Genomic DNA, 57,671 nt, shown 5'->3' on the forward strand with positions numbered 1-57,671 from the left:
TCCTTGTGGACATCCAGTCCGACGAACAACGTGCTAACGTTTTGCATGCTGGCCTCCGTGTTGGAAATAAAACCTTCGAGTGCTGGGTACGCCCACACTTTACGGCTCTGGCTCTATGCTAACCCGCGCGTTTTAGCACCTCACGCGGGGGCCAGCCCTTATTGCCACGAAAGTCATACTGACTTTGAAATTACCGGGATTCTTCCCCGCGGGCATAACGAAGAGCGGCTCCGCCTTTTCGTGCCAATCGAGGTGCATCGGTGCCCACATGCAAAGCAAAGGGCGCACGTTCAACAAATCGCCCCGCATTTGGCAGAGCACCTTGTTAAGGCCCTTGTCGCGGGTAATAAATTGCCCATCCTTCCAGCATTTCCCGAAGTTCATAGCCATCGGATTTTTAAGTTCTTTGTGACTCAGGTTTGCGCAGAGCTCCTTGCCCGGGGATACAGAAGGTACGTCGATAGGTGCCAGGCTTCGCCGTGGTCCGCACCTATGTAGGCCTCACAAGTCCTGTTAGCTTTCGCAGGGACCGCGGCGAACCGATGAGTGAACAGTTCGCCCGAGCCAGCACGCTTCTAACTGTTTTTATGGATCTGGTCTTCGATCCGGCCCAATTCCTTGGACGCTCCAAATGCACCGGAGAGAATCGCAACATCGCTTGCCGTCAGATTTTCGATGCTCAGCCCCTTCAGCGCAACGTTGCCGACAAGCCGGTTCGCCATGGCACATGCCCGGCCCTTGATCGTTTCCGTCCCGAACTCATGGAACCGGCCCATCAGGCCGAGGGCCAGGTCCGAACGTGCCTTGCCCTCGTTTATTAACTTTTCGATGGTCTGTTCGCTGTCGAAAATCGCGGCCGAGGTGGCCTCGCTGCTCGGCACGTCCAAAGAACGGGGAATTAGGTCAACAAAAAATCCTCTGCTAAATATTTCGGAGCGTGAAATGGCTTGTCTCCAGAGTCTTGCCCTTAGCTCATCAGCAATGTTGGCGTCGACGAGCAGGTCTTTCAGCAACGCACGTCCGCTGTCATCCTGAGCAGAAAGCCACACATTCAAGGCTAGGTCTGCGTCCCCACCGGTCTGAACGGCACCGCGACGAAGCAGAGCCACGGTAACTGCTCGACGCGCATCATCCTCGATGTGTCTTGAGACGATCTGCCATGCCTCGTTGAGTGTCGCTATCTGTTCCGGCTCGCTGATTTTCAACGTGCTTACGAGCGCATCAATCTGCTCGACTGACAGGCCGGGATATCGCCGAAAGAACGGTAGCGCTAGACGAGGCTCGACCTTCCAGAGAGCGCATGCGGTCTCGATGAGACTCGCACGCTTGTCCTGCCCGACCACACCGCGGTCGAACATGTCGGAAGCGGAGCCGAGCACATCGTCTCTCACTGTTGCGGCTTGGCTGATTGAAGTCGCACAGGCCTCACCAAAGAGTACAGACGGGTCGTACGGCACAAGCGTCGGGCCAGGCGCAGGCCACTGACCGACCATGTGTCGATGCAACAGCGCGTAGTGACCGGGATAGTTTCTGGCCTGCTGGAAGAGCTGCTGCAGCGAGGCTCCAAGCGTTGAGGGCGTTGCATGGGCGAGCACTTTTGCTATGGGTGGAAAGATCGCTTCAAGATAGTTGCCGTTTGCGCTCCGGTTCGCGAGATTGTTCAAAGCGCTGTCCAAATGCCCCCTAAATGGCGCCTTGTCCCAGCTGGAGACGGGAAGCCCGCGGACGAACGCTGAGTAGCGGTTTGCCATGGCATCGTTAATCGGTTCTGCGTTCAGAATAGTGGTCGCTGCGTTCGTGGCCGCGACCTTGAGGCTGTCATCTTCTGCAGGCAGAAGATCCGTCAGCATCTCGATACAGGGCAGTGGAAGGTCCGAAATAACCCGCGGAGCCCAGTTACTCAACACTGTCGTGGCTACGGGAGCGTTCACCCGACGCAGTTGAGAAACGACGTCGCACGCTTGCCGGGCAAGAGCATCCTTGCGACTCCATGCTGTTGCAAGCACGACCAGACCCTGCAGCGCGCTGTCGTCGAGCGACTCTATCCGCGCCGTAACCAACTTCATCAGCTCAGGGAATGCCTCATGAACATCGACCTCGGAACTGTCGCCCGTGAGGTCGTGCAGCAGACGGGTGGCAAATGCGCTGACAAACGACGAGATTTCAACATCCGTCGCGAGCCCTTCGTTTGACACGGCGACTTGCCAGGCGGTTCTGACTGCGCTCGGCTGACTGAGCCCCATAAACCGGTAGACGATTGGCCACGTCGCTCGCCGTGTCTCTTCTCCAACCGGCATCTGCGCAGAGAACACGTCGTTAGCACGTTGCATCGCGGCGTCCATGTCGAATGTTGCCGGCTCGTCCTTTTCAAGTTCACTTGCAAGCGCGTCCACGTAGCGCGTCCCCAAAGAACTAGCGATGCTACCTATATCAGTTGAGAGCCACGCCTCCAGCTCCTCAAAACCGAGCTGTCTGGATGCGCTGTGGACGCGAACATTTCGAGCCAGCAACCAATTTAGGAACAGTCCATCTTCCCTTGCTTCCAGGCCATGTTCCGCACGCACACGGATAGCGAGCGCGACAATGGTTCTCACCATCCCAATCGCCTCGTCCAGACTTGGTGTCTGACCGGAGTCAAGCTTGAAGCCCAGATCCTCGTCACTTACCATCGCGTCGCCGATGAGGCGGGAAGTCACGGCACGTTTGTCGGAACCTGACGCTTTGATGAGCAAACCCTTTATCCGAACAGGTCCCAGTTGCGAACGTAGGCTCGGACTGTCGTCAAGCGTCCTGCAAAGCTCGTTTAGCACCTGTGTGAGAGGAGGATCCGGGATTCGCTCGATTACGTCCGCCATCACGCGTGCACCATTCGTGCGGCGCGCTTCCGTTTCGCCTCTCATATCTTCAAAAAGGTTATACAGATTTTTTGCCTGCTCCACACTCAACGGCGAAACATCATAATGCCTACCCAGTCCCTCGAGAACGCCATCGGTGTCGCCGGATACGAATGCGTTTCGCAACGGGGCAATCTTCGGCCCCAGCCGCCGGGTAATAGGATCTTCTGAGAGCAGTAGCAAGCTTTCCAGTGGCTGAGCCCATCGAACGCCTACGAGCCCAGCGAGAAACTGACGAAGTGGCCTGTATTCTGATCGCAACTGCGGTTTCTGTTGAGCGGCAGTCCCCTCCCCAACCGGAGAAGGTTCGGGCATCAGGTACTTGTCGGCGAGGATTCGCCGGATTGATTCCGGACGCTCAGACAAACTCTGCCCTCTCACGACGACTTCTGTGAGGTGAAAGAGAAGCTCAGGGTCGTCCTGCAGTTCGCGATAAAAATCCGGGAAGCTCACCTTCAGGGCTGAAAGTGCGCCGAGTGATATGGGATGGTCGGTGACAGCCCCTTCATGCAAACCGCCTGCGCGATCGCTACCAACCCCGTCGGCTTCACGCTTTTTTGCGAGCCACCATGACTGCTCAAACGCGTTGACAATTTGCAGCGCATTTCGTGGATCCTGGACGCCCGCATGAATCATTCTGTCAACAACGGGCGCCAGCGGCACACCGCGCGCTGCGAGATCGGCTGCAACGCCGCGCATGCTTTCCAGTTTCCGGGTAGCAAAGTCTCGCATGTCGTTACGGGGTGACGGTGGAATCTCCAAGCGGAATTGGAAAATCCGGTCGAGATACCGCCGAGCATCAAACCGGTTGAACACTGACGCGGGCAAATCGGCGGAACGTCGGCCTTTGGCCAGCGCGTCCGCAATCTTCCCCTCGTCGCACGAAATGACGAATACCAGACCAAGTCCATGCGGCAGGCGACCTTTCGGAATCTCCATGAACGTGCGCACGCCATCCAGACCGAGCACCATCTCTTCCGCCGACAACCTGTCCAGATCATCGACGAACACAACCAGCCGTTCACATTTCTTCCCATCCCGACCATCTGGGGACTTGTCTTCTCCCTCCTTGTAGCGGGCCAGCTGCCCAAGCAACATGTCCTCGTACTGCTCCGAACCGGTGCTGGGAAGCATCACCCGCGTCATGGCAGACGCGGCCTTCACTTCTGGTGGTTTCACGTGCTTCAGCACGTATCCAAAGAGAACCGAAACACACAACATCAACGTCACTCTGGTCGCGTCATGACCGGCGCCAAGGAACCAGTTGCTGGCAGCGAGAATGACGATGAATGCGGCCATAACCGCCAGCACAGCGGGAATCGGCAGCATCCAGGAGCGAAGCGTTTCCCAGAAGTATTTGAGCGTTGGCTTGGGCTGTTCCGTGACGTGGCTGATTTGACGGAAGAGTCGGTCCTGCAGGTTTTCCTCGTGCCCACCGAGCTCAAGGAATACGTGGCGTAGTAGTGCCCGCTTGATGTCCTGGTCGCGGCCCCCAAAGCGCCATGCATTAAAGGTTATGCACTGAATCTTCTCCAATCGCCTCGCGCCCTGATGCTTGGTGGCATCGTTTCGAAGCTCTGCCATGTACATCTCTTTGATGCTGCTCTTACCCGTACCCCAGCCACCGAGAAGGCCAATGCTGAACGGCGTCGAGTGATTCCCCGACTCGATCAGACTACGTAACGCGAGCGCAAAATGACGATGACCAAACGCATCGAGTTGAGCGTCTGCGATCTCCCGGTCTAAAACGGACGGCATTTCGTTGGCAGTGGGAATTTCTCTTTTCATGGTTTTTTAATAGCGTTGTTCTGACATGAAGATCGATTGAAAACTTGCTCGATTCGATTGTGCTCGCTCGATCCTGATCGAAATGGGCAACGCGGTTTATCCGGCAGACCGAAGGTCCCACCCTCGAACCTGAGCGCTCCTGACCGTACATGCGGTGTGGATCCAGTTATGGCACACGGCATGATACTCCGCAGTAAGACTCCGAACGAACGCGCCCGGACGCTACGGGTTCGATGAACTGGCAACATGTGACAGCCATAAACTGCGATCTGTCGTCGCTGCGGGAACAACATCTAGTCTCCGGGGATTCGCTCAACGTGCGACTGTCACGGGCAGCCGCGTGCACGAGATCAGCGGCAGAAGAGACCAAGCGAAGCTATCGACGGCGATGCGCAGAACACCTCATATCCCGGCGGGTAGCGGTCGACACTACTTTCGCTTGCACCAAAGCTCAGTTGAGTCCCACCCAGCGCGAACTTCTAACGAGCGCCATCGCCGGGTTCGCCGGCACCCGTATGCGATGCACTCTTTGATCTCCGCGAGGGGGCGAATGTTGCGCCGGTCCTTGACGCCTCGATTTCAGGGTCGAGCGACGGCAGAAGGTGGTGAACGTCGACGAGTTCGCAGTTCGCCTCGTAAGCGCGTTTTGTGCCGGGATGAATCGACCGATCGCCCGCGACGGACGCCGTTGCTGTTTCGTCCGAGCTTTAAACACCCAGTGCCTACACAAGCATCGCGCGAGCACCTCCGCACAGTACACGGAGGCGTGACCTTATTGTTTTCGCCAGTCTTTTACGTATAGCAGTCCGGTATTGTTTAAACGGACGACGCTTAGTCTCTGCAGGGTGGCTGCGGTCTCCTCGCCATACTTATAAACCTCGTCGAGAGCGATAAATGTCTGGCTTGAGAATCGCTCGTACTCTTTAATAAAGCGGGCCACGGCGCGATTTTCCACATTTTTAAACAATGGCGAGTCGTGTATCAGGATGGGCAGGTCTGTCAACTCAAAGATCGCCAAGTCAAAAATCACCAAATTTGCAAATGCTTTGCCCGTGCCTGTGTCATCGACTATTTGGTATGAATAGCTACTTTCGCCTAGTTCAAGAGATGGCGACTTGGCATTCTCCCCGTAGACGCGCTCGACAATTTCGTGGATTTTCGCGTTGATGGAGCCTTGAATTTCATACACAATTTGCGTTTTAAGTTTTGATAGTTCCTCACTAAGAAGGCCGTAGTCCCCGTCTATTGCGATTTTCTTTTCAAAATATTCATTTTGACGTCTAAGCTTGGTCCACTGTTCAGACAACATCGTCACACGGTCTATCAGTGCCGTCGGATTATCGTAGTTTTTCAGTCGCGCGCTGATTTGCTCGTCTATCTCCGCAAGAGCCGCGTTCAATCCCGCCTGCTGTGCTTTTAAATCGGCGGCGGATTCGACAAGTTCTTTCTTTAAAATCGCAGCTAGTGAACTATGAAAGGTCTCAATTGACGCTATCCGCTCGGCATTAACCGAGGGGAAAAAAAATCCCGGAGCGCTTCAAACTGCTCACTTCGAATGTATCGACAATCATTCAAGTTTCGCTCGGTCCTCTGCAACTTCTCCTTGATCCGTAGCAGTTGGGAGAGAAGAGCATCCTTTGCGCGTTTCAGGTCGAGTAAGTCCTTATCCACGACCTCGCGGATATTCAGTGCATATTTTGCGAGATCGAACTTAATGGCATCTACTTCTTGGAGAATTCTTTCCAACCCGACCTGATTTTTTGAGTATTGTCGCGCGCCAATTTTTTCGACAATCGAGAATTTAACAGCTTGAGTGAGCGCCTTCCGTTCGCTTTCCTTCCGATATAACTCAGCCTGCGCGCTCTCAATCTCTGCGAAGCGATCAAATATCTTTATTAGAATCGAAATACACTCGCGTGCCCCCTGATTAGGGATGGCATGCAGCGGATGCCGGACGTTCGAAACGTTGTCTTTTGGCCAGATGCGAGAATAGGTTCCTACGAATGCTCGGAAACTCAGGCCCTGCTTCGCTGGAAAATAACATGATTTTAGCCATTCAGTGTATGTCCGAAGGTCGATTTCTTCGACGGCTCGATAATCTGAATCACAGCGAAGTACGAAATTTGGCGTTATTGTTTCTCTGCTGAAGAAGTATGCCTCTCCGTCAAAATCAAAACGAAATTGATACGAGTGCTCGCCTAACTCTCTGATAGCATCCCGGTTCAAATACAAGAATGAATCGCCTCCAAAAACGAAGTCGACGATCATAAGGGCCGTGGACTTGCCGATAGAATTCGCGGCATTATCGTCGCCTAATACAACGTTCAATCCCTCGCGAAACTTAATGACACCTTGTCGTAAAACCGTGGAGCGAACTTCATTCAACATAATTAACCACGCCTCGTTCGAAGTTTATGTCAATTTTGTCTAGCAAATAGAGCACATCGACGGCAAAGAGAAATTCGTCGATCCCCTCAAATTTCTCAGCAACCGACATATAAAGTTCATGGACGCTAATCTCACCGGGGCCGCGCCGAAGAAGGGGCAGTTTTCCGATTATCGAGTCCTTGAGAGGTATAAATTTACTTGGTGTGATCATTCGAATAGCTCGCAATTTTGCACGTAAAAAGCCGCGATTACCTCTGCTGCTTCCTTTGACGCAAGTTCGTGCTTTAGTCGAATCCAATCAACGGTATTTTCGAAAATTTCTTGTTGACTACTGGTCACAGTGGTTTGCTTGACATAAAACGTCTTCACTTGCAAGGCGATCAATACTGCTTTCGTCGGGTCGTTTCTTTCCAGATCAGCAAAACGGTCTCGAACAAACAAATAAAAGGAAGACACATCGTTTTTTATTTTTCGCTTAGTAATCGGTCGAATTGAGCTATTGAGTTTTGCATCAATATCTTTTGCCTCAAATTCAGTCGATTCGTCAAATTGAACATTGCTGTCGATCAGTGAATTGATAACGTCTATTATCTCTGACTCTAGTTGATACTGGCCAAATATCTCAATCTGCTCTGATTGTTTGATCAAGTTTTCCTTCTTTCTTACCAGATCGCAATAGCCCTCTATTGTTTTTGGATTGTCGAAAATGTTATGGCATGTGAAACATAGCGGAATCAGGTTGTCCTCATGGTTCGCGTCTTCTGACAACTTCTTCTGACTTTGTAAAAGCTCAAGCTCATCGTCGGTCGGATTGAGCGGATAAATATGTGCAATCTCATACTCCCGGAATGTGGTCTTCCCCTTCTTTTTGAAGAGCGGCTTACCACAATTCGGGCACGCTTCGCTAACTTGGGTACACAGGGCCACTTCGAGGGCTCTGCTTATAGTTGGGCGAGGATTCGCTTCCTTCTTAGCCACATTATCTCCGGGTCTCATCACTGGTAGCAATGCGATGTGGATAGTGCATAGTTTGTAGCACTCTGTAAAGGCGTTCGTATTATCAGCGACCTTTGTTGTTGTCCGTGACCATTTATTTTATCGACGTTGCAGGGCCGCACCACTGCCCGAGATGGGTACTCGCCGAGATCCCGATTAACGCTTAGAAGACGCAACGGGCCGTCGCTTCAATGTGCGTGTAATGCATAGGCAGGCGGGCATTTGACCCGCGATGCTGGAAACAGCGGCGGTTTGTTCTGATTTGGGGTCGTCTCAGAATTCGGAAAAAATCGTACGCTAGCAGTGTCCGACGTGACTGGTCGCTCGTCCGTTCAATGCCTTCTCGTCATCGTTCTAGAGCCCGATAAAGCGTGGCGCGATGGACACCAAGCAGGCGGGCAACCTCAGCTACAGGCTTTCCGTCTTGCTCGATAAGCTGGCGCGCGTGGACGATGCGTCCAGCGTCAAGTGATGGAGTCGGCCCAAAGCGCACGCCGCGCGCTTTGGCGGCAACCCGTCCAGCGCTGGTACGCTCCACGATCAGGGAGCGCTCGAAATCCGCCATACCGGCGAATACGGTGAGGACCATGCGCCCGGCCGGAGTGGTCGTGTCGGCCCACGGTTCAGCCAGCGATCGCAGACCCGCACCGGCGTCCTTGATACGTTCCGCGATGTCCAGAAGGTCACGCGTAGACCGGGCCAACCGATCAAGACGGGTGACCGTCACCACGTCGCCGGCGCGGAGATGCTCAAGCAGACGGCTAAGCTCGGGCCTGTCGCGTTTTGCGCCACTGACCTTTTCTTCGAAGATCCGTGTGCAGCCGGCTTCGCGTAATGTGCTTCGTTGCTGGGCGAGATCCTGGCCTTGGGTGGACACTCGGGCATAGCCGATCAGAGGCCCGATTTCGATCTTCTTGACCATGTTGCACCTGTCGCAATATATGTCGCAGAAATTCTAACACTCGCGACAAAGATAAGCGACACGCAAAAGCCTTATGCAACGGGCACCCGAAAAATGTCGCGGGTTTTACAAGTTACGCGACATGCCATCGACGTCCCTCATAGTTCCAACTGCAGGACGGGTCGAGTCCATGTGATTCTTCCCGCAGCTTGTTGAACTCCAACCCGCTGTGCGCCCATTCGCTCGTAGAAGCCCAAGGATGGAGGGTGGGACACGATCTTCACATGCCTCGCCCCCAACGCTCTGGCGCGATCCCGCATGTGACGGAAAAGCGCGTTTCCAACGCCCTTGCCTTGCGCCGCGTCCGCGACAAACATCAAGTCCAATTCCACGGCCTCGCCAACGATCAAACTGTAGAAGCCAAGTAGTTGTCCACGACCTTGCGCAACGAAAATTTCATCTCGGGCGATCTGCTCCGGTGAAACGACATAGGCACTCAACATCGCCGCAAACATGCCCGAGTAAGCCGATGATGATCGCATCAAGGCGGTTAGCGCTTCGGCGTCTGCTGCTATAGCTCTTCGAATATTCTGACGGTCCATCTAATAGCATCCCCCTAAAAAACGCGGTTTCCGGCTTGCGTCCCAGATCGCGAGACTTAAAAGTTACGCGACATGCAAGCCGGAGACAGCCATGAGGCAGTTCAAACGGCGCGTCCCGCTCATCAATGGGTGGTGTTAGCGGCGGTGTATATCTGGCACTAGACGGCGGCGCAAGGTTGAGTAGGAGCGCCAACGAGTGGGAGTCGTTACCGGCGCCTACTATCGAGTGATGGTCATCAGAATGGATCGTTGACGTCGTTCAGGTGAGCGTTCACGGGAGGGCCGCGTTGTTCGTGCAACTGTTCGTGCAATTGGACCTGATAGTGCATGCAGATTCGCTCGCGTAGATCGTCGATGAGTTCGACGACGGCGAGCGCTTGATCGGCGGACCAGTCGTCGGGGATCAGGAAGTCGAGTCCACAAGTGATTCCAGAAGGTAGATGAAGGCGCGTCATGAGGTCTTCTTCTCGGCCTTTGCCGCACTACGTTTCTTCGTGCGTTGCTCAGCGCGTTCACGCGCCTCCTTCACGCGATAGGACTCTCCCTCGATCACGACGACTTCCGCACGATGCACCAGTCGATCAACAAGGGAGACGACGCAAGCCGCGTTCGGAAACACCTCATGCCATTCGCCAAACGGTCGATTGGTCGTGACCACCGTTGATGCAACCCCGTATCTCCTGCTGACGAGTTCGAACAGCAGATCCGCGTGGCGGTTCGAGTATGAGAGGTAACCGACCTCGTCGATCACGAGGACGTCGGGCGCGGCATAGCGGTTCAGTCGGCGGCGCAAGGCCGAATCGCTATCGAGCGCGGCCAGTTCACCGAGCATCTGGCCGGCCGTCGTGAACAAGGCCGTGTGGCCATGCACGATTGCCTGATAGGCGAGATTGAGTGCCAGTGTCGATTTGCCGACGCCGTTTGGGCCTATCAGCACGACGTTCGCGGTGTCCTTGACGAACTCAAGCGCCATCAACTCTTCGACAACGGCGCGATCGCACCGCTTGGGCCATGCCCAGTCGAAGTCGCACAGCGGTTTGAAGCTGCCCAGATGGGCATCGCGGATACGTCGCTCCAGAGAACGGCGTCCGCGCTCGTCCTCTTCCCACTGCAGCAATGGCGCGACCCACGGCTCGGCCACCACATCGGGCCAGTGTGCTATGAGTCCATACAGGCGCAAGGCGTGTGCGCGGTTTTGCAGATCATCAGGCGAGCTCATCAGTGCCTCCCGTGATCTGGTCGTAAATGTCGAGCCGATGGGGTGTCACCAGCGTGTCCTTCTTGCGCACGTGTTCCGGCATCGGGATGGCCACTGGCGGAGGCAGCTTGCGCGCCTCGCGCCGGCGCTCCAGCGCTAGACGTACCGGATTCGGGTGAGGCGCCGCACCACTGGCGAGAGTCTCCTCAATGGCCGCCTGCAGTTCGGAGGCACCATAGCGGTCAAGCAGGCGCAGTAGATTGGCTGTGATGTTGCCCAGGTTGCCGCCTCGTTCAGCGGCGCGCAGCATCAGCGTCTGGCTGGCCGGTGCCGCCTGGGCCAGATGGTCGAGGCCTCGATGGTGACGGGCCTCGCGTTTGCGTGCAACGAGGGCGTCGATATGTGTGGCAATTTCGATCTGTGCGCCACGATCGTAACTTCGCACATGGGTGGCGAGCAGATCGGCACCGTCGAGAATGCGTACCTGGTGCGGATTGGCCCGTACTGTGAGCGTGCGCCGCACGTGCGTATGCGGGATTGTGTAATCGTTCAGGTCGAAACGTACGTAAGGGGTCTTGTTGACCTTCACGGCCAGTTGCAGCTCGCACGGATACGGATTCGCCGGCAAGGCGAGCAGGCTGGGCTGTTCGCGGGCGAAGGCCTCACGCACGGTGATCGTGGGCTCTTCCCGGCACGGTCGATCAGCCGCAGGTCCAGCGCACCAGAGGGCGGCCTGAGCATTGAGGTCGTCAAGGTCGACGAATTTGCGCGCGGCAAAGAAATTCTCGCGTACAAACCGTATAGCCCTTTCGACGCGACCCTTCTCATTTCCTCGGTATACGGCCACGGGACGGGGCTCGTAGCGATGATGCGCGGCGAACGCGAGCAGCGTCGGGTTGAAGCGGATCGCGTCGCCCCGACGTTCGAGCACTGCGCTTTTAAGGTTGTCGTACAGCACGACCCTTGAGACACCGGACCATGCCGCGAAGGCCCCGGCGTGACCGGCCAGGAAGCTGTCCATGCGCGCATCGAGGAAGAAGTGCAGTAGATCTGTCGCGACCACGACAGCACCATCACGAAGGCCATCAGGGGTCGGCGCGCACGGCCGATCTGCAGGTGGCCGAAGCTCCCCCAGTCGCATTGAGCTTGCTCCCCAGGCAAGGTGCGAAGCCGAAGGTACGCCTCGGCCACCGGGCGCGGACGATGAAGCGAAACCAGGTGTCTGAAGTGGTGCTGACCGCCGCGGTAGCCGCGCTCATAGACCATCGGGCGAGGTTCAACGCTGCGTTACACATGCGAGGGACGAAGAATAATGCGGGATAATATGGCCCCATTTTCAACGCCACATCGCCATGAATCAATCCGTTTGCGCTGCCCCCACAAAAGTGGCTACCAACGAACGCAAGATGATGGCCGTTCGGGCTTTGGCGGGTGCAGAACCCGTGCCGCGCTGGATGACCTCTTTTCGACTGAGCAGACTGACGACCAGAACAAGGTGCTTTTCTCGTTGTCGGTCACCAAACGATGGCTGGAGCAGGCCACGCTTGGGCTGACGATGATCGCTCATGCCTCGATGCGCGGTGTCGTGGAATTCATGCGCGATGTGCTGGGCGTGTCCATCAGTCTGGGCACCGTGCACAATATCCACCAGCGGGCGGCGCAGCGCGCCGTCGTCATCAACGACAGCGTTGACCTGTCGGCGATCCGGGTGGGACTGCACGATGAGCTTTTTCAGGGCTCGCAGCCCGTGCTCGCCGGCATCGACGCCGCCTCGACCTATTGCTATCTGCTGGCCGCCGAAGACCATCGGGACGGTGACACCTGGGCCGTCCATCTGCTCGACCTTCAGGCGCGTGGACTGAATCCCGATTACACGATTGCCGACGCCGGCACGGGTCTGCGCGCCGGCCAGAAACTCGCCTGGCCCGGTATTCCGTGTCATGGCGACGTGTTCCACATCCATCAGCAGTTCGAAACCCTCGTCAATATCTGGGCACGCATCGCCAGCGGCGTACGCTCGCTACGCGAAGCCCTCGAAGCCCGGCTCGCCAACCCGCGCCGGCGCTGCCAAGATCACCTGCTCGTGGCTGAGCTGGTCGCGCTTCGCCAGCTTGAAGCGCGCTCGTCTCAGCGGGCGGACGACCTGCGCACCCTCGCCCAGTGGCTCGAACGTGACATTCTGTCGCTGGCGGGTCCTGAGCGGGCCGCCCGTCAGGAGCTGTTCGACTTCATCGTCGATGAACTTCATCAACGTGAGCCTGAAGATCCATCACGCATCGGCACGATGCGCGTCGCCCTGCAGAACCAGCGCGACGTCCTGCTCGCCTTCGCCAGGGTGCTCGATGACAAGCTGGCCGCCATCGCGCGCGCAGCGGCAGTGCCGGACTTTCTGGTCCGCGCAACGTGTCTGCTGCATCGCAAGCCCGACACTTCTGGCACCTTCTGGCAAGGCTGGAACCGGCTGCATGCCGCCATGGGGCGCAAGTTCTACGGGGTCTGGAGCGCGGTCTCGCAAGCCATGCAGAGCACGCCACGCAGCAGCTCGCTGGTCGAAAACCTCAATTCCCGGCTGCGCAACTGCCTGACGCTGCGGCGCCATCTGAACGGTAGCCGCGCCTGGCTGGGCCTGCAGCAGTTCTTCTTCAATCACCGCCGCTTCATGCGCAGCCGGTGCAGCGAGCGGATCGGCAAAAGTCCGCGTGAAGCGATGACGGGAGAAGAGCATCCTCACTGGCTGACGCTGCTCGGACTCGGGCCGCTTCAGCCCCGGCAAAGTTGATCGCCTGAGGTTGCAGGCCTAGAACTAATTCGCATTACATATTAATCCTGCCTGAAAACGCAGGACAGTTCAGCTCGTCGGTGTAACGCCAAAAACACGCGTTTTGAACCACGCCGGAAGACCTCTAGATAGCAGACACACGCAGACACACGCGGCTTTGCTGAGTGAACACCGCGTGAATCGTCATCGCCGCCCGGCAGGCGATGTTGCGGCACACATCGCGGCACACATCACTTGACGCCTGTGCAATATCGCAGAAGTTCCTCAAGCGATTTGCCATCCGGGAACAGCTTCTTGAATGTATCTGTCTGCAGTTGACGGCCGATCAGGTAGCCCAGCTTGCGATAGCTCTCGAATTGCGCTTCGTCGAACCATTGATCGAGCGTGGTCTGCTGCGGAAAGGTCGTGTTGGTCAGCGCGTAATTCATGAGATCGGATGCGCTGGAAATGACATCCTTTGTCAGCGTGGGCTTGATCAAAAGCAGCGTGCCCTTGAACGCAGGCGCCTTCGTGCCCGTGGTGATCGCGGGATAGTTGATGACACCATCCACCACATACGCGCCGCTTTGCGGCGGCGGCCGCTTGTCGGGCAGGTCCTTAAGCCGCAGCGGGTCCACATCGATGACAATGTCGACGCCGAAATCGGCCGAGCACTTGCGAATCGTATCGGCGAGATCATCGAAGCGCAGCGGCGCGTCCTCGCCGCAATCGCATACGACAATCACCTGGGTCCGCCTGCGCACGAGCTCGTAGAGTCCGAGATTATCGAAATGCCCGCCATCGGACAGGTAGAGGTAGTTGGAATCGCCATTCGCGTGACCGAACAACTCGTTGATGTAGAGGGTTCCGCTGAACACCGGGTTCGGCGAGACTGGTTTTTCCAACGCATAGCGGACCGGGTTCGGACACCATCTGCCCAGACGCACGTTGAACATCGTCAGCAGGAACGCCACGCCCGGGTCGGTATGAAAACCCCAGTTGGGACTCGCCGCCGCGCCCGAGATCGCCACGGCGCCGCCGAGCATCGGCCCGACATCGAAAAGCGTCCCAACTTGCCTTGTCGTGCTGCGTTCGTGGCCGCCTCGGGACTTCCCGCGCATGTAGTCCGCGGTCGGTAAGAAGGTGCCCGCTTGCTCCTGCCCGGAGACATAAGCCTGTGGCAACCCGAACCCGCAATAGCGCGGCGAGAAGAAGAAGGAGCCGCCCTTGCGTTGCTGCCAGGCAAGGTTCTCGCCTTCGGTCAGGTTCACGGTCGTGTTCAGAATGTGATACGGCCGCTGGACGAATGTGCCGGTCGCTTCAGGCGAAGTCCTGCGCGCGGCCAGCTGATCGAGCGGAATATCGTCGGCGGGGTCGAAGCCGGTGAACGGGTCCGGCTTGCGCGTTTTCAACGCACTGCGGGACGCACCGAGATAACAGCGAATCAGACGGTTGCGATAGAAGTTATGCAGCGAAAACAGATTGACGTCCACGCGCAACGCCAGCAACGTCCACGCACCCGCCACGCCGGCCATAGCGATCAGGACAGCAGGCACGTAGGGTCCGGCAACAGGATGTCTCGTCTGCTCCGTCATTTCGTTCATCATCGCGTCGAGCACGCAAAGGTACGCCTGCGATTGGCCCTTCGCCGGCTCGACGCATGCGTGCACCGCCTCGCGCGCGTGCAGCGCGGACTGCCAGATCTCGTGGATCGCGTACGAAAGCAGGATCATTAGCCCCACCATGAAGACATAGGGCACCACGACCAGCACGCGTTCGGTCCAGGACGGCCCCTCGCCGCTCGTCTTGGCCGACGCGCCCTTCAGGACGCCCCACAGCGACGCCAGCAGCCATGCCGCACCGCCGGCTCGCGCCCAGTTCTCGCCGAAGACCACGAGCGCCGGCCCATACACCGACACCACGAATATTCCACCTACGAAAACGATGATGGCGATCAGCCAGCCGCCGTAGCGAGCCCACCATTCCTGCACTTCGTACTCGAACATGCGGCCCACGAGCCCGAGATGCACGACGATGATGAGCGAGAGCACGCTCAGAATAAGAAACGGCGCAACCGAAATCGCGACCCACAGGGTCGCGTCCACCGCTGAAGCGTCGCCGCCGAACGTCGCATAGGCGGCGCTGACAAGACCCCGCACGAGCCACAGCGCGAATCCTCCCGCCCCTCCGGCAAGCAGTCCGAACAACACGATCCAGATGCGATTACGCTGGCGCGCAGCGCCGTTGCCATTCGCCGCAACGGAGGGCTCCGGCTTCGGCTCCGGCTCCGGCTTCGGCTCCGGCTTCGGTTCGTGCGCCGGCAAATCGAAGGCGACGCTCTTGCGCTCGGCGGGAATCAGTATCGAGCCGACGCCGAAGATGAACAGGAAGACGAGTATCCAGTGCACGGCGGTATCAGCCCCGGCGGGCGTCTTAAGCGTCGCGAGGATCGCCATCGCCACTGCCAGGATGAAGGAGGCGACGACGCCGGGCGCAAGGATCAGCCATAGCACAAAGCCCGTACTGCCGGTGAGCTCGCTGTCCCCGGAGTTCATGTTGCGACGGATGGCCCAGATGCTTAGCCACAGCAGCACGCCCACCAACGCGAGCATGCCGGTTACCGTCTGGCCGGCCGCCTGCGCGGCCTCGCGCGCGGCCAGATGCTGCGTCAAGCTCGCCAGAAAGAAAACGGCCCTCGGCACCAGCAGCAGGAAGCTCATCAGCAGGATGAGCATGCCCTGGATCAGCGTGAGATTGCGCAGATAGGCAGCGATGGCGGCGAGCGTATCGGTGCTGAGCAGGCCGAGCCTGGGCGTCAGGTAGTTGCTGTACTCGCGCAGGAAGACGATCGACGGATCCTCTACGTCCTTCTGGCAGCCGTTCTGGGTCGGACTGAGTATTTCCTCCAGTTCAGCCGGTGTTCCGGACGGGCAACGGCGATAAATCTGCGCCGAAAGCCACCCGCCGATATAGCCGCCGCCGGACACGGTCGAAAGATAATCGAAGTGGCGCAGCAGCTTGTTCTCGGACAGCGACTGAATCACGCCCAGACAAAACGTCGCGCTGCGGATGCCGCCGCCCGACAGCGCAAGCCCCGTGAGCCGAGTCCCGCCCGCTGAGTTCGCAGCGGGAAGCGCGCCCATATCGAGCGCATTTCTCGTGAGATCGATGTGCTTGATTTCGTCCTGCATCACCGTTTCGAACGCAATACCCGCTCCGTCGTTCTTCGGCGCTTGCGCGTCAGGAATTGTCATCGCCCGCCTCGTTCGTTTAGAACTGCAATTGTTTTTTCTTCGCGCCCGGCTCAGAGCGGCGGATACGCGGCCGCGAGGGATGATCGGCGCCTTAAGCCCTTAAGCCCTTAAGCCCTCAACCCCTCACCCCCTCACCCCTCACCCCTTTTCGCACTCTTGAGGCGGCGGGGGTTGACGGGGTTGATCAGGTTGATCGGTCTGATTGCCTGGAAGATCGGTATCGCCGAACATCTGGCGCACGACATCGAGGAGCGCGGGATTCATCACGTCACCGTGTCCATTGATGATGCTCGGCTCCGCCCTGATGTTCCACACGAGCGTCTGCGCATTGTTCTCACCCTCCTGCTGGTTGACTTCAAGCGTGGCTCCGCCGCAAAACGTGCGCTTCCATGTCGCTGGAAAAGTCGCGGAGGCGTTCAGTCCGGCGATAAAGTCTTGCGACTGTTTCACCTCACGCGTCTTGTTGTCCTTCACGGCCTGCTCGAGGTCCTGGTTCGTGAGTGTCAACAAGGCGCTGCCCGGCTTCCATCCTTCGCAAACCGCGTTTGCCGCCGGCAATGCGTTTTGCGCGCCGGCGCCGGTTGCCTCTGATGCAGGACCATGCAGCACATGGGTGACATAGCGATCCATGTTTCCCGGTGTACGCTTGATTGCGGTTGCCTGATCGGATGATGAAGCCGGGCGCTCGAAGAGCGTATTCAAGAAGCGCCCGGCGGGAAATGCCATGCCGGTGGCGAGGTCGGTCTCGGACGTGATCGACACCAGCACCGGCGGGACATAGCACTTGTGCTGCTGACGGTTCGCCACGCGATAAAGCGCCTCAAACCTCGATGCCTCGAATGCGGGGTTCACGAGCACGATCAAGTCGGCGACACGCTCTGCCTGGGCTTCTGCCGCGCGGTCCTTCGACTCGTTGCCGCCCGAGTGCAACGGCGGCAGTCCCGCGAGATCGCTTTGCGCCGTGAGCGACTCGATCAACGGGCCGGATGTGGCGGCGTAAAGAATCAGTCCACCGAAGCTGTGCCCGATCATCAGTGTGCGCATGGCGGGGCGCCGGTGCTCTCCGAGCGCCTGCAAGTTGAAGTAGCGCTGCATGCTTCGCAGTCTTGCAAACAGCTCGCGCACGGAGCCGGTGGAGACGCGCGACGCCGCGTCCTTGCGGCTCCAGAAAGAGAGATCGAGCCCCGGATCGGGCACGAGCCACGGCTTTCCGCGCCATCCGACATAAATGCCGATGACCTGACGCTTCGCGGACTGATACAGCTCGTCCGAGGCCGCGCGTTCGAGCAAGCGGCGGAACTTCATCACGTTGTCGTCATCCGATTGCGCGCTGTGCTTCCAGCCGTGTACGAACACGATCACCTTCAGGTCCGTCTTCGCGCGGAGATGCTGCTTCAAGTCGTCCATCAGCGCGTCGATCTGTTGCGCCGAATGGTCGACGCCCGCGCCCGGCGCTGCGTCCGACGGCGATGCCGCTGTCGCATCCGAAGCCGTTGCCGGTTCAGGATGCAGCCAGCCTTGATCGTCGAATTCCACGTAATGCAGCTCGTATTTGCCATCGACGAGCTCCGGCGTACGATTGTCACACCCGGCGTCTGTGTTGCCATTGCGGTCGGCGGGACATTGGGTTTTGTCCAGCCAAGGATTCACCACATTGGTCCTGTACGCTTCATGCGACGCGCAACCAAAAAGCATCGCAGTCCCGAGAAGGGCGAGCATTGCCGTCTTTGTACGCATACGCTGTTCCTCGAAGAAGATGTGGCGATTCGAACAAATACGCAAGGCAAATCGCTTCGGTATGGGCGTCGGATGCTCAATTGAGTCGCAGGCTTCCATTCCATAGAACGAACGGATATCGATGAATTTATATGGATCCGCATCAGCAAGCAAAACAAATGGCGGACAAAGCGTCGACTTTGGCTGAACAAAACGATGTCAATCGACAATAAATTGCGCCCGCAGGCAATGGGCGCGATTGTCGCAACGAAGCTTCTTTAGCTGGAATACTTTGGATATCGAATGACATTGATGGCGCTTCAGGATTTCACCGCCTCGCGGCAACCCGTCTTTCAATTGGTAGAAACGCGATGCCGAACTCGTCCCGTCAATCTAATATGCTGATTGAAATCTGTTGACGGGCACGGGGCTGGGCGAATGGATGCGGGCGACGAACGTTTCCGGCGCGGACCTGCAAGCGGCGGCGCAACATTGCGCGCGCGACAATTTCCTCCAACTTCCTGACCCGATGAATCCCGAGCCTCAGGCATGGTGGATCGATGCGCAGCAGCGTGCTCACGTCAACCTCCTCGCGGTTTGACGATCTTCGAGCAGTGCAATAACCAGCTGGGCTGACGCATGCCATTATGCATACAGCACAATCAACGAATAAGGTGCGACAACGCACAGAGATCAGGCGAATACGATGAGATCGTCGGGAAAATGCAAACGTTTGCGAATATAGCCTTAGCAACTGGGGATAAGGAATACTCCCCGCCTGAAATCCTCACTACTCGTTTCTTCCGATATTGAAGAACACTGGCTCGCTAATCCCTCGACATGGGATGTTTGATGGAGCGATCCACAGCCTTTTTCCTTAACCGCATTCAGTAAAGGGCGAACGATGACTCCGTTGATTATTGCTGAAAATTCATTCTTGAACTGGACGAAATATGCCGACGAAATCGGCTTCGTTCCCGATCCGATGATTCTTCGCGCGGGCGAGATCTTCTTGAATGGCAGAAGCGGATCGTTAAAGCTAGGACGAACCGATAGTGAAGTATGGAGTTCTCTTGCCGCCAACATGGGCGGGATAGTCGATTTCTTTGACATGATCGTCACGCGCGACACAATCCCGCTGATCGGGTATTACGCGACGTTCATGAAACAGACCGTGGAACTTCCGCTTGACTCGATCTTAGGCGAGCAGACACGAGTCATTGATATTAGTCTCGACGTATACGAATCAATAAAAAAAGGTGCTCTCGTTAGTCTGTCGGAAGTCGATTTCAGCCAGCTAACTGATCTAAGCAATGCGCTCGTGGAGCAGGAGATTCTTCGCTATGACTGGAAACCCGATATCTTCGAATCGGCAGATGGTCCGCTAGCCGCTAAATTACACGAAAAATTAAGCGTTTTGGAACAGGCGCCCCTTGAAGTCGCGCAATTTTTGCTCAGCGGTTTTATCTTCAGCGGCTTCGCGCAAGCGAGCAGTACGACACATTATATTCAACCCAAACGTGCTCGCCTATTCCTTGGCCTGACCGCAACCCCCGATCTGGCGAAGCGTTGCACGGCGGATGAGGAAACTACCATATTCGATGCTACAGAAGCACGATTACAAGGGCGCGAAGTCGCAATGAAACGATCATACCCAATACCGCCGGTATTGCCGTTTCTGCTGAGCGGTGACCAAGCACCCGGAAATGTTCAGGAGCTTCTCGAGCACGCCAAAAATTTTCGTGAATCCGCGCCGGGACGGGCTTATCGGGAACTCGCGGCGACGCTGCGTGCCGACGGCGTGAATGCACGTCGCGCCGAGGACTTGATCAGCGAGGAGGGAAGGCGCGCTATGGACATGCTTGCGCCTTATAGCCGGCTAAAACCGTCTGAATCGGGCAGTCTCGAGATAAAGTTTCCGGGTGCATTAATGGGCGTGCCGGGTGTGGACATATCGGCAACCGTCCGCCCGCCAGTATGGTTGAGGGTTTGGTGGAATGACAACATCCCATTTCAAAGTGTCCTTCGCAAGACACTTCGGCGGATGTGGATGGACGCCGCGAGCTACGATGCGTTAGACAAAAAACTACGCAGTTTGTGGGCGGCCTCATGAGGGATAGGTCGACCTCGATTCGTCGAGGTGAAAACTTCGCCTCGAGAATACTGGAGCGAACCATCCTCTTTTGCTCAGTGATGCTTAATGGCAACATCCCCGCTGCGCGGCGCAAGTTTCGCGCCGAAATGTGTTTGAAGGAATTAAAGTGCGTGGAGTGGGTATCGCCTGCGGGAGAACCGAGGTGGACAACGCAAATGCATTCATGCCGGAAGCGCTTTCGCGTTATTTGCCGCGACATGTCCTGAACGCCGGCCCATGCGAGGCCCCCGGTGCGCGGCATTTCGAAGGTGTCGCAATGATGGTGGACATCGCGGGCTTCACGGAACTCACAGAAACGTTCGCCCGCCAGGGCGTGGCGGGAGCCGAGCGCTTGTCCGTGATCCTCGACCGTTACTTCGGAAGAATGACGGCAATCGCGATCGAGCACGGAGGTGATGTGCTCGATTTTGTCGGAGACGCGATTCGCGTGATCTGGGAATACGATGCTTCATCGCCCGAGACGGCAATGCTTGCCGTGCAGTGCGGCCTGAAACTCCAGAGTTCCCTGCCCGGGATCATTACGGAAACGGGCGTAGCAATGCGTCAACGCATCTCCCTCGCCGAAGGCACACTCACGCATCTGAGCGTGGGCGGTATTGGCGGGAAATGGTACTGCCTCACCGCGGGCGGCCCGGCGGCCGAAGCAGCGTCGGCCAATCACGAAGGCGGGGCCGATGAGGTCGTGGTATGTCCGTCTCTATGGGAAAAGGTCCGCGGGCAACTCGAGGCGCGACGGGTGCTCGGCAGCGGCGTCGCAATCTCCATAGGATTAAACCCCGCATTGACGCCCGTCGTGCCAACGCAGGCCCTCGGACCGCCGTCCAGCGCGCTCGAAAGCTTTCTCGGGCGACACTTCCTCGAACGCGTGCGCATGGGCGGTGGCCGCTGGTTCGCGGAGTTCAGAAACATCAGCACGCTATTCATCGGCCTGTCGCGCATCGATTGCTCCCGCGACGATGCGCTGCCGCAATTGCAAGCCGCCGTGGAATGCGCGCAGAGCATGCATGCCCGCTTTGGCGGCGCACTCACCGAGCTTTCCTCGGACGACAAGGGCCTCACGCTGCTGTCGGTCTTCGGGCTGCCGTTCATGGCGCACGAAGACGACGCCGTACGCGCGGTGGCGGCCGGCCGGGCGCTCTTTGACGCCCTTCACGAACGCCAGCTTGCGGTCAGTATCGGCATCACGACGGGACTCGCGCTTTATTCCGATCGCGGCGGCAACGAGCGTCGTCATGCGGGATTGACAGGCGGCGTGATCAACCGGGCGGCGAGACTGATGATGGCCGCGCGCGGCGACATACTGTGCGATAAACGCACCCGCGACGCCGCTGCCCACGAGTTTCTGTTCGATGCCTGCGGTCCGGTCCCCGCCAAAGGCATCAACGAAGTCGTCGCGGTGTGGCGGCCGCGGACCGATCCGCAGGGCGAGGGACATTTCTTCACAGGCGTGTCGGTCGGCCGCGAGCCGGAGTTCGACCAATTGTCGGACGCGCTCGATCAGGTGGTCGCCGGAACCGGCGACGCGTTCTTGATATGCGGAGAGGCAGGACTCGGCAAAACGCGCCTGATCGCGGATGTCGCCGCCCATGCGCGCGAGCGCGGCGTCGTGGTAGTCTGGGGCGCGGGGTTCGCGCTGGAATCGATGTCGGTCTATCACGTCTGGCGGCCCATCCTCGCGCAGTTGCTGTGCGGCACCAGCAAGTTCAATGCGTCCATCGCACGCCGTGTCGCCACGAGTCTTGTACCGCACGACGAATGCCTCGTATCGTGGCTCGCGCTTCTCAACGATATCCTGCCTTTCGCATTCGAAGATACCGAACTCACGCGCGAGATGGCAGGCCATGCGCGCGCCGAGGGTGTACGAAAGCTCGTCACGACGATCATTTCGCGCTCATCGCTCGATACTCCGCTCCTCTTGATCGCCGATGATCTGCACTGGTTCGACGGCGCATCGGCCGCGCTGCTGCTGGAGCTGGCGATCATGCGGCCGCCGGGACTTTTGTTATTAAGCGCTACGCGGCCGCTCGACGGTTCGAGCGCGCCGGAGGCGCATCAGGTCCTGCGCGAGTCGCGCTGCCGCGTTCATCTGCCGGGTCTGACGTCCGACGCGCTGGGCGTGCTGATCGCACATCGCCTGGGAGCGAAAGAAGCGACGGAAGAGCTCGTGGATTTCGTCGCGGAACGCACCGAAGGCAATCCGCTCTATGCCGAAGAGGTGGTCTCGGCGCTGCACGCCTCCGGCTATCTCGACGTGACCGATGGCATTGGCGCATTCGTCGCGGATACCGCCAGCGAAGCCAAAGTCACCTTGCCCGAGGGATTGCGCGGCATCATTGTGAGCCGCGTGGATACGCTCGGCGGCGCCGAACAGCTACTGCTGAAGATCGCCGCGGTGGTGGGCCCCGAGTTCTCTCTCAAGATGCTCCGGGATCTTTTTCCCGTCGATCAGGGCACGGCGGATCTCGTCGCATTGGCCCATGAACTCGAGCGCGAGGACGTGGTTTATCCCGCCGCCGATGATCGTGACCCCGACCCTAGCCCCGGCCATGATCCTGACCATGATCGTTACCGCTTCAAGCACGTGCTGCTGCAGGACGCGGTGTACGAACTGCTGCCCTGCTCATTGCGTCAGGAGCTTCACCGCGATATCGCCAACTGGATCGAAGCCCACGAATCGCAGGATCTCGAACCGCATTTCGCCGCGCTCGCATCCCATTGGGAGCGTGCGCTGAACATTCCCGCCGCCGTCGCCTACCTGGAGAGATCCGCCGAGCACTCGCTGAAGCGTTACGCGACCTGCGACGCCATCCGGCAGGCGGACCGCGCGCTCAAGCTCGCGAGGGAGTCGGGACTTGCGCCCGATCCGCAGCGCGAAATGCGCTTTGAGACGATCCTCGGCGAAGCCTATAGCGAGTCGTTCCAATATGGCGCGGCCAAGCATCATTTCAATCGCGCGCTGGTGTGCGCAGGCCGCCCGGTGCCCCGTAGCGCCGCCGTGATGACGCTCGACGTGGCCTGGCAACTGGCGCAGCAACTGAGCACGCGCGCCGGGCTCGCGCGCGGCCGGAGCGCTGATCCGCTGCTGCCGCGCATCTCGCAGATTCACGAAAAACTCAGCGAGATCGCGTATTTCAACAGCGGCACGCTGTCGCTTCTGCATGCGACGCTGACCTCACTCAATCTTGCCGAACGCTCCGGCAGCGTTCGCGAGGCCGTGAAGGGTCTGGCTGCAATGGCCATCGGCTTCGCGGGGTCAAGGCAACGCTGGCTTTCGCAGGTCTACAACCGGCGCTCACTGGCGCTGGCAACGGAACAGGGCGGCATCGACGATATCGCCTATGCCAATGTCGTCGGCGGCGTCTACTGGGCCGCCGACGGCCACTGGGAACACGCGATCGAGTGCCTGACTTATTCGGCATCGCTGTATGCGCGGCTCGGCGCGACAGAACGCTGTCAACAGTCAATCGGCGGGCTGTGCGCGATTGCACTGGCGCGCGGACAACTCGACGAAGCGAGGGCTTTGCTGGAGCAGCTCGGTCCTGCCCGGCATCACATGCCGGCGCAAATCGCCGCTTACGTGCATGGCTTTGATACCTGCCTCGCGCTGATGCAGGGAGAGCGCTTGCAAGAGCGCGTGAGCTGCCTGCACAAGGTCATCGGCGCGCGCGAACTTCCCCAGTTCGACCGGATCTTTTGCCAGGGTCTGGCCGCCGCGTCCCATTGGCGGCTGGGCGAGCGTTCGCGGGCGGTGCAATGGGCCCTCTCAGGTCTCCACGACCTGTCGGCAGGCGTGCCGGTGGCGTGGTACATCACCGAAGGGATCGCGGGAATCGCGCAGACGCTGATCGATGCGTCCGCCTGCGGATTGACAAGCTGGCGCGACGCCCGGCGTGCGTGCCGCATTCTCGCCCGATACGCGCGCGCAACCCGGCCGGCCGGCCCGCGCGCCGCTTTGCTTGCGGGCCGCATCGCGGCGGCGCGCCATGACAGGCCGCGCGCGCTCACGTGCTGGCGCCGGGGGCTCGTGCTCGCGCGCGCACTCGGCGCCGGTTACGACGAGGCGCTGCTGCTCTATGAACTGGGTAACCAGAGTCCGCAGGGCAGTTCCGAACGAACGGAGTTCCTGGAGCAGGCACGCATGCAGCACGAACGCATCGGCGCGCCGTTCGTGCACACGTGAGCGACGCGCGTCAGCGATGCGCGTCAGCAGCGGTCCGTCTCGCCCCGGATGTAGGATGGATGCCCGCAAATGGCGCGGGAAGCCTGCATGCCGCCCATCACGGCGCCTTCAACGCAGCCCGCGTTCAAACCCGTCTTAAGCCAGTCGCCCGCAAAATAGAGGTTGTTGAAGCCGGATTGGTCACTCGTTATCCGGTACCTGGTGCTATCCACGACGGACTGCACGTACAAGTCGGATGGATTCACATTGGCGCGCCAATACTGCGCGTCGAAACGATCCTCTCCGGTTTGCTTGCCAAGCGTGATCAGCCAGTCCCACTTGAAGATGCCGCCGACGACCGCCGACGGCCACAGGTTGGACGCCTGCTTTTTCAACTGGTCCAATGCGTTGGACTTCACCTGCTGAGTCCACTTCACGGGGAAGCCCGTTTCCGTGGCAGGGGGAAAGTCCGGCACGCGGATCGGACTGCAGAAATAAGCGACGCTTTGCGGCGAACGCCCCGCCGGCCAGGTTTCCCGCGACAGCAGTTGATTCATCGGCGTCAAGGTGTCGAAGGGCTCGCTGAACGAACTCAGGATCGGATCTTCTCCTTCCGAGCCGAAATGCTTCCAGCCCAGGTTTTTCAGTTCCTCGCTGAGCCACATCTGATACGCCTGCGTCGCCGTAGTCTTGATGTTCTGACATGCGGCGTTGAGAGCCGGACTGTAATCGATGATTTTCGGGCAGACATACTTCAAGGACCCGACCGGCAAGCCGAAGACGATCTTGTCGAAATCCACGCCACGCTTAAGCCGTTTGACCGGCAGCGGTTTCTGAAATTGAGCGCTATGAATTTGCGCCCAGTCGTTCCAGTGCGACTCGAGGTCCACGTCGTTATTCTTTAGCAATTCGGCTTGCTGCGCGTCGATCTGATCGTAGTTCGGACGGCTCGGCCAGCAGTCCAGACCGGCCACTGCGACCAACGGATCGTATTCGCTCAGGCCCGCCTTGAGCGCGACCTGTTGCGTGATGACGATTTCACTCACGCTGTTGCCGGCCGCCTCGGGAATCAGATCCTCCACCTTGTGGAAGAACTCGAATTTCACGCCGCGCTGCTTCAGTACCTGATAAAGAGGCGTGAACACGGTGTCACCCATGCCGGCTTGCATTTTCCAGATAAAGCCGCCGTGATAGTCGATGTTGAGCCGCAATATACCTCGCAGCATGGTTCCCGCCTCGATGTTCGGCGCGGCCGTGTCGCCGTCGACGTATGCGAATGCGAATGCGAGATCGTAGAGCGCGCGCACGAGCGCGGAATTGACGGAGTAGTTTGCGTTCGCGCCATGCTTGAGCAGCCAGGCGCGAAACTCGATGTCGTTCACGACATCGAAATTCCTGTGCATGATGCCGTCGGCATGCATGCCGATAAGCGCCGTGATGGCGAGATCGATGCAAATGAAGAGATGTCGCGTCGGGTCGTCCTGGTCGAGAAACTGGTGGACGGAATCGAAAACGGAAGCGCGCAGCACCTGCAACCCGCCAATCTCGGAATCCCTGCTCTTGTGTGCAAGGAGGTGGAACGAATCTTTCAGGCGCCGTGCGGAATCCCGGATGTCATGCGCAATGTTTTCGACATGCTTAATGTCTTCCTTGAGGTTCTTGCGTATGACCTCGATCAGGTGCTGGTCGAGACGTGCAATCCATTGATGGATCCACGCCGTCAGCGTCGCCGTCATGCCAAGAACGGTGAGTTCGCCGTTGTGTGCTCCCGGCGTGCCCGGCTTGATCGGCATCTGCATGGGCCAGAACTTGTAGCTGCCTTTGATGAACTCCGTGAGCACGATGAAATTGTGCGGCTTGAACGCGTCTTGCCAGGTCGCGAGCGGCGCGCCGGGCGCGCGGTCCAGCGCGTCATAGGCCTTTCGCATCAGATCGAAAGCGTTGTTATAGAAGCCGAACCACATGTGCAGGCCATGTTCCTCGATCCGCTGTCCCATGTCTGCATTTCGTCCGCTCGCGCATTTGCCGCCGAGGCGCCAACCCATTTGATAAACCGTGATGTCGTAGCGGGTGCGCCAGTCAGGCTCATCAGTGAGATAAAACGCGGCGGTCATCGCGGCCGGCCCGCCACCGAGGATCACGATTTTTTCGCGCCCGTCCGGCCGGTCCGCGGGCACACGTTCATCGGCCTGGACGGCGGCGAAAAACTGCGGCGCACGGGCAGCGGTCAGGGGCGCTGCTTCATCGGCTGGAGCGGCCGCGATCGTCTCGCGCCCGGACTCCGCACTTTCGGCCAGCTCTTCCCCCGCGTTGACCGTGAAGTCCATGCTGATATGGAACGGTAAAAGCACGCGCTGTGGTCCAAGCTGGAACCCGAGCGTTTGATCCAACCGGTAGCTGTCGAATTGGTGGAGCGTGCACTCGTAGGTATAGCCGAGCAATCTGCCGTGGTGCACCTTGTCGATGATCGCGGGTGCACTCACCACGGCCTGATACACAGCCTTCATGCCGCTCGTGTCCGGAAACTGTTTGAGAAAGAGCTGGTCGACGTGCGGTTCGAGCAACATCGACACCATATCCTTGATACCCGCGATGTCGAGTGAAAGTAAATCCGGCTCCGATCGCAGGAGCTTCAGACCCTCGAGGACGATCTTCCTAAACCCCGACACCGGCACATGATCATGCGTCTTGTCGGTCGCCACGATTTCCAGCAGAGGATGGATCCCCAACTGCGATTCGGGACTGAACGGCTCCCAACCTTCACATGCAATCTTGAACGTGTCCGGATCGTCATCCGCGCCGGGCATCTCGAGTTTGCAGATGCTTTTCGGATAACCAAATACTTCACGGCCGATGGAGACGGCTGTGGTCACATCGACCCAGGTGTACGACGGATGAAGAAAGATGCGCTGCAATCGGGCCTCGCCGTCACGCTCATCCATTTGCCCGACCATAATCCAGGGAATGATGTCGCACTCCTTGCCCCAGCCTCGCTCGTTATCCTCTTCATAGCCCGATTGTGCGTGGTTCACCTGCGTGAACGTCAGCATGACGTACGGTGACAACACGTGGAATATTGCCTTGTTTCCGGCCACTGCATTGAGTGTCTTATCGACGGTCGCCTGAAGTTTTTCTTTATCTCCCTTGATAAGGAAGCCATACATTTCAGATTCGCTGAGATGCATGGGCGTGCGCTGCAGCGGTGAGCCGTTGGTGTAGATGTAGTCCGGGCGTTCCATTCTTTCCTCCTTTAGGGCCCGGGCACGCACGTTTGCCGATGCGTCGCGCGGATGTCGACAACAGATCGCTTGATCGGTACACATTGCGAGATTCGATCCGGGCCGCGCCACTGCTTACGCGCCGGCGCGTCAACAGTGGCGCGCTTCATCAGCCCTTATCACTACACGAACGGCCGGTTACGAATGACGATGGATGTCGCGGCATTCACGGCCCATTACGGGTCATACCTTATCTTCTGACGATTCGGATTGCCAAGTGACGACTGGAAGCGAGCCACGTTGTGATACAGGTCAAAGACGTGAACCCGGGTGCAAATTTGAAAGAATGGTTAAGTTCGAAGTATGGCGCTGAAAATCAGTTATACAAGAAGTTTTCGCGCTCGTTCGCTCAGTCCGGCTCACGCGGCGCACTGGCTACAGATCGCGCTTCGCGAGGTGGATCATGCCGGCGTATGCAGAGGCAGGGGAATGCCAAGCCTCGGCTAACGATGAATTGATCGACAGGCATGCTCGCCGAATCGACGGACTCGAATTCGCTTGCATTTACGTGCGATGCGAGGCTGGTGCCGGACATTCGATCAACTTCAAGTCTACGTTCGCGGTGCGTGTGTTCCCGTCAAAACCGGTATCCCACGCGCAGGTACGTCACGACAGGATCGAGCGAAACCTTGGTCTCAGCGCGCCGCGTGAGCGTGCCCACTGGCGTCTGTGCCTGGGTGGTGAAGGTGCTCGTAGTGTTGATCGGAACGTACAGCACAGAAAAGCCCGCGAACCAGTGTTCCGTGAATGCGTAGGTAAAGCCGACGTTGAAAACCGGCGCCCACTGCGCAGTCGACTCGACCGTGGTCGGTCCGCCGAGGGCTTCGGTTTCGAATGCCGTGTTAGTGCTTCTCGCGTCGCTGAACCACGTGCGCGTCACGCCGATGCCGACGTAGGGCCTGAATTTCGCTTGTGCGTCGCGCAAGAAGTACTGGAACAACAGAACCGGGCCCCATTCCCTGACCGTGCCGAGCTTGCCGAACGGCGCGAGCGCTCCTGTTCCGCTGACGTCGTACTTTGGCGGCACGCCGAACTGGAATTCGGCGGCGATGTGATCAGTGAAGAAATAGCCGCCCGTCATGCCGAAGGTGTCGGCGTTCGACACAGCCACACCCGTATTGGGAACGATGACGTTGACAGGCGATCCGCCCACGGATGTGAACCTGAAATTGTTGCTGCTGTCCTGCGGCGCGACGTGATACCAGCCCGCGCTGAAAAAGATGGTGCCTGCGCTCTGGGCATGAGCCATGGTGGACAGCGCCGCGGCAACGGCGCACGAACCCGTCATTCGGATCAGATTCATTTTGCGCTCCTTCTTTGAGAGTCGCCCTGCCCTGTTTGCTGCGATGGATCTGGTTACCGCCGGTATGTCGATGCTTTACGAGCGACTGGAAGTCAGCCACGATTCGAGCGCAGCCTTGGCAATCGAAAATGATTGAGCTGCTCGTTGCGTTCTTGCGTCCTCGCAGGAAGCGCGAGCGCTTGCGCGACCATGGCCGGTGACGGCGTAGGCCAGGATTGGATCCAGTTGTTCATGCTTTGTGCATCGGGTTCGATGCGACTCTCTCCGTGCGAGGTTGACCGCCATATGTATTCGTGGCAGGCCGCCGAATTTGCTCGCACGTTCGCATATCAATTCGGTTTCTTAATCGCTAAGGTTCGAAGTGGAAGGCGCTCGCCACCTTGTACAACATATCGATGGAATTTTTACCGGCGCGGCCAACGTTCACGAGCATCTTTAGGCTGCTCTTAACCTAGATGTTGAAAAAGTGAAAGTCAAGAATTGGCCCGCACCATGATGAGTGCGTGCATCCATAGCGATGAATTTCGGTCGGCTCAACTCCGAACCTGGAAAGAAACGAGCTTTGTTATCTACGCGCATAAGCTCACACGGAAAACTTAATCCGGCGGCTCGCCGCGCGCACCGACGCGACGAACGGCGGCGCGTATCGCGTCGCTGTGCAACACCCGGCCGACGCCGTGAATTGCCACGACGATCTTGTCCGTGGTCGGGCGGGTGGTGGCGCTGGCCGTAGACAAGGCAGATTGAAGCGGCATGCGTTGTTCGCTTATTTTTCTGTGCAGCCCGATGCGGTACGAAGGCGGCCGGAACTATCCGCCATTGCGCCGGCGTTATCCGCCATCGGGCCCTGCACTCAACCTGCATTGACGCGTGAAGCGTCTGCGGCGCCTTTTTCCGGCGATCGACGATTCTCGGCTTGAGGCGTTGTGACCTCCAAAACAACCTGAAACGATCGGTATTGACTTCACATCGCTGAATTTAATCTAGCCTTCGAAACAAATGTATCAAACATTCTACAAATTTTTGTTCATCGAACGCTACCCCGTCTAGATCAATGTCGATTTGATATTCTTGCGTTCCTTGAATCAACGTCTCGGGAGGCGTTACCTCGAGAACAAGCAATTTCTTTGAATATTTAAATTTAATGGATTCGAACTCAGCTCCGTTGGCCTGATCGGATACCTCACAATAAATTCCTCCATCGTCATCTTCTCGCGTAATGTCAATATATTGACCAATTGGACCCCATTTTATATAAAGCGAAGAAAGAGCTTCGTCATCGTTGAGACTTATATCAATCGACTGAGCGATCGCCTTGATTGTCATTCGAATTCTCCAAGATTTTCGTTACTTGCTACCCTTCCAACCCTTTCCACCCTTCTTCATGGTTTGTAGCTCACAACGGGTAAATTTAATTGTCTCACCATTGTTGTGAACAGTAAGCTCATCAAGATCAAGTGCACGAGCCATGGTCTTGATATCCCCTTTGCAACGAGAACAGGCCACTTTTCCGTCTATAGTCAATTCGGCTGATCCACCTCGTAAGCCGGCGTCATGCGCCTGTAGCATCGCTTCAATTTCGGCGTGCATGTCTCCACGCGAAACATTGGGACCTCGTAATCCCGGTAAAGTCGGCCCGTCGCTGCGTGATTCACGGTCAAGTGGGTTCGTACCGCTAAACACTTGTCCGGCCATCCGGAATGTGGCATCTACTACCGCTAAACCCCACGGATCTGCCCAACCTAAAACGTTAGGTCCAAACCCGTATGGATGGATGCCACCTTTAAACCTGATGGGATCTTGAGAGATAAAGCTATCGGTGTCCGGATCAAAATACCTATATCGGTTATAGCTTAACCCCGACTCCCCATCAAAATACTGTCCCTGCAACCGGATCGGTTGTTCGATCCTCTGCGTCCCAACGGAATCAATTCCGCCAATAACGCCGTACCGTCCTTCCCAAACAACACTCCCATCATCCGATCGCATCCGAACCGGTGCACCATTGGGATCGTTCTGATAGTAGAACGTCGAGCTGTCGCCAAAGCCCCTGAACACTTGCATCGCGAGCGGCTCAAAAGTCCTCAACCGATACGCAAAAAATCGAGCGCACACTTGCGCCTTCCCTCCACCTGTCACATCCCCGCCAAGCGCATCCCCATCCCACACGAACCACGTCCGCTCTGGCTGACCCTGCTTCCCCTTGCAAACCCGCCGGCTCAACGCGTCATAAAGATACTCCCACCGCTCGCCCTTCTCGTTGACCAACCGCCGCAGCCGCCCGAAAGCATCCCACTGCAACGCCTGCTCCGCGCCGTCCGGCGTCTTCCTCGCGACCGTCTGCCCGGCGCGATCCATCTCCAGCGCGGTCCCATCGTGATGCCGCAACACCCGTCCATCACCATCCTCCCGCACCACCGCAAACCGATCCCCCGCCCGGTCAAACACAAATCGCCGCACGTTCCCCGCCGGGTCCATATGCGCGACGACCTGCCCGAGCGGGTCATACCGATACGCATCCGCGCCCATCCGGCTATCGCGTCGCTGAGTGAGATTTCCTGCTGCGTCATACCGATACTCGGTGCTATCGTCAGCGCATCCTCTACGCTCGGTCGCATGGCGCGCGAGACGCCCCGCCGTGTCGTAGCCGAATCGATACGTCAACCGCTCATTGACGCGCTGCGCGCTCAACCGCCCGACCGAATCGAACGCAAAGCGTAGCGGCTCGCTCTCGCCTATCTGCTGACTCGTGAGCGAGCCGCGCACGTCATAACCGAAGCGCTGCGTCTGCGAGAAAGCATCCTCATCTGCGCCCGCGTGACGCCAAGATTGCGTCTGAGACGCAAGCCGCCCCGCCGCGTCGTAGGTGTAATCGAGCGTACCCTCGCCGCCCTGCTGGCGTTGCGCTTCGCGCACGAGCCGCCCATCCGCGTCGTAGTCACGCTGCACGAGGCTAAACGGGTTGCGTGCTTCGACCAGTTGACCGCGCTGGTTGTACGCATAGCTCTCCTGCTCGCCATCCCCCGCGCGACGCGCCACAATGCGCCCCAGCGGATCACACTTCATCGCCAGCGCCTGCCCCAACGGATCGACCGCGCGCGTCAGATGCCCGGCGATGTCGTACTCATAGCGCCGCGCCTGTCCCCAGTAATCGACCTCCTCTGTCAATCGTCCGCCCGCATCGCGCACAAGCCGCCACAGCTCGCCGCGTTGATTCACGACGCCCGTCAGCTGCTCTTCCGTGTCGTATCGATACCCCACGCGAGTTCCATCAGGATCGATGCGCGTGCTGACGTTCCCCTGCCCGAAGTACTCGAAGCGTGTCTCGCGGCCCAGCTCGTCGACATAACGCGTGAGATCATCTTCCGCGTCGTAGTCGCAGCGGATGCTGCGCTCGCCCGGCAACACGCACGACATCAACCTGTTCTTCGCATCGTGATGAAACAGACTCACGTCGCCGTTCGCATCGACCTGTCGGATCAGATTCCCGCGCGCATCGTGAGCAAAACGCGTCGAATGACCAAGCGGATCGATGAGCCGCGCGACGAATCCATACGCGTCGAAATCAAGCCGCGTCTCCTGTCCCGCCGCATCGATCACACAGACAAGCTGCCCGCGCGAGTCATAGCGAAAGCGCGTGCGCAGGCCAAGCGGTGTCGTCTGCGCGAGCAGGTTGCCGCGTGCATCCCACTCCTGCCGCCACTTGCCATCTTCCGGATCGACAATGCAAACCGGCTTTAAATCCTCGTCGTAGCGCGTGGCGATCACGCTCTTGTCCGGTCGCGTCAGTTCAAGCAGATTGCCGAACGCGTCGTAATCCCATGCCGTCTTGTTGCCCGCTGGATCGATCTCCGCCGACGTCCGGCATTGTTCGTCATACTGATAACTGTAGACATCACCAAGCGGACCGATGCGCGCCACTGGCAATCCCCGGTCGTCATACTGCAAGACCGTGGTGTGGCCGAGTGAATTTGTGAGCCGCGTCTCCAGCCGCTCGAGGTCGTACACGAAGCGATAATCGAACAGACCGTGATCGCCCCACGCGTGATCCACGCGCCAGAGGCCATCCTCGTGAAGCTGATGACTGTAATGAAACGAGAGCCCGTTACGGTCCGTATGGCGAACCATGTTGCCGCGCGCCGCATACTCGAAGCAATACGGCTTATCGAGTGCATCGAAGACCGCGACCAGATTGCGTGCCGCATCCAGCTCATAACGCACGAGCGGATGACTCAGGCCTTCGGCATCGGCCAGCGTGAAACGGCCGGCATCGACCAGGAGCTTGCGTCCGGTCGGCGCGTCGCCTGACCATTCCGTGACGCTGCGGATGGCTCCGTCAGGCGCGCGCTCGAACTGCCATGCATTGCCGTTCAGATCGCTGAAGCGCGACAGGCGCAGAACCAGGCGCGCATGCGGCGCGAGAAACTCGACCTCTTCCTTCCAGGTGCGCGGCAACGGATAACGGTACTCGTGGCTCTCCCGCGTGCGCAGCACGAGGTCATCCCCGTCGCGATACAACGCGTGCCCGTTCTGCCAGTCGTAGACGCGCGAATCCCATCCCGCTTGCACAGGCAACTCCGCGAACGCGGTCAGGTGGTCGCAAAAGGCCGCGTAAGCGACGACATCACCTTCACACAGCGCGAGTTCGAGCCGCGTGTCGGCGGGCGTCTGCCAGCCATGCCCCGCGATACCGCAAAACGAGTCGTGGCTCGCGTAATAGCGGTTCCACTCGAGCGGCAACCGTCCGGCCACCGTGAAATCGTTCTGCTGCACGACCACTTCACCCGTGACAGAATTCACCGGCTCGGCATCGAAAATCACGCACTTGATGAAGCCCGATGGCCAGTTCTTGAAGAGATCCTTGGCGAGTTGGGAGCCGCGAAACGCATCGAACAATCCCTTGAGGACCGCGGCCATGTTGAACATCGGCGGGCCGCCGACGAGCACCGGTCGCCCCGCCGGAATCGGCAACATCACCGAGGTCGGCAGCGAGAAATAACTCCGCTGCATGTGCGAGCCCTTCTTGTCGGTCGGCTTCAGGCCGACCGCCGAGCACGAGAGCGCGGGCAGCGCCGCGAACGACATCGGATCGTTATTGGCCAGCACCGTCTTGCTGCCCATGAACGCTTCCGAATCGTGCGACGGAATCTTGATGTCGGGGCCGCCAAAGCTTGCGCCTATCGGAAAATGCAGGCCCGGCATGTGATACGTATGCGTGCCGATGGTCGTGCGCATCAAGCCGTTCACGAGAATCGGCCGACCGCCCCCGCCTGATCCCGCGCCCGCGCCGAGTGCGTTCTTGATGGCGTCGAGTTTCTCTTTCGCGGCATCCGCGGCGGCCTTCGCCTTCAGCGCAGCGGCAACGAAGCGGTTCTTCTTCGCCCGCTCCACAGCGCTGCCCACCGCGGCCATCGCTCCGTTCGCCGCGTCCATCGCCTGCCGCGCAAGCGGGCTGTTCTCGAGCACGGCTTGCATCGCGGCTTCTATCGCTGCTTCCTTGAGCGCGGCCTCGATCGCGCCTATCGCGGCCTTGGCCGCGTTGGAGTATTCGTCGAGGTCGAGAATGAAACCCACATGCGGATGGGGAATCGGCACCGGCACGGGCGACGGCGGCACGATCACCATATGGATGTCGATGCCCGCCACCGGGTCGAAATGTTTCGCGGCGGGGACGCTCATTGCGCTTGCACCTGAACGTTGGTCCGGGCGGCGCTACGTGGTTCGCCAAGGCCCGGGCCCAAGCTCTCGCGCCAGCGCGGACCGAACAGCGTAACGAGCCGCACGTGAAGCGCATCGCGCCGCTCATGCAGCGGGCCGATGCGCTCGAGCATCCATTGCGCCACGACCGGCACATTGCTCTGCGCGCGCATCGGGGCATCCATGCGCCCGGCCGCCGCCAGCGCCCTGAAACCCGACTCGAGCGCCGCATCGCGCCAGTGCGCCCGGTCCAGGCACCACGCATGCATGCGCCACGCTTCAACCGTGAGAATGGCGTCCTCTGCCGCCTCGCAATGCGCCGCCGCGCGCTCATAGCACGGCACTGCCTTGAGCGGTTCATTGCGCGTAAGGTGAACGCTCGCCTCGCCGAAAAGCGCATTGGCCGCGAGTTTGTTGCCAGCCGGATGACCCGCTTCGATCGCCTTCGCGCCGCTCGCGAACGCACCGCGATACGCGTCCAGCGCCTGCCCGTGATCGCGCCACTTGAGAAACGCCGCGCCAGCGAGAAGGTCAACGACGACGCATTGATCGAACCACTTCGCCTCTTGCGCAACCGCGAGCGCCGCAGCGCGCAGACGCTTGAGGCGCGCGGGATCGTCGTGTTCGAGCGTCTCGGCCAACTCGACGAACAACCGCCTGAACTGCCCGCCCGGACCGCGCTCGCCGGACTGCGCCACGAGTTCCCGCGGCACCGCTTGCATGTGGTACTTGCCATGCACGACCTGCACCGCCTCCGCCCACTGCCGCACGAAATCCGCGCACGGTGTTTCGTCGAGAATATGCGTGGCATAACGCAGCCGCAAAGCGAACGAGTCGTGGTCCCGGTCTTGCGTGAGCAGCGTGGAGAGCCAGGCGGAAAACGCCTTGTCGTCCCGCGCTTCGCCCGGTACGAACACCAGCACCATCACGAAGAAAAGATCCGCGTGATGGTCCATGAGACTCTCGACCACACGCAGCAGATAGCGCACGCCGGTTTCGCGCTGACGCACGGGCGGCCGCCAGTCCGCGACAATGCCGTTCTTCTCGCTACCGGCGCGCCGCTCCTCGTAGAACGAAATGATGTCGGCGGCGAGCGCATCGGCGTAGCGCGCGGGTTGCTCGAACGGTGTGCGCAGGCACAGCACCGCGCTCGACATCTGCTCGCCCGCGCCGAAGTAGGTCTTGACGAGCTCCCGATCAGGCTCGCTCGTTTGCCACAGCAAAAGCCGCGCATCGCGGTTGTGCATGAAGCTGAGCCAGTCGGCGTGCGCGTCGAGGAGGCGGCGTTCGACCGCATTCGTGGGCGTGAAGGGCGGCATGACCAGGCTCCTCGCGGCTCACGGATTGAGCATGAGCACGGTGCCTTCCACCGTGTTCTTCACGGTGGCCGAGCAACTTACCGTCATGCCTTTGATGGTGTGCGACTTCGCCCCTTTCGACGTGATGTTCTCGCCGTTGATCGTGATGTTCCCTTCGTTGTCCATCTCGATCGTCGACTTCCCGCACACGAGCTTCAACGACGTGCCCGCCGTCACCGTGATCTTCTGCGCGACGCCGATGTTCTGGTCTCCCGACACGTGCAGCGCCTGCGCGCCGCCAACCGTCACGCTATGCGCGCCGTTGATCATTTCGCTCTGGTCGCCCTTGACCACCGCGTTGTGCGCCCCGTCCACGTTCAGGTCGTAGTCGGCGCCCACCTTGAGCTTCTTGCCCTCCGTGACCGTCTCTTCTTTCGACTTCGATACCGTCTCGCGCTTGAAGCCGGTCACCGTGACACTGCGGTCACCGGTAACGGCGACGATGTCGTTGCCCTTGATCGACTCATGATGGTTTCCGCCGACGCTCGCGGTCTCGTCGTTCGTGATCGACTTGATGCGGTTCGCCTGGAACGTGAGCGTCTCGTCGCCGGTCACGGTTTCGGTGCGCGTGCCCTTGATGGTCGTCAGCTCGTTTCGATCCACGCTCGCCGTGCGGTCGTGCTCCACGTGCACGGTTTCGTCGTGGCCGATCGTCTTGCTCCGGTCGTAGCCCACCGAATGCGTTTCACTTGCCTCCACTTCGAGGCTGTGATCGCGCTCTGCGTGAATCAGGAGTTGCTCGTGGCCCTTCTTGTCCTCGAAGCGCAACTCGTTGCAATGGGCGCCGGTGCCGCCCGTGGTCGACCGGCTCTTCACGCCCCACTGCGTCATGTTCGCGGGCAGGTCGTACGGCGGCATCTGATCGGCGTTGTACAGCCGCCCGACGATAATCGGCCGGTCAGGATCGCCTTCCAGGAAATCGACGATCACCTCCTGGCCGATGCGCGGAATGGCAACCATGCCCCAGTTCTTGCCGGCCCACGGATGGCTCACCCGAATCCAGCACGAGCTGTTTTCATCGGACTTGCCAACGCGGTCCCAGAAGAACTGCACCTTCACGCGGCCATGATTGTCGGTGTAGATCTCGTCGATCTTGCGCCCGACCACGACGGCGGTCTGCGGGCCCCGCACCGTCGGCCGCTTCGTGATGCGGGCGGGTGCGAACGGCCGTTTCGCGTCGATGGCGCTGAAGCGGCAGGCGAAGCGCGTCGCGTGCCCTTCGCCGAGACTCTCGTAATCGGCGTAATCGATCTCGAACTCGGCGCGCGTGACGAGGTACTGGATGTTCTGTTCTTTACGCGGATGATCTTCAAGCGTGAAGAGCGCGCCGACCTGCAAGCCGCGCGCATTGGTGAGCGCTTCCACGCGATGCCAGTCCGGCCCGCTGTCGTCGTAGTCGCTGGCTTCGTCGCCGCGCGTGCGCACGCGGCTATCGCCGTAGTCGGGCGCGACATAGCCGCCCGGATAGTCGAACTGCTCGAGATCGCTGAAGTCGTCGAAGCCCGGCATGTCCTTGACGGACTGCTTGAGCAGCGGCCGCGTGGGATTCTCGAAGTCGTAATCGGTGAGTACGAAATTGCGCGTCTCAATCGCGTAATGCGTTTCCCATTGCGTCACGAACTCCATCAAAGGCACGCCTGCCTCCGAGCTGCGGAACGGCAGTTGTTCGTAGCCCGGCGTGCATTCGTGCACCGCGGCGCCATCGCCGAAAACGAGCGTTTCGTTGCCGTCGCGCTCCTGGAACCAGTAGCAGATGCCTTCGTCCTCCAGCAGGCGGCTGATGAAGGCAAAATCGGACTCGCGGTACTGCACGCAGTATTCGCGCGCCGGGTGATGGCGTGCATCGGCCTGCCAGCGGATCTCGCCCTGCTCGAGGCTTTGGTACATCGGATCCGCGAGCACCGCCTTGACGATATCGGGCACCGCCATGTTCTGGAAGATGCGGCAGTTGGTGCGCCGGGTCAGCAGCCACAGCCACGGGCGGATGCACGCGCGGTAAGCGTGCATCCGCCCGCGCATGCCGCATTGCCGGAAGGTGACGACATAACCCGGCATCGCCCGCTCGCCGCCGTCGGGCAGCGCGATGCGCACCGTCACACGCTGGCCGAGCACCTTGCATAGCTCGATGTCGCCGCGCGCGGACAGCAGGATCACGTCGTAGCGCGTCAGACGCCCCAGTTCGACCGTGCCGCGCAAGGTATGAAACAGCAGGTCCTGGCCGAGCGGCGTATCGATGCTCATCGCAGCAGAAGTCATGCATGCACCCCCGAGGGCTATCGTGAAGCAGACGTGAAAGCAGACGTGAAACCAGTCGTGAACGAGGCGTGCGCCCGCTTCAGCGGAGTTCGTGCGTCTTGGTGTTCCAGCCCGCCTTGACCGAACCCTTCATGCTGCCGTCATCGCCTTGCTGCTTGTATTCGTGCTCGATGTCTTCATAAGCGAGGTGCACGGTGCTCACGGTCGCGTCGGTCTGGCAGTCGTGCGAGATGTGCGTGACGAATGCGTTCTTGAGCGTGACGGTCAGGTACTCCTTCTGGCCGTCACCCGATTTCGATACGACGAGCTTCACGGTCGGCAAATGCTTGCCCGCGGCGCAATGGCGCTGGAGCACGGGCGACGCCTTGTCGTAGTGGTGCGTGAACTCGAGGTGGTGCGGCTCGGCCTTGCCGCTGCCGAGACCGCCTCCGTGATCCGCGCTGTGCTTGTTGGTTACGCCACATTTCCAGCTCAGCAACTGGATGGTCTTCTCGGCGCCCTTTTTGACGCTTTCGCCTTCGATGCCGTCGATCTTGAGATAGATATCGTTTGCCATTGAGGACTCCGCTTGAAAGTCAGGGGGAACTGCATCGGCAAGACGGGCGTGGACCGGTTCTTTTGAAAAGCAGCCGGCTCCGCGACTTGTAATGGTTGCCGCGGCGCGCGCGTTGCTGAGTTTCAAAGCGCGGGCACATGGATCGTCCTGTGGCAGACGGCGCATTCGCACGGCGCCGTATGCGCTGTACGCGCCGTACCCGCCTTCCCCCTGCACAAGACACGAGACACGCGACATGATCGAGACGACCCGCGGCATGCGCCTCCAGCCATCACTGCTCGATCGCCTGACCGACGAGCATCCGCAGCGCAAGAGCGAGCCGCTGGACGCGCGCCTCATGTCTGGCGAAGGGCTGCGGACGTCGGTGCTGCGCGAGCTGCGCTGGCTCTTCAACGCGGCGGGGCAGCCGCGCGATATCGACGCCAGTCTTCATCCGTACGCGAGCGACTCCGTGCTGAACTACGGCTTGCCGAACTTCGTCGGCGGCTTTGCGGTGAGCGTCGATGTGCCGCGCCTGCACACAGCGATCCGCGAGGCCATCGTGCGCTTCGAGCCGCGCATCCTGCCGTCGTCAATCGAGATCGAGCGGGCGGGCGGCGACCAGGCGGACGAATCCCTCAAACAGATCGCGCTCGTGATTCGCGCGCTGTTGTGGTTTCGCCCCGCGCCGCTCGCGATCGTTCTGCGCACGCAGATCGATCTGGAAGACGGCGCTGTGACCGTGAACGAAGCGGGAGCGTGACGCCATGGATCCGCGCCTGCTGCGCCACTACGAAACGGAATTGCGCTATCTGCGCGAGATGGGCGCCGAGTTCGCCCGCGACTTCCCGAAGATCGCCGGCCGCCTCGGCTTGCAGCACGACGGCAGCACCGAAGTCGCCGACCCTTATGTCGAGCGCTTGCTGGAAGGCAGCGCGTTTCTCGCCGCGCGCGTGCAACTCAGGCTCGAAGAGGAATTCCCGCGCTTCACGCAACGCATGATGCAAACGCTGATGCCCCAGGCGCTCGCGCCCACGCCGTCGATGCTCGTCGCGCAACTGCAGCCCGACTTCAGCAACCCGAATCTGGCGCGCGGCTTCACGCTGCCGCGCGGCGCGATGCTCGCCTCGAAGGAGGCGCTCAACACCCGCACCGCCTGCCTGTTCCGGACCGGCTGCGCGTTGTCGCTCTGGCCGCTCGAGGTCACGGAAGCGGCGTGGCTGCCACGCGCGAGCGATCTGCCGCTGGCCGGCGCACAGGCGCTCGCGCCCTTCGTGAACCGCGTGCGCGGCGTGCTGCGGCTGCGGCTCTGCGTGCCTGAAGGAATGAGCGTCGACATGCTCGCTCTCGATGCACTCACGCTCTTTTTCAGCGGCGACGAAACGGTGGCGTGGCGGCTGCACGAAGCCGTGTCGTCGCATGCGCTCGCGCTCACCGTGAGCGCGCCGGCGCGCCCGCTGCAGCGGCTCTTTCCGCTGGCGGCGAGCGCCGTGTCCCATCCTGGTTTCGACGATGACGAAGCGCTGCTGCCCGTCACCGCGCAAGGCTTGCGCGGCTACCGGCATCTGCGCGAATACTTCGCCTTCGCGCCGCGTTTCCGCTTCCTTCGCATCGCGGGACTTGCGCAGGCGCTGCCGTATATCGAAGGGCGTGAGTTCGAGATCAACGTGCTCATTGACCGGGCCGATGCCGCCCTCGAACATACGGTTTCCCGTGAGCACGTGCTGCTGCATTGCGTACCCGCCGTCAACCTGTTCCCGAAGCAGGCCGACCGCGCGCTCGTGACCGATCAGAGCACCAATTTTCACGTGGTGCCCGACCGCTCGCGCCCGCTCGATTTCGAGGTGCATTCGGTCTGCGGGGTGCGCGGCTACGGCGGCGTGACGGGCGAGCAGGTCTTCCAGCCGTTTTACGCCGCGTTCCACGACGCGCGCACCGACCATGCCGCCTATTTCACGAGCGAACGCGCACCGCGCGGCGCGGCCACGGTGCGTCGCGCGGGTGGCATCGATACGGGTTACGTCGGCAGCGAAATGTTCGTGTCGGTCGTCGACGCGCGGCAGGCGCCGTGGCCGCGCACGCTGCGCCAGCTCGCCTTCGAAACGCTTTGCACTAACCGGGACCTGCCGCTGGCCCTGCCGCTTGGCGGCGCCAAGGGCGATTTCACGCTCGATTGCGCCGCGCCGGTGTGCGCCATTCGCCGCGTGTGCGGGCCGTCCCGCCCGATTCCCGCGATCCTCGACGCGCAGGACGGCTGGCGGCTCGTCGATCATCTTTCGCTTAACTACCTGTCCCTGCTCGATGCGAACGCCGAGGAAGGCGCCGCTGCCCTGCGCGCGCTTCTGATGCTGCACGTGGCGCCCGGCGACGCGCAAGCCGCCGCCCAGGCCGCCGGTGTGCGCTCGGTGCGCGCGGTGCCGGTGGTGCGCCGTCTCGCGATACCCGGACCGATCACCTTCGGGCGCGGCCTCGCCGTCGAGCTGGTCTTCGACGAAACCGCTTTCGCCGGCGCGGGCGCGCACCTGCTCGCGCGCGTGCTCGATACATTCTTCGCGCGTTACGTATCGATCAATTCCTTTGTTCAAACCACCGTGCGCAGCGTGGACGGGCGCACGATTCACTCAGGATCCCCGCGATGCGGCGGCCGACCGACGATCTGAGCGTCCCGCACGAGGACACTCGTGCGCGCGAACTCGCGGACTATCTGCGCGAGGTCGCGCTCGCGCCGCATCGGCATCACTTTTTCCAGGTCTTGCGGCGCGTCGAGGCGTTGACGCCGGGCTTGCCGCGCCTCGGGTGCGCGCCGCGTCCGGCGCAGGAGCCGCTGCGCATTGCGCAGACGCCGTCACTCGCGTTCGCACCTGCGCCGATCGCGTCGCTCGAGTGCGCCTTCGATCCGGATGAAAATCCAGATGCCGATGCCGACACTCGCGCCCGCCCCGCGCGGCTGTCGCAATACTTCTTCGGCCTGCTCGGGCCAAACGGGCCGCTGCCGCTGCATCTCACCGAATACGCGCGCGACCGTCTGTTGCATGAGCACGACGAGACCCTTGCGCGCTTTCTCGATCTGCTCACGCATCGTTACGCATTGCTTTTCTATCGCGCGTTCGCGCAGGCGCAGCCGGCCGCCAGTCTCGACCGCGCCGGGGACGACCGCTTCGGCCGGTTCATTGGCGCGCTGTTTGGAATCGGCCACGCAAGCTGCCAGCATCGCGACGCCGCGCACGATCACCTCAAGCTGCGCCATGCGATGCACTTCGCCAAGGAGACGCGCCCGCCCGAGGGACTGCTCTCGATACTTGCCGACGGCCTGCGGGTGCCGCTGCGCCTGGAACCATTCGTCTGCGAGCGCCTTGCCGTGGCGGCCGACGAGCGGCTCACGCTCGGCGCGAGCCGGCGGCTTGGCGAAAGCACCGTGCTGGGCGCGCATGTGCTGACGCGCCAGTTCAGGTTCCGCTTGATCGCCGGGGCGCTCACGCTCGCCGAATTCGTCTCGCTCCTGCCGGGCGGCGAGCGCCTGCCGGTGCTCACGGCGCTGGTGCGCCAATACCTGAATCGCGAACTCGCGTGGGACGTGCATCTCGTGCTTCAACGCGACGAAGTGCCGGAACTCCGGCTCGGCCGCGGCGCGCGCCTCGGCTGGACCACTTTCTTTGCAGGCCGCCCGGGCGACACGCAAGCCGCAAGCGGCCCGCTCATTGACGCGGAAATGCGCGTGCCGCTGCCCGGCCCCGCGCACCCGCCGCCACAACCTCGTTCCAATCCGCGCCCGGGCAATTCGTCTAGGTAGGTCTCGGCAAGTCTTGGCAAGAACCGATCGAAAGGGAGAAATCATGGACCGCACCACCTTCGCGATGTATATCGGCAAGTTCAATCCGCTCGTGCACGATGCGATGATCGAAGCGACGAGTTTCTGCGCCAGCCGGCGCAATCCCTACGTCGAACTCGAGCACCTGTTCGAGGTGCTATTACGCGATGCCGGCAGCGATCTCATGCGTATCGTCGATCATTACGGCATCGATGCCGCGCGCCTTGCCGCCGACCTGACGCACGCGCTGGAGCGTCTGCCGCGCGGGCGGACATTGGAACCCGTGCCGTCCACGCCGCTCATCGACGCCATCGACGCGGCCTGGTCCCATGCAACGCTGGTCTGCCACGATGCGCAGGTGCGCAGCGGCTATCTGCTGATCGCGCTGCTCGACAAGTTCCAGAAGCGCATGGTCCTTCTCGCGATGTCGAAGCAGTTCGAGCGCATCAAGCTGGACAATCTGCGTGACAACTTCGACGCCATTACGCACGGTGACGCCGAGGACGGCCTGATTGCGCAGGATGGCGTGGTGTTCGCGAACGCCGCGTCGATGGGGCAGGCGCCTCAATCGGGACAATCGCCGCAATCCGGTCAATCGCCACACGCCGCCGGATCGGACATCCGGCTCGATGCACTCACGCGCTACGCCGTGGATCTCACGGCACGGGCCGCGCGCGGTGAGCTGGATCCGGTCACCGGCCGCGACGAGGAGATCCGCCAGATCGTCGACGTCCTGATGCGCCGCCGCCAGAACAATCCACTTCTGACCGGCGAGGCGGGTGTCGGCAAGACGGCGATTGTCGAAGGCTTCGCGCAGCGGCTTGCGAGCGGCGACGTGCCGCCGGCGCTCGCGAACGTCGCGCTGTTCGCGCTCGATCTCGGCCTGCTGCAGGCGGGCGCGGCCCTCAAGGGCGAGTTCGAGAAGCGCCTGCGCCAGGTGATTGACGAAGTGCTGGCGAGCCCGCGCCCCATCATCCTTTTCATCGATGAAATCCACATGCTCGTGGGCGCGGGCGGTGCAGCGGGCACCGGAGATGCCGCGAACCTGCTCAAGCCCGCGCTTGCGCGCGGCAATCTGCGCACCATCGGCGCCACGACCTGGGCCGAGTACAAGCAATACATAGAAAAGGACCCGGCGCTCACGCGGCGCTTCCAGGCAATCCAGGTCGCCGAGCCGGACGAAGCGCGCGCCCTCGACATGCTGCGCGGCGTCGCGCCGGTGCTGGAGGCGCATCACCGGGTGCATCTGCTCGATGAAGCCATGGAAGCCGCCGTGCGCCTTTCGCATCGCTATATTCCGGCACGCCAGTTGCCCGACAAGGCGGTGAGCCTGATCGACACCGCCTGCGCGCGCGTGACCGTGAGCCAGCACGCGACGCCCGCCGCGGTCGAGGACCTGCAGCGGCGCATCGAGGCGTTGCGCGTGGAGGCCGCGATCCTCGAACGCGAACGGAGCATCGGGCTCGAGCGCGGCGGGCGCGCAGCGGCTCTCAATGACGAGCTTGCCTCGCAGCAAGCCGCGCTCGACAAGCTGCAGGCGCGCTGGAAGGAAGAGCGCGCGCTCGTCGAACAGGTGTTCGCCGCGCGAGCGGCGCTACGCGAGCCCACCGAAGCCGGCGTTCCCGGCGTTCCCGGCGCTTCCGATGCTGCCGCCGCCGACCGGCGCGCAACCCTGCTCGCCGGACTGCGCGACTGTCAGGCCCGGCTCAGTGCGTTGCAGGGCGAAACGCCGCTCGTGCTCTCCAGCGTCGATGAAGGCGCGGTGGCGAGCGTCGTCGCCGACTGGACCGGCATCCCGCTCGGCCGCATGATGCGCGACGAGATCGACACCATCCTGAAGCTGCCGGACATTCTCGACCAGCGCGTGATCGGACAGCGCCATGCGCTCAGGACCATCGCGCGGCGGATCCAGACGGCGCGTGCGCGGCTCGACGAGCAGTGCAAGCCGGTGGGCGTATTCCTGCTGTGCGGCAGCTCGGGCGTCGGCAAGACCGAAACCGCGCTCGCGCTTGCCGAAACGCTGTTTGGCGGCGAGCAGAACGTGATCACGGTCAACATGAGCGAGTTCCAGGAAGCGCATACCGTGTCGACGCTCAAGGGCGCGCCTCCCGGCTACGTGGGTTATGGCAAGGGCGGCGTGCTGACCGAGGCGGTGCGGCGCAGGCCTTATAGCGTCGTGCTGCTAGACGAGATCGAAAAGGCGCATCCCGACGTGCACGAGCTCTTCTACCAGGTCTTCGACAAAGGCTCGATGGAAGATGGCGAGGGGCGCCGTATCGATTTCAGGAACACGATCATCCTGCTTACGTCGAATGTGGGCGATGCGCTCATCCAGCGCGCGTGCCGCGAGAGCGCGTCGCTGCCCTCGCCCGAGGAACTCACCGCGGCCTTGCGCGCACCGCTGCTCGACGTGTTTCCCGCGGCCCTGCTCGGCCGTCTCGTCACGGTGCCGTATTACCCGCTCAGCGACGAGATGATCGGGCGCATCGTGCGGCTGCAGCTCGAGCGCATCGCGCGGCGCGTGGTCGAGCACCATCACGTGTCTTTCAAGTACGACGAGGCCGCGGTCGAGCTGATCGTCGCGCGCTGCAACGATGTGGAAGCGGGCGGACGCGCGATCGGCGCGCTCCTTACCAACACCGTGCTGCCGCGCATCTCGACCGAGCTCCTCAGCCGCATCGCGAACGGCGCGCCGCTCACGCACATCGGGCTGGCCGTGAGCGACGGCGACTTCGACTACAGCTTCGAATGAACGCACCCACGACCCTGTCACTCGCTGCGCACGGGTTTTTCCAGCCTTGCGCGCCAGGCGGGTTTTTCAAGGAAGCACGACCGATGCTCACGCTCACCGTCACCGCCTGCTGCGGGCAGCCGCTCGCCGAACCGCTTAGCGCCTCGTTCGATGACGAAGGTGGCACCATCGGCCGTGCCGAGACCAGCCGGCTCGTGCTGGCCGATCCCGAGCGGCTCGTATCGCGCGTGCATGCGCGCGTCGAGCGCCGCGGGGGCTGCTGGCAGCTCGCGCAGCACGGCGCAAATCCCGTGCTGGTGAACGGCCGCCCGGTCGCGGCCGGAGACGAGGTCGCGCTTGAGCACGGCGATGCCGTGCAGATAGGCGCTTACGACATCATGGTGCGCATCGACTCAGCGGCGCAGGCCTGCTCCGCGTCGTCTTGTGAGTCGTCTCATGCCCAGTTCGCCGACGCGGACAGCAGCTTCGACATACCCGGCCACACCGAGACGGATCCACTGCGCTTTTTCATGCCGGCACACGTGGCCCGGCGCGCAGCGAAGCCCGCTGCGTCACCACTCGCCGAACCGGTGTCCGCGCCCAACACACACCAGGGCGACAACCCGCTGGAGAGCCTCTTGCGCGCGACGCAGGACGTGCCGCCCCGCGCCCTGCCGGAAAGCGGGCTTGGCATCGAGAGCGCGTTCATCACGCCCGAGTTAACGACGCCGCGCGCGAGCGTGGCCAAACCGGCACGCGACGAGGCGCCGGTTGCTCAGGTCAACGTGGACGCGGACGTGAACAGGGACGTGAGCGCGCTGTCGCTGCGCGCCGCTTTCGCACACGGCGCGGGCATCGATGACGCGGACCTTGCGGAATTCACCCCCGAGTTCGCCGAACGGCTCGGCGCGCTCCTGCGCGAAGCCTTGCAGGGCACGGTCGATCTGCTCATCGCGCGTCAGGCGGTCAAACAGATGCTGCACGCGCGACTCACCCTGATCGAGCCGCGCGACAACAATCCCCTCAAGCATGCAGCCAATGCCGATGCAGCGCTGCGCAGCGTGCTCGGCGTACCGCGGCGCGGCTATCTGGGCGGCAGCGCCGCCTTGCGCGATGCCTGCAACGATTTGCGAGCGCATCAGTTTGGCTTTCTGGCGGGCTTGCGCGGCGCTATCGGCGGAATGTTCGAACGCTTCTCGCCGCAACGCATCGATGCGCTGCTGCCACCGCCCTCGAATGCGCAGAACCTTCTGCCGGTCCTGCGCGACGCGCAACGGTGGCGCAGCTTCGCGGCGCTCTATGCGCGTCTCGTAGGTGAATCGGAAGAAGATTTTTTCACGCTGTTCGGTGCGGCATTTCGTTCGGCATACGAGGAATCCGCCGAGCAGCATAAACATCAAGATTAGAGGAACCCGATGCGTTTCGATCTTGCCAGCATCACGGATCGCGGCGGACGCCGGAGCAACGAAGACCGGCTCGCGCTTATCCGGCACACACGGCTGCTGGCGGGCGTCGTCGCCGATGGCGCCGGCGGCCACGGCGGCGGAGACGTCGCGGCGCAACTCACCGTCGACACCGTTTGCGCGGTGCTCGGTCAATGCGCGATGCACACCGCCATCAGCACCGCGCAACTGGCCGATGCGCTATTCGCCGCGAATCGCGCCATCGTGCAGGCCCAGGCAGCCGGTGGCGTCCTAGCGCACATGCGCTCGACCGCCGCAGTCCTCGCCATTGATCCGCTCACCGCGAGCGCCGCCTGGGCGCATTGCGGCGACACGCGCATCTACTGTTTTCGCCAGGGGCGCACGGCGCTGCAGACCGTCGATCACAGCATGGTGCAGAACCTGGTCGATGCGCGTCTGCTCGCCTCGCACGAAATGCGCGGCCATCCGATGCGCAGCCTCCTGCTCGCCGCGCTCGGCACGACCGATGCGCTGGAAGTGGAGGCGGCGACCTCGCCCTTCGCGATCGCGGATGGCGACACGTTCCTCGTCTGCAGCGACGGGCTGTGGGAACACATAGACGAAGCCGAGATGATCGAGTCGATCGGCGAGGCCAACGACGCCAATGGCTGGCTTGCGGCGCTCGCCACGCGCGTGCGGCGTGTCGCGCCGCCGCAGGCAGACAACCTCAGCGCGGTTGCCGTGTGGGCGGGCGCGCCGAGAGAGGTGACGATCCTGGCCTTGAAGCCGGACGACCCGGCCGCGGCCCAGACTCGCGGTGTGAGGATCACTTCATAAATCGCTTCATAGATCACGTGATAAAAAAAGCCCCGCCGGCGTGGCGGGGCCTGCGAAGCCGTGCGCTCGCGCACAGCCTTTCCTAGCCTTTCACTTCCGGCAAGCGTGATACGAGCCGCAGCGACACGCCCAGCTTTTCCAGTTGATAATGCGGCCGCAACCAGAACGTCGCGCGGTAATACCCCGGCTTGCCCTCCTCTTCCTGCACCTCGACCTTGGCGGCCGCCAGCGGCTTCTGCGACTTGGTGATGACCGTCGAATTGGCCGGATCGCCGTCGACGTAATCGCTGATCCAGCCGTTCAGGAATTTCTCCATGTCCTCGCGTTCCTTGAACGAGCCGATCTGCTCGCGGCACAGATGCTTGAGGTAGTGCGCGAACCGGCTGCATGCGAACACGTAGGGAAGCCGCGCCGACAACTCGGCGTTCTCGTTGGCGAAGGAACGATTGTATTTGGCCGGCTTCTGCAAGGTCTGCCCGCCCATGAACACCGCTTCGTCGCTGTGCTTGCGATGGATCAGCGGCAGCAAGCCGTTGTTGGACAGTTCGAACTCGCGGCGCTCGGAAATGGCGATTTCCGTCGGGCACTTCGAGTCCACGCCGCCATCGTCGGTCGGGAATGCGTGGAGCGGCAGGTTCGGCACGCTGCCACCGCTTTCAGCGCCGCGGATGCGCGTGCACCAGCCATACAGCTTGAACGACCGGTTGATGTTCACCGCCATTGCATAGGCGGCATTGGCCCAGGCGTAGCGTTCGTGGTTGGTGCCGTCGACGTCTTCCTCGAAATCGAACGCGCTCACCGGATCGGTATTCGCCCCGTAAGGCAGGCGCGCGAGAAAGCGCGGCATGGTGAGCGCGAGATAGCGCGAATCGTCGGAATCGCGCAATGAGCGCCAGGGCGCGTAGTCGTCGGTCACGAAGATCTTGCTGACATCGCGCTTGTTGTCGAGTTCCTGCCACGAATCGAGACCGAGCAGCGACGGCGCCACGGCGGCCACGAACGGCGCATGCGCGGCCGCGGCCGTCTTGGCGATCTCGCCCAGCAGCTTGACGTCCTGCGGATGATGATCGAAGTAATAGTCGCCGATGATCGCACCATACGGCTCGCCGCCCAGCACGCCGAACTCGTGCTCGTACACGCGCTTGAAGAACGGCGTCTGATCCCACCCCGCGCCCATGGCGCCGCGCAGCATGTCGCCCAGCTCCTGCTTCTTGATGTTCAGCACGCGGATCTTGAGCTTGGTGTCGGTCTCGGTGTTGCGCACGAGGTAGTCGAGTCCGCGCCAGGCGCCTTCCAGCCGTTGGAAATCCGGGTGATGCAGGATCAGGTTGACCTGCCGGGTCAGCTTCTCGTCGATTGCCGCGATCATCGCATCGATGGTGCGCAGCGTGTCGTCGGAGACAAGCGAATCCTCCTGCAGCGCCTGCTGCGCGAGTGTCTGAAGGGCGCTTTGCACGGCGCGTTCGGCCTCATCGGTGCGGGGCCGGAATTCCTTCTGCAGCATGTTGTAGAAGAGGTCGAATTTGGCGTCAGCCGCCTCGGGCGCGAGCGCCGCGGTCTCAAGATTGGTGATGGTGTCGGGCATGGCAAAGTCCTCGCTGGCGAGTCATGAAGATCGTTGAGGGTTGGTCATTGATCGTTGGGAGAAGCTGCGCCCGGATTCGCTGGGTCCGCGGCGTCGTCATCGGATGCACCCGGCATGGCCGCGTCGTTCCGGCCGGCGGCCAGCAGCCTGAGATAATCTGGATTCCTCAACGCTTCGGTGAGCGCCTTCTCCGCCCCGCCCCTGCCGTCGAGCATCAGCTTGAGGCGGTCGAGTTGCATGCGGACCTTCAGGTACTCGTTCAGTTCGGGCACGTTGCGCGCGATCGCGCCCGGGCCGAAATCATCCATCGACGTGAAGGTGAGCGCGACCTGCAGATTGTCCTCGTCGGTCAGGGTGTTCTTCACGGTGAAGGCGACGGACGGTTTCATGGCTGCCAGACGTCCCGCGAAGGTGTCGATGTCGTATTCCAGGAAGTCACGATCGTTGACGGGCGGTACGGTGTCGGTCGTCTTGCCGCTCAGGTCGGACAGCACGGCCATGACGAACGGAAGTTCCTTGCGTTTCTCCGCGCCGCCTTCCTCAACATCCATTTCGATCTGCACGCGCGGCTCGCGGTTGCGGCTGATCCATTTCTGTCCACTATCCATGATTTGCATCCTCCAAAAAGACGACAGTCAAGGGACTGTCGACAAGACGATTCACATCGCGCGTATTGAAAAAAACCTGGACTTCGGCGACATCAATTGCGCTCGGCGCCGACACCGGCGATGGCGCGAACCTGTTGCAGCGCGTCCGGCACGAGTTCGCGCATCACGCCCAGAAAATCCATGCCGAGCAACGCGCTCGCGCGACGGATCAAGAGCGGCGCGGGATGCGCCGGCTCGGACTGCTCCAGAAAGGCGCTCACCGCGTCGAGCCAGGCGATGGCGTCGGCGCGGGAATTGAGCTTGCCGGTGGCCGGATGCGCACCGCGTGGCGCGGCTGGCAAGGCTGGCGTGCGCTCGCGGTTGCTCCCGTTCGCCTCCGGTGGTGACATGGCGGCGCCGAGTGCTTCGGTTGCCGTGGCGGCGGCTTTTTCGGCCTGGCGCGCGAAGGCATTGCCGACGGCCTGCGCAAGCGCCTCGGCAGTCTGCGCGAGCTGCTCGAAGCGCGGCGCCGACGGCTCGACGCAGCGCTCGTGCAATGCGTCCTCCAGCGCGGACACCGCGCCGGGCAGGCGCAGCGCGACCTCCAATCCTGCACGCTGATCGCGCACGGCGGTGTCGAGCTGCTTGTGATACTGATTGAGCGCCGGGGCGGGCAGCTCGTCGCGCTCCGCCCGCTCGATTTCACGCACCGTCGGAACCGGGCTGCGCATTTGCACGAGCGGCAGGTCGCGCAGCGCGCGCAGGAAGGCGGGGCCGCGTAGCGTAGTCAGCACGTTGCAACGCCACGACGCGTCGAATTCGCCGGGCGCATTCGTGATCGCTTTCAGCTCGGGGTGCAGCGTGTCCCAGAAGCGCACCACCAGTTCGTGCAGCAGATGCAAGCCCGCTTCGCAGCCGGCGAGGCCGTTGAGCGCGACAGCCGCCTGAATGTAGATGAGCGCCACGCGCAGGTCTTTCGAGCGCATCAACAGGTTTTCAGCGCGAGCCTGAATGTCGATCCAGTTCGGCGGCACCGCCGGCTTCACGTCGTTGCCGATGCTCTTCTCGGGGCTGCCTAAAACGTCGATTTCGAGCGCCAGGAACTCACGGTCATTTTCGAGGTTCGGGCCGCCCGGCGCCGCGCCGGGCACGGGCTCGAGCATCGGCTCGAGCGTTTCGTACAGTAACGTGCCGGCGTGTCCGTTGATCGATTCGGATTCCTGCATGTCGATGCCTCGTGTGTAGGTCATGGTGCCGTCCTCAGAAATCGCCGCAGCCGTGTGGCCGGTTGACGATGATGCAATTGTTCAGATTGGGCTGCGAGCGCACGCGCCGCCATTCGACGGCGAGCGTATCGGGCGCGGTATCCGCGGGCAGGTTCGACGCCAGCGGCTGATTCGAGCCCATGCACACCGACGTGCCGCCGCGCGACATCACGCCTGCGAGGTTGTTGTCGTAGAGGAACGAATGCTGTGCGTCAGTGAAGAAGGATTGCAGGCCGGTTTGGGTGAATAAGGTTCCGGGGGCGTTTTGTTGGTTGGTGATGGGATCGCCATTCGGGTCTTGGGCCGTACTGGTGCCGCCGATAGGTCCGTTATTGCCGTTGCCCGAGCCGCCGTTGCCTGGGCCGCCGTTGCCTGAGCCGCCGTTGCCCGGGCCACCGTTACCCGGGCCACCGTTGCCCGGGCCACCGTTACCCGGGCCACCGTTGCCCGGGCCGCCGTTACCTGGGCCGCCGTTACCTGGGCCGCCGTTACCCGGGTCGCCGCCCTCACTCCCCGCGTACAGGAAATGATTAGCCTGCATATCCGGATTACAAGCGCCATACACGCATCCATACACGTTCGGCGTCGTGCCGCCTGGCGACACCGCTCCGCGCGTTTCACCGGTCTGCGTGTCGGCCCAGATTCGCCAGGTCGCGCCGGACGACACGTTGCCCGCACCCGCATTGACGAAGTGGCCACCCGGCCCGTCCATCACAAGATCGAACGCACCGCCCGTTTTCAGGTTCACGATCGTCGCGCCGCTCGCGCCCAGCCGGTCGCCAACGCCATGCAACTGCGCGGAACCACCGCCAAGCCCGATGTTTCCCGTCAGCGCCCGTGCGAACAGCGCACCGTTCACGGTCGAGTTCGACGCGTCGATCACATTCGCCGGCCCGTTCTGCGCCACGCTGCCATACGCCGAGCCCTTGAGCGCGCCGATATTGAACCCATGCGCATTCACGAACGTGACGCTGCCCGCGCCAGACATTGCCAGCGTGTTGACCGAATTCCCCGCGCTGGTCAGCGAAAACGCGCCCGGTCCGCTCAGCAGAAGCGCATTGGCGGTCACCGCGTCCGGCATCGTAACGGCGCCCGCCGAGGCAAGCGCGAGCATCTTGCCCGCCACGTTCACGGCGCCGTAAGCGAGGATGCCCTGACTGCCCGCCCCCGTGTTCTCCAACGTGAGATTGGTGAGAAACGGGCTGGCCGTGTCAACCGTGATGCGCCCGGTGTGAGTCGCACTTCCCACGATCAGCGTGTCTACGCCGGTCATCTGCGCGAGATCGGTGAGGGAAAGTCCGAAGCCGCCCGACGGCTCGCCGATCACGATTGACGTCGCGTTAGCGGCGGCAAGGGCAAAGTTCGCATCGACGCCGCCTGGCATCGCGACGAGATTGCCGGTGCTCGCGAAGCGGTTCTGCGTGCCGCTCGTCCCAAGGTCGAGCGCGCCGCCGTTCGTGCCGCCTTGCGCGCGCAGGATGACGTCGCCCTGCTGGCCGGCGCCGCCGATCGTCGACCCGCGCGCGACAATGCCCGCACCCGCGCCCGTCCCCTGCCCGGACAGCGCGACATAGGCTTGCGGTCCGCCCGAGGTGGACATCGACGCCTGGTTGAGCGAGACACCGTTGACGCTGCCGGTCTCTTTGAGAGGCAAGCCCAGCCCGCGCACGTCGATCGCGCCGCCCTGCGTGCTCACCGACACGTTCTGCAACGAGACGCCAGACTGAGACGAAAGTGCCGCGAGCTCGGCAATCTCCGCCACTGGCGGCGCATACACCTTGCTGCCGTACAGTGAGATCGAGCCGGAGCCGCTTGTCAGCTTGCTCGAGGAAACAAGCGTCGCGGACGGGTCATCGAGATTGGGTGGATACGACTCGATCGACAAGCCGCCACCTGTTGCGGTGAGGCCGATCGAGCCGCTGGAGGTGGTGATGCTGCTGTCGTTCATGGCGATGCTGGTGCCGGTCATGGTGACCGCGCCGCTGGTCGCCAGCCCGTTCAGGACCCGCGTGTCGATGCTCACGCCGTTCATTCCGATGACCGGCGCCTGCACGCTGAAGTCCCCGCCGTTCGTGACGAAATTCGCGGCGTCGAGCGTCACGCTGTGGGACGGCGTGGCCGGATTGTGATAGTCCGTCTGCATCGATACTCCGAGCGCGCCAGCATTGGGCGCGGCGCTCACCGAGGTCGCGCCTTCGTTCGATACTTCAATATTTCCATAGGATTGCAGCGCGAATTGCACGTTGCTCGGTGCGCCTTGCGCGCTCTTGAGGATCGAGGCATCGAGGTAGATCGTGCCGGCCGGCTGCGGCGCGACGGTGGTGTACTGCGGCGCGGCCGCCACCACGGCGCCGCCCGTATAGGAGCGCACCGTCACCGACGTGCCATTGCTGAGCGCGCGGTCGATCGCATCGGCGCTCACCTGGCCCTGCGCGGGAGGCGCTTCGTCCGCCACGATACGCACACCGCCGCTACCCGTTGCCACGAGCGGCGGATTCGCGACGATGTCGATGTCGACCCCCGCCGGATCGATCAGCCATTGCCCCGCGGCGCCATTGACCGCATGCGCGCTGACCTGCGCCTGGCTCACGTCGAGCGTGGGCGACGACGTTTCGACCGTGCCGCCGTTCCCGCCCAGCGCGCCACCCGAGGCCGAGAGCGTGCCGGCAATGGTCGCGGCCGCGCCATCCACGATCACCTCGCCGCCGGCACCCGCCGCCGGCGCTTCGGTGCCCGCCAGCACATATTTGCTGGCAGCGGCCGGCGCGGCGGCGTCGGCGCGCACCCGCGCGCCCGCATCGATCTGCACGCTGCCCGCGCGGGTCAGATCGACGGCCGTGCCCGATTGCAGCGCACTCTCGCCAATTCCACCGATTCGCACGCGCCCGCCGCCCGCGCCTTGCGCGGTGGCCGCCGTGCCGTTCGCATCGACGAGCGCGGTTGAACTCAGGTGCACCGTGCCGCCCGTGACATCGATGTTGCCGCCGCGCGCAGGTACGCCGTTGGCGCCGCCGCTGGCGTCCAGCGTGCCGGTGACCTGCACCATCCCCGAGCCGCCGTCCAGCACGATGCGCCCGCCGCGCGTCGCGACTGACCGCGCGCGCACGATGCCGTCCTGATTCAGCGCCGTCGAGATCAGGTCATCGGCGGTGCGCAGCGTCATCAGCGCCTGACCGCCGTCGGCCACGATCATGCCCTGGTTCTCGATAGCCGCGCGCAAGGCGTTGCCGTTGACAACGATCTTGGTGAGATCGTCGGCGGCGAAATCCAGCGTTACGTTACGCCCCGCCAAGAGCGCCGCCGTGCCCGCATTGGCGCTGACGACGCCGTCGGTGCCGTTGATGACGTTGCCGCCGATCAAGGCGACGGTGCGCGTCGCAGACGGCGTGTTCTGCGGCGTGGTGGCAATGAGATTGCCGTGATTCTCGACGGTGCCCGCAACCCCATCGCCGTTCATGTTGAACCCGAAGTTGTTGCTTGTGAGCGTCTTGCGGTCGAGCGGCAAGGTCGACAGCACCAGCGCGCCCGCCGTCATGGTCGCGCCGTTGAACACGGTGATGCCGGCCGGATTGATCACGAACACGCGCCCGTTCGCCGTCAGCGCGCCCGCGATCCGCGTGGGTGCGCTCGTGACCACCTGGCTGACCAGCGTCGAGTTCGTCGTTGGCTGCTTGACGACCACGCTTGCCTGCGAGCCGATATCGAAGCTCGTCCAGTTGCTGACCACTGTCGGCGCGCTCTGGTTGATGGTGAGGGTGCGCGGGTCTTTGCCCGTCGTTACGCTGATGCCTGGATTGGTGCCGCATTGCACCGGCAGCGCGTTGGCCGCGGGCGCAGGCAGGGGCGCGGGCACCGGTGGCGCGGCTTGCGCCTGCGCCTGAAAGAGCATCCACGCGGCGACGGCCAGCGTGCTCAGGGCGAGCTGTGTCTTCATCGAAATCTCCCGCCGCGCGCGCGGCATGACATCGGTTGCGGCCACGGTCTGCGCGGTCCGCGCGGTCTCTTCTCTTTAGAACGATTTGGTCAACTGCAAATAGAAACGCGGCACCTTGTCATCGCCGGTGCTGTCCTTCGTGCCGGTGCGCCAGGCGAGCGTGGCGTTGGCCGACACGCCCCACGGGCCGCTCCAGAAAGCGCCCATGCCAACGCCGCCGCGCGTCACGCGGTTATCCGGTGCGCCGCCGACCGGACGCGCGTTGTACCAGCCAATGCCGAAGTCGTAGAACGCCGAGAGCGTGAGGCTCGGCATCACGGCAAAACGCAGCTCGGCGGTGGCAATGAGCGCGTCGTCCACGACTGCTTCCGATGGCGAATAGGCGCGCACGGCGCGCGGTCCGCCGAGCGCCACGCGCGACGAGTTGTCAAGATTGCGGCCCGCCCATTGCCCCGAGACCCCGGTGAACACGCTCAGCCGGTTGGCGATGGCGTTGAGCCGGTTGGCGAACATCGTCGCGCGCAGGCTCGCGCCCTGCGTGTCGCGCCCGAACGGTCCCTGGTCGAAGGTGCGTTGCGGGTCCGAATCGATGTGAAGACTCGCTGCCGTCAGCTGGATCTCGGCGCTCGTGAAGCCGCCGCCGAAAAGCGCGTCGCGGCCTTCGTAGGTAAGCGCGCCGTTCGCGGCCCAGAGCGTCTGGCGGCTGTCCTGTCCGATCACGCCGATCCTGTCGACCAGGTGCCGGTACTCCACCGAGCCGCGCAGCAGCAGGTTGTGCTGGCGCGAGCGCACGAGCGGTTGCGACGCCGAGAAGGTCAGGATGTCGGCGTCGCCGGTTGCATCGAGTGCGGAGTACTGCTTGCCGAGGTAGTAGTACAGATGCGACGCCGCCACGCCGATGCGCGTGCCGTTCGCTCCGAGCGGCATGTCGTAGCCGACCCGCCCGTAGGCGGTATCGAAGCGTTCAGCGGCGAGCAGGTTGACGTCGAGGTTGTCGCCGATCATGAATGGCGAGTTCAGCCGCGCCACTGCGCCGATGCGTACCCGCCCCGCGCTCGACGTCCCGTAGTCGTCGCCGGTCAGCGCGAACTGCCACGGCCGCGCGGCTTCCACGTTGACGGTCAGGTCGACCGTGCCGGGCGCCTCGCCCGCCTCCAGCGACGAAGAGACGCGCACGCCCGGCAAGTCCGACAGCAGCAGCATGGCGCGCTCGATCGCGTGTTCCTGGAGCGGCGCGCCGGGCGTGATCGCCGCGAGCCGGGCGCGCACGGCGCTCTCGCGAATGCGCGCGGCGGGCGCCAGATTGATTTGCACGTGACCGATGCGGCCTTCGAGTACCGTGACCTGCACGTTGCCGTCGGTGACGTCCTGTGGCGGCACGACGGCTTGCGCAAGCAGATAACCGCGCTCGCGATACGACTGCGTGATGCGCGCGGCAACCGCCTGCAGATCGTCTAACGTCACCTGCTTGCCGATCCACGGTGACGCGAGCGGCAGCAGGTCGGCGGCGGACACGCTGTCGTTGCCCGCGAAGGTGATGCTTCGCAGTTCGAATGACTGGCCCGGCGCGCCTGGAGTGACTGCCTGCGCGGATGATCCGGGCTGGGCGGGCTGGGCCGGTCTGACGGCGGGCAGGCTCGCGTCGCCGTTGTCGGGGCTCGTCGCGCCAGGGTTCGGATTGGGCTGTGCTTGCTGGAGCAGCGTGCCGGCGTCGGGCGCACGTGGCAGGCCGCCCGGCAGCGCGGGCAGCGCGGGTAAATTCACGCCGGGCGGCGGCGTCTGCGCCTGCGCCTCGGTCTGAGCGAGCGGACTCATGCCGGCGGCGACCATCATGCCCGCCGCGAGCCGAAGCGCCGCGACCGGGCACGACGCGCGCCGCGCCGGTTGCTGCCCGCGTGCGCCGGCGGCCGGCGTGTCGCCGCATTCCGGTTTCACGACAATTACAATTGCCGCGGCTCCGCGGCGCCGTGCGCCATGCATCGCGCAAGCGGCGGCCCGCGCAAAAGGATTGGATTTTGGGGATGATTGCATCGTGTCACCGGGCGACCGTAAGCCGCCAGCCTCCCGTCAGGTCGAACGGCGCCCAGTAATACGGGCTTGCGAAGCGAGGATCGGCGAGCACGGCGAGCTGTGCATCGCGCATCGCGTCGATTGCTTCGTGGCCCGCGGTGAGCGAGCGATAGAACGTGCTCATGGTGAGTGCGCTCGCTTCGTCGTCGACCATCCACATCGAGACGATCACGCTCGATGCACCCGCATAGAAGAACGCGCGGGTCAGGCCCTCG

Annotated in this window: 35 protein-coding genes and 1 pseudogene (1 of these 36 cut by a window edge); 9 read left to right on the forward strand and 27 right to left on the reverse strand. The window is 61.8% G+C overall.

Annotated elements, in window-relative coordinates:
- Positions 1–575: 575 nt before the first annotated feature.
- From GSQ93_RS20280 to istA, 10 genes and pseudogenes are all read right to left on the reverse strand, one after another.
- Entirely contained in the window at positions 576–4,682 is a 4,107-nt protein-coding gene (locus GSQ93_RS20280; protein WP_174254654.1) for a P-loop NTPase fold protein, read from the reverse strand.
- Between the two features lie 772 nt (positions 4,683–5,454).
- A complete protein-coding gene (locus tag GSQ93_RS20285; RefSeq protein WP_158937424.1) occupies positions 5,455–6,081 on the reverse strand; it encodes a DUF2326 domain-containing protein in 627 nt (208 codons plus the stop codon).
- A gap of 92 nt (positions 6,082–6,173) precedes the next feature.
- Complete coding sequence (locus GSQ93_RS20290; RefSeq protein WP_158937425.1) at positions 6,174–7,070, reverse strand: hypothetical protein; 897 nt, start codon at positions 7,068–7,070, stop codon at positions 6,174–6,176.
- Positions 7,060–7,281 carry an ABC-three component system middle component 7 gene (locus tag GSQ93_RS20295; RefSeq protein WP_158937426.1) on the reverse strand — a complete coding sequence of 74 codons (222 nt, stop codon included), beginning with the start codon at positions 7,279–7,281 and terminating at the stop codon, positions 7,060–7,062. The genes GSQ93_RS20290 and GSQ93_RS20295 overlap by 11 nt, the downstream gene beginning before the upstream one ends.
- Complete coding sequence (locus tag GSQ93_RS20300) at positions 7,278–8,048, reverse strand: ABC-three component system protein (RefSeq protein WP_158937427.1); 771 nt, start codon at positions 8,046–8,048, stop codon at positions 7,278–7,280. Before GSQ93_RS20300 ends, GSQ93_RS20295 begins: the two co-directional genes overlap by 4 nt.
- A 364-nt stretch (positions 8,049–8,412) precedes the next feature.
- The gene (locus GSQ93_RS20305) at positions 8,413–8,988 is read right to left on the reverse strand and encodes a recombinase family protein (protein WP_158937428.1); all 576 of its coding nucleotides are present in this window, start codon (positions 8,986–8,988) and stop codon (positions 8,413–8,415) included.
- A gap of 137 nt (positions 8,989–9,125) precedes the next feature.
- Positions 9,126–9,569 carry a GNAT family N-acetyltransferase gene (locus GSQ93_RS20310; RefSeq protein WP_158937429.1) on the reverse strand — a complete coding sequence of 148 codons (444 nt, stop codon included), beginning with the start codon at positions 9,567–9,569 and terminating at the stop codon, positions 9,126–9,128.
- 236 nt (positions 9,570–9,805) lie between these two features.
- Entirely contained in the window at positions 9,806–10,024 is a 219-nt protein-coding gene (locus GSQ93_RS20315) for a hypothetical protein (RefSeq protein ID WP_158937430.1), read from the reverse strand.
- Positions 10,021–10,788: an IS21-like element helper ATPase IstB gene (istB, locus tag GSQ93_RS20320; protein WP_158937431.1), complete on the reverse strand. Its 768-nt coding sequence runs from the start codon at positions 10,786–10,788 to the stop codon at positions 10,021–10,023. Before istB ends, GSQ93_RS20315 begins: the two co-directional genes overlap by 4 nt.
- Positions 10,775–12,033, reverse strand: a pseudogene (istA, locus tag GSQ93_RS20325) (IS21 family transposase); the annotation flags it as partial. The pseudogene istA and the gene istB, both read right to left, overlap by 14 nt.
- 58 nt (positions 12,034–12,091) lie before the next feature.
- Between istA and GSQ93_RS20330 the strand changes: the two are divergent.
- The gene (locus GSQ93_RS20330; protein ID WP_158937432.1) at positions 12,092–13,546 is read left to right on the forward strand and encodes a hypothetical protein; all 1,455 of its coding nucleotides are present in this window, start codon (positions 12,092–12,094) and stop codon (positions 13,544–13,546) included.
- Positions 13,547–13,776: 230 nt separating this feature from the next.
- On the opposite strand, the gene GSQ93_RS38200 is transcribed toward GSQ93_RS20330, so the two are convergent.
- The 3 genes from GSQ93_RS38200 to GSQ93_RS20345 all read right to left on the reverse strand — a co-directional run bounded on the left by GSQ93_RS38200 (position 13,777) and on the right by GSQ93_RS20345 (position 19,075).
- Positions 13,777–16,779: a patatin-like phospholipase family protein gene (locus GSQ93_RS38200; protein WP_158937433.1), complete on the reverse strand. Its 3,003-nt coding sequence runs from the start codon at positions 16,777–16,779 to the stop codon at positions 13,777–13,779.
- 138 nt (positions 16,780–16,917) lie between these two features.
- A complete protein-coding gene (locus tag GSQ93_RS20340) occupies positions 16,918–18,516 on the reverse strand; it encodes a hypothetical protein (RefSeq protein ID WP_158937434.1) in 1,599 nt (532 codons plus the stop codon).
- Between the two features lie 367 nt (positions 18,517–18,883).
- Positions 18,884–19,075, reverse strand: a complete 192-nt coding sequence (locus GSQ93_RS20345; RefSeq protein WP_158937435.1) for a hypothetical protein — start codon at positions 19,073–19,075, stop codon at positions 18,884–18,886.
- A 324-nt stretch (positions 19,076–19,399) separates the two neighbouring features.
- On the opposite strand from GSQ93_RS20345, the gene GSQ93_RS20350 reads away from it, so the two are divergent.
- Positions 19,400–20,608, forward strand: a complete 1,209-nt coding sequence (locus GSQ93_RS20350) for a hypothetical protein (RefSeq protein WP_158937436.1) — start codon at positions 19,400–19,402, stop codon at positions 20,606–20,608.
- A gap of 184 nt (positions 20,609–20,792) precedes the next feature.
- On the forward strand, positions 20,793–24,830 hold the full coding sequence (locus GSQ93_RS20355) for a BREX system ATP-binding domain-containing protein (protein ID WP_158937437.1): 4,038 nt from the start codon (positions 20,793–20,795) through the stop codon (positions 24,828–24,830).
- A 23-nt stretch (positions 24,831–24,853) separates the two neighbouring features.
- Here the strand turns inward: GSQ93_RS20355 and GSQ93_RS20360 are convergent, their stop codons facing one another.
- From GSQ93_RS20360 to GSQ93_RS20400, 8 genes are all read right to left on the reverse strand, one after another.
- Positions 24,854–28,048: an NAD(P)-binding protein gene (locus GSQ93_RS20360; protein WP_158937438.1), complete on the reverse strand. Its 3,195-nt coding sequence runs from the start codon at positions 28,046–28,048 to the stop codon at positions 24,854–24,856.
- A gap of 616 nt (positions 28,049–28,664) precedes the next feature.
- Positions 28,665–29,390, reverse strand: a complete 726-nt coding sequence (locus GSQ93_RS20370; protein WP_158937440.1) for an OmpW family protein — start codon at positions 29,388–29,390, stop codon at positions 28,665–28,667.
- A gap of 596 nt (positions 29,391–29,986) precedes the next feature.
- Entirely contained in the window at positions 29,987–30,145 is a 159-nt protein-coding gene (locus tag GSQ93_RS20375; protein WP_158937441.1) for a hypothetical protein, read from the reverse strand.
- Between the two features lie 223 nt (positions 30,146–30,368).
- The gene (locus tag GSQ93_RS20380; protein ID WP_158937442.1) at positions 30,369–30,716 is read right to left on the reverse strand and encodes a hypothetical protein; all 348 of its coding nucleotides are present in this window, start codon (positions 30,714–30,716) and stop codon (positions 30,369–30,371) included.
- A 21-nt stretch (positions 30,717–30,737) separates the two neighbouring features.
- Entirely contained in the window at positions 30,738–35,069 is a 4,332-nt protein-coding gene (locus tag GSQ93_RS20385) for an RHS repeat-associated core domain-containing protein (protein WP_158937443.1), read from the reverse strand.
- Positions 35,066–36,406, reverse strand: coding sequence for a hypothetical protein (locus GSQ93_RS20390; protein WP_216857643.1), 1,341 nt, complete (start codon positions 36,404–36,406; stop codon positions 35,066–35,068). The genes GSQ93_RS20385 and GSQ93_RS20390 overlap by 4 nt, the downstream gene beginning before the upstream one ends.
- An 18-nt stretch (positions 36,407–36,424) precedes the next feature.
- Complete coding sequence (locus tag GSQ93_RS20395) at positions 36,425–38,701, reverse strand: type VI secretion system Vgr family protein (protein WP_158937444.1); 2,277 nt, start codon at positions 38,699–38,701, stop codon at positions 36,425–36,427.
- Positions 38,702–38,780: 79 nt separating this feature from the next.
- Positions 38,781–39,257 (reverse strand): type VI secretion system tube protein TssD, encoded by a 477-nt coding sequence (locus tag GSQ93_RS20400; RefSeq protein WP_158937445.1) that lies wholly within the window; start codon positions 39,255–39,257, stop codon positions 38,781–38,783.
- 235 nt (positions 39,258–39,492) lie between these two features.
- Between GSQ93_RS20400 and tssE the strand changes: the two genes are divergently transcribed.
- The 6 genes from tssE (at position 39,493) to GSQ93_RS20430 (ending at position 48,015) form a co-directional block, all read left to right on the forward strand.
- On the forward strand, positions 39,493–39,999 hold the full coding sequence (gene tssE / locus GSQ93_RS20405) for a type VI secretion system baseplate subunit TssE (protein ID WP_158937446.1): 507 nt from the start codon (positions 39,493–39,495) through the stop codon (positions 39,997–39,999).
- A 4-nt stretch (positions 40,000–40,003) separates the two neighbouring features.
- Complete coding sequence (gene tssF / locus GSQ93_RS20410; protein WP_158937447.1) at positions 40,004–41,896, forward strand: type VI secretion system baseplate subunit TssF; 1,893 nt, start codon at positions 40,004–40,006, stop codon at positions 41,894–41,896.
- Entirely contained in the window at positions 41,872–43,026 is a 1,155-nt protein-coding gene (gene tssG, locus GSQ93_RS20415; protein WP_158937448.1) for a type VI secretion system baseplate subunit TssG, read from the forward strand. The genes tssF and tssG overlap by 25 nt, the downstream gene beginning before the upstream one ends.
- 43 nt (positions 43,027–43,069) lie before the next feature.
- Positions 43,070–45,796, forward strand: coding sequence for a type VI secretion system ATPase TssH (gene tssH, locus GSQ93_RS20420; protein ID WP_158937449.1), 2,727 nt, complete (start codon positions 43,070–43,072; stop codon positions 45,794–45,796).
- A gap of 83 nt (positions 45,797–45,879) precedes the next feature.
- The gene (tagH, locus tag GSQ93_RS20425) at positions 45,880–47,181 is read left to right on the forward strand and encodes a type VI secretion system-associated FHA domain protein TagH (RefSeq protein WP_158937450.1); all 1,302 of its coding nucleotides are present in this window, start codon (positions 45,880–45,882) and stop codon (positions 47,179–47,181) included.
- 9 nt (positions 47,182–47,190) lie between these two features.
- Complete coding sequence (locus tag GSQ93_RS20430) at positions 47,191–48,015, forward strand: PP2C family serine/threonine-protein phosphatase (protein ID WP_158937451.1); 825 nt, start codon at positions 47,191–47,193, stop codon at positions 48,013–48,015.
- Between the two features lie 82 nt (positions 48,016–48,097).
- On the opposite strand, the gene tssC is transcribed toward GSQ93_RS20430, so the two are convergent.
- The 6 genes from tssC to GSQ93_RS20460 form a co-directional block, all read right to left on the reverse strand.
- A complete protein-coding gene (gene tssC, locus GSQ93_RS20435; protein ID WP_158937452.1) occupies positions 48,098–49,600 on the reverse strand; it encodes a type VI secretion system contractile sheath large subunit in 1,503 nt (500 codons plus the stop codon).
- A gap of 44 nt (positions 49,601–49,644) precedes the next feature.
- Positions 49,645–50,208: a type VI secretion system contractile sheath small subunit gene (gene tssB / locus GSQ93_RS20440; protein ID WP_367889770.1), complete on the reverse strand. Its 564-nt coding sequence runs from the start codon at positions 50,206–50,208 to the stop codon at positions 49,645–49,647.
- Positions 50,209–50,300: 92 nt separating this feature from the next.
- A complete protein-coding gene (gene tssA / locus GSQ93_RS20445) occupies positions 50,301–51,437 on the reverse strand; it encodes a type VI secretion system protein TssA (protein WP_158937453.1) in 1,137 nt (378 codons plus the stop codon).
- A gap of 10 nt (positions 51,438–51,447) precedes the next feature.
- Positions 51,448–55,386, reverse strand: coding sequence for a filamentous hemagglutinin N-terminal domain-containing protein (locus GSQ93_RS20450; protein ID WP_158937454.1), 3,939 nt, complete (start codon positions 55,384–55,386; stop codon positions 51,448–51,450).
- 75 nt (positions 55,387–55,461) lie between these two features.
- On the reverse strand, positions 55,462–57,417 hold the full coding sequence (locus tag GSQ93_RS20455) for a POTRA domain-containing protein (RefSeq protein WP_254073957.1): 1,956 nt from the start codon (positions 57,415–57,417) through the stop codon (positions 55,462–55,464).
- 4 nt (positions 57,418–57,421) lie between these two features.
- Positions 57,422–57,671 carry the 3' portion of a CHAT domain-containing protein gene (locus GSQ93_RS20460; protein WP_254073958.1) on the reverse strand. Its footprint extends 2,018 nt past the window's final position, so 250 of the gene's 2,268 nt are visible here — the last part of the coding sequence; its start codon lies off the right edge, out of view — the gene reads right to left on this strand; its stop codon occupies positions 57,422–57,424.

The organism is Burkholderia sp. S171, assembly GCF_009766085.1.
GTDB lineage: Bacteria > Pseudomonadota > Gammaproteobacteria > Burkholderiales > Burkholderiaceae > Caballeronia.

What these genes read in the sequence shown, in the direction of transcription:
- GSQ93_RS20340 (WP_158937434.1), bottom strand. Translation starts at nt 18,516, where the DNA reads ATGCGTACAAAGACGGCAATGCTCGCCCTTCTCGGGACTGCGATGCTT.
- tssF (WP_158937447.1), top strand. Translation starts at nt 40,004, where the DNA reads ATGGATCCGCGCCTGCTGCGCCACTACGAAACGGAATTGCGCTATCTG.
- GSQ93_RS20295 (WP_158937426.1), bottom strand. Translation starts at nt 7,281, where the DNA reads ATGATCACACCAAGTAAATTTATACCTCTCAAGGACTCGATAATCGGA.
- GSQ93_RS20375 (WP_158937441.1), bottom strand. Translation starts at nt 30,145, where the DNA reads ATGCCGCTTCAATCTGCCTTGTCTACGGCCAGCGCCACCACCCGCCCG.
- GSQ93_RS20360 (WP_158937438.1), bottom strand. Translation starts at nt 28,048, where the DNA reads ATGGAACGCCCGGACTACATCTACACCAACGGCTCACCGCTGCAGCGC.
- GSQ93_RS20280 (WP_174254654.1), bottom strand. Translation starts at nt 4,682, where the DNA reads ATGAAAAGAGAAATTCCCACTGCCAACGAAATGCCGTCCGTTTTAGAC.
- GSQ93_RS20380 (WP_158937442.1), bottom strand. Translation starts at nt 30,716, where the DNA reads ATGACAATCAAGGCGATCGCTCAGTCGATTGATATAAGTCTCAACGAT.
- GSQ93_RS20290 (WP_158937425.1), bottom strand. Translation starts at nt 7,070, where the DNA reads ATGTTGAATGAAGTTCGCTCCACGGTTTTACGACAAGGTGTCATTAAG.
- GSQ93_RS20450 (WP_158937454.1), bottom strand. Translation starts at nt 55,386, where the DNA reads ATGAAGACACAGCTCGCCCTGAGCACGCTGGCCGTCGCCGCGTGGATG.
- tssB (WP_367889770.1), bottom strand. Translation starts at nt 50,208, where the DNA reads ATGGATAGTGGACAGAAATGGATCAGCCGCAACCGCGAGCCGCGCGTG.
- tssE (WP_158937446.1), top strand. Translation starts at nt 39,493, where the DNA reads ATGATCGAGACGACCCGCGGCATGCGCCTCCAGCCATCACTGCTCGAT.
- GSQ93_RS20400 (WP_158937445.1), bottom strand. Translation starts at nt 39,257, where the DNA reads ATGGCAAACGATATCTATCTCAAGATCGACGGCATCGAAGGCGAAAGC.
- GSQ93_RS20385 (WP_158937443.1), bottom strand. Translation starts at nt 35,069, where the DNA reads ATGAGCGTCCCCGCCGCGAAACATTTCGACCCGGTGGCGGGCATCGAC.
- GSQ93_RS20430 (WP_158937451.1), top strand. Translation starts at nt 47,191, where the DNA reads ATGCGTTTCGATCTTGCCAGCATCACGGATCGCGGCGGACGCCGGAGC.
- GSQ93_RS20315 (WP_158937430.1), bottom strand. Translation starts at nt 10,024, where the DNA reads ATGACGCGCCTTCATCTACCTTCTGGAATCACTTGTGGACTCGACTTC.
- istB (WP_158937431.1), bottom strand. Translation starts at nt 10,788, where the DNA reads ATGAGCTCGCCTGATGATCTGCAAAACCGCGCACACGCCTTGCGCCTG.
- GSQ93_RS20390 (WP_216857643.1), bottom strand. Translation starts at nt 36,406, where the DNA reads ATGCCGCCCTTCACGCCCACGAATGCGGTCGAACGCCGCCTCCTCGAC.
- GSQ93_RS20305 (WP_158937428.1), bottom strand. Translation starts at nt 8,988, where the DNA reads ATGGTCAAGAAGATCGAAATCGGGCCTCTGATCGGCTATGCCCGAGTG.
- GSQ93_RS20330 (WP_158937432.1), top strand. Translation starts at nt 12,092, where the DNA reads ATGGCCCCATTTTCAACGCCACATCGCCATGAATCAATCCGTTTGCGC.
- GSQ93_RS20370 (WP_158937440.1), bottom strand. Translation starts at nt 29,390, where the DNA reads ATGAATCTGATCCGAATGACGGGTTCGTGCGCCGTTGCCGCGGCGCTG.
- tssA (WP_158937453.1), bottom strand. Translation starts at nt 51,437, where the DNA reads ATGACCTACACACGAGGCATCGACATGCAGGAATCCGAATCGATCAAC.
- GSQ93_RS20350 (WP_158937436.1), top strand. Translation starts at nt 19,400, where the DNA reads ATGACTCCGTTGATTATTGCTGAAAATTCATTCTTGAACTGGACGAAA.
- tssG (WP_158937448.1), top strand. Translation starts at nt 41,872, where the DNA reads ATGCGGCGGCCGACCGACGATCTGAGCGTCCCGCACGAGGACACTCGT.
- GSQ93_RS20455 (WP_254073957.1), bottom strand. Translation starts at nt 57,417, where the DNA reads ATGCAATCATCCCCAAAATCCAATCCTTTTGCGCGGGCCGCCGCTTGC.
- GSQ93_RS20310 (WP_158937429.1), bottom strand. Translation starts at nt 9,569, where the DNA reads ATGGACCGTCAGAATATTCGAAGAGCTATAGCAGCAGACGCCGAAGCG.
- GSQ93_RS20395 (WP_158937444.1), bottom strand. Translation starts at nt 38,701, where the DNA reads ATGACTTCTGCTGCGATGAGCATCGATACGCCGCTCGGCCAGGACCTG.
- tagH (WP_158937450.1), top strand. Translation starts at nt 45,880, where the DNA reads ATGCTCACGCTCACCGTCACCGCCTGCTGCGGGCAGCCGCTCGCCGAA.
- GSQ93_RS38200 (WP_158937433.1), bottom strand. Translation starts at nt 16,779, where the DNA reads ATGACAATTCCTGACGCGCAAGCGCCGAAGAACGACGGAGCGGGTATT.
- tssC (WP_158937452.1), bottom strand. Translation starts at nt 49,600, where the DNA reads ATGCCCGACACCATCACCAATCTTGAGACCGCGGCGCTCGCGCCCGAG.
- tssH (WP_158937449.1), top strand. Translation starts at nt 43,070, where the DNA reads ATGGACCGCACCACCTTCGCGATGTATATCGGCAAGTTCAATCCGCTC.